Annotated in this window: 59 protein-coding genes and 3 pseudogenes (1 of these 62 only partly in view); 31 read left to right on the plus strand and 31 right to left on the minus strand. The window is 67.6% G+C overall.

Annotation, left to right across the window (positions count from 1 at the left end; genetic code table 11):
• Nucleotides 1-20 precede the first annotated feature (20 nt).
• Nucleotides 21-4688: an amino acid adenylation domain-containing protein gene (locus Q7514_RS00005; protein WP_330131237.1), complete on the plus strand. Its 4668-nt coding sequence runs from the start codon at nt 21-23 to the stop codon at nt 4686-4688.
• 87 nt (nt 4689-4775) lie between these two features.
• On the opposite strand, the gene Q7514_RS00010 is transcribed toward Q7514_RS00005, so the two are convergent.
• Entirely contained in the window at nt 4776-5525 is a 750-nt protein-coding gene (locus Q7514_RS00010; protein ID WP_330131238.1) for a TetR/AcrR family transcriptional regulator, read from the minus strand.
• A 98-nt stretch (nt 5526-5623) separates the two neighbouring features.
• Here Q7514_RS00010 and Q7514_RS00015 point away from each other — a divergent pair, with 98 nt between their 5' ends.
• The 5 genes from Q7514_RS00015 to Q7514_RS00035 all read left to right on the plus strand — a co-directional run bounded on the left by Q7514_RS00015 (nt 5624) and on the right by Q7514_RS00035 (nt 9572).
• Nucleotides 5624-6001 (plus strand): VOC family protein, encoded by a 378-nt coding sequence (locus Q7514_RS00015; RefSeq protein ID WP_330131961.1) that lies wholly within the window; start codon nt 5624-5626, stop codon nt 5999-6001.
• 85 nt (nt 6002-6086) lie between these two features.
• A complete protein-coding gene (locus tag Q7514_RS00020; RefSeq protein WP_330131239.1) occupies nt 6087-7265 on the plus strand; it encodes a cytochrome P450 in 1179 nt (392 codons plus the stop codon).
• The gene (locus tag Q7514_RS00025) at nt 7262-7459 is read left to right on the plus strand and encodes a ferredoxin (RefSeq protein ID WP_330131240.1); all 198 of its coding nucleotides are present in this window, start codon (nt 7262-7264) and stop codon (nt 7457-7459) included. Before Q7514_RS00020 ends, Q7514_RS00025 begins: the two co-directional genes overlap by 4 nt.
• A complete protein-coding gene (locus tag Q7514_RS00030) occupies nt 7456-8613 on the plus strand; it encodes an NAD(P)/FAD-dependent oxidoreductase (protein WP_330131241.1) in 1158 nt (385 codons plus the stop codon). Before Q7514_RS00025 ends, Q7514_RS00030 begins: the two co-directional genes overlap by 4 nt.
• An 11-nt stretch (nt 8614-8624) precedes the next feature.
• Nucleotides 8625-9572, plus strand: a complete 948-nt coding sequence (locus Q7514_RS00035; protein WP_330131242.1) for a LysR family transcriptional regulator — start codon at nt 8625-8627, stop codon at nt 9570-9572.
• Between the two features lie 3 nt (nt 9573-9575).
• Here the strand turns inward: Q7514_RS00035 and Q7514_RS00040 are convergent, their stop codons facing one another.
• Nucleotides 9576-10163 carry a TetR/AcrR family transcriptional regulator gene (locus Q7514_RS00040; RefSeq protein ID WP_330131243.1) on the minus strand — a complete coding sequence of 196 codons (588 nt, stop codon included), beginning with the start codon at nt 10161-10163 and terminating at the stop codon, nt 9576-9578.
• A gap of 184 nt (nt 10164-10347) precedes the next feature.
• On the opposite strand from Q7514_RS00040, the gene Q7514_RS00045 reads away from it, so the two are divergent.
• The 6 genes from Q7514_RS00045 to Q7514_RS00070 are packed head-to-tail and all read left to right on the plus strand — an operon-like array spanning nt 10348 to nt 17150.
• The gene (locus tag Q7514_RS00045) at nt 10348-11355 is read left to right on the plus strand and encodes a phosphotriesterase family protein (RefSeq protein ID WP_330131244.1); all 1008 of its coding nucleotides are present in this window, start codon (nt 10348-10350) and stop codon (nt 11353-11355) included.
• Nucleotides 11356-11397: 42 nt separating this feature from the next.
• Nucleotides 11398-12378 carry a phosphotriesterase family protein gene (locus Q7514_RS00050; protein ID WP_330131245.1) on the plus strand — a complete coding sequence of 327 codons (981 nt, stop codon included), beginning with the start codon at nt 11398-11400 and terminating at the stop codon, nt 12376-12378.
• 13 nt (nt 12379-12391) lie between these two features.
• Complete coding sequence (locus Q7514_RS00055; protein WP_330131246.1) at nt 12392-13507, plus strand: FAD-dependent oxidoreductase; 1116 nt, start codon at nt 12392-12394, stop codon at nt 13505-13507.
• A gap of 3 nt (nt 13508-13510) precedes the next feature.
• Complete coding sequence (locus Q7514_RS00060) at nt 13511-14437, plus strand: alpha/beta hydrolase (RefSeq protein WP_330131247.1); 927 nt, start codon at nt 13511-13513, stop codon at nt 14435-14437.
• The gene (locus Q7514_RS00065; RefSeq protein WP_330131248.1) at nt 14434-15411 is read left to right on the plus strand and encodes an MBL fold metallo-hydrolase; all 978 of its coding nucleotides are present in this window, start codon (nt 14434-14436) and stop codon (nt 15409-15411) included. Before Q7514_RS00060 ends, Q7514_RS00065 begins: the two co-directional genes overlap by 4 nt.
• Complete coding sequence (locus Q7514_RS00070; RefSeq protein ID WP_330131249.1) at nt 15408-17150, plus strand: CocE/NonD family hydrolase; 1743 nt, start codon at nt 15408-15410, stop codon at nt 17148-17150. Before Q7514_RS00065 ends, Q7514_RS00070 begins: the two co-directional genes overlap by 4 nt.
• A 145-nt stretch (nt 17151-17295) precedes the next feature.
• Here Q7514_RS00070 and Q7514_RS00075 read toward each other — a convergent pair whose 3' ends face one another.
• From Q7514_RS00075 to Q7514_RS00090, 4 genes are all read right to left on the minus strand, one after another.
• A complete protein-coding gene (locus Q7514_RS00075) occupies nt 17296-18291 on the minus strand; it encodes a pentapeptide repeat-containing protein (RefSeq protein WP_330131250.1) in 996 nt (331 codons plus the stop codon).
• Between the two features lie 35 nt (nt 18292-18326).
• The gene (locus tag Q7514_RS00080) at nt 18327-18896 is read right to left on the minus strand and encodes an AAA family ATPase (RefSeq protein WP_330131251.1); all 570 of its coding nucleotides are present in this window, start codon (nt 18894-18896) and stop codon (nt 18327-18329) included.
• Entirely contained in the window at nt 18893-19279 is a 387-nt protein-coding gene (locus tag Q7514_RS00085) for a TA system antitoxin ParD family protein (RefSeq protein ID WP_330131252.1), read from the minus strand. Before Q7514_RS00085 ends, Q7514_RS00080 begins: the two co-directional genes overlap by 4 nt.
• A gap of 107 nt (nt 19280-19386) precedes the next feature.
• Nucleotides 19387-19740 carry a VOC family protein gene (locus tag Q7514_RS00090; RefSeq protein ID WP_330131253.1) on the minus strand — a complete coding sequence of 118 codons (354 nt, stop codon included), beginning with the start codon at nt 19738-19740 and terminating at the stop codon, nt 19387-19389.
• Between the two features lie 281 nt (nt 19741-20021).
• On the opposite strand from Q7514_RS00090, the pseudogene Q7514_RS00095 reads away from it, so the two are divergent.
• From Q7514_RS00095 to Q7514_RS00105, 3 genes and pseudogenes are all read left to right on the plus strand, one after another.
• Nucleotides 20022-20183: pseudogene (locus Q7514_RS00095) on the plus strand (SAM-dependent methyltransferase); the annotation flags it as partial.
• A gap of 175 nt (nt 20184-20358) precedes the next feature.
• Nucleotides 20359-21009 carry a class I SAM-dependent methyltransferase gene (locus tag Q7514_RS00100; protein WP_330131254.1) on the plus strand — a complete coding sequence of 217 codons (651 nt, stop codon included), beginning with the start codon at nt 20359-20361 and terminating at the stop codon, nt 21007-21009.
• 1042 nt (nt 21010-22051) lie between these two features.
• Nucleotides 22052-23752, plus strand: a complete 1701-nt coding sequence (locus Q7514_RS00105; RefSeq protein ID WP_330131255.1) for a cation:proton antiporter — start codon at nt 22052-22054, stop codon at nt 23750-23752.
• Between the two features lie 109 nt (nt 23753-23861).
• Here Q7514_RS00105 and Q7514_RS00110 read toward each other — a convergent pair whose 3' ends face one another.
• On the minus strand, nt 23862-24146 hold the full coding sequence (locus Q7514_RS00110) for a hypothetical protein (protein WP_330131256.1): 285 nt from the start codon (nt 24144-24146) through the stop codon (nt 23862-23864).
• A 10-nt stretch (nt 24147-24156) separates the two neighbouring features.
• Here Q7514_RS00110 and Q7514_RS00115 point away from each other — a divergent pair, with 10 nt between their 5' ends.
• Complete coding sequence (locus Q7514_RS00115; RefSeq protein ID WP_330131962.1) at nt 24157-24402, plus strand: transposase; 246 nt, start codon at nt 24157-24159, stop codon at nt 24400-24402.
• A 403-nt stretch (nt 24403-24805) separates the two neighbouring features.
• Nucleotides 24806-25255 (plus strand): redox-sensitive transcriptional activator SoxR, encoded by a 450-nt coding sequence (gene soxR / locus Q7514_RS00120; protein ID WP_169690209.1) that lies wholly within the window; start codon nt 24806-24808, stop codon nt 25253-25255.
• 39 nt (nt 25256-25294) lie between these two features.
• On the opposite strand, the gene Q7514_RS00125 is transcribed toward soxR, so the two are convergent.
• Together Q7514_RS00125 and Q7514_RS00130 are read right to left on the minus strand one after the other, a co-directional pair.
• Complete coding sequence (locus Q7514_RS00125; RefSeq protein ID WP_330131257.1) at nt 25295-26398, minus strand: sensor histidine kinase; 1104 nt, start codon at nt 26396-26398, stop codon at nt 25295-25297.
• Nucleotides 26391-27086 carry a response regulator transcription factor gene (locus tag Q7514_RS00130; RefSeq protein WP_330131258.1) on the minus strand — a complete coding sequence of 232 codons (696 nt, stop codon included), beginning with the start codon at nt 27084-27086 and terminating at the stop codon, nt 26391-26393. Before Q7514_RS00130 ends, Q7514_RS00125 begins: the two co-directional genes overlap by 8 nt.
• A 138-nt stretch (nt 27087-27224) precedes the next feature.
• On the opposite strand from Q7514_RS00130, the gene Q7514_RS00135 reads away from it, so the two are divergent.
• Nucleotides 27225-27833 (plus strand): M15 family metallopeptidase, encoded by a 609-nt coding sequence (locus Q7514_RS00135; RefSeq protein ID WP_330131259.1) that lies wholly within the window; start codon nt 27225-27227, stop codon nt 27831-27833.
• Nucleotides 27834-27836: 3 nt separating this feature from the next.
• On the opposite strand, the gene Q7514_RS00140 is transcribed toward Q7514_RS00135, so the two are convergent.
• Both Q7514_RS00140 and Q7514_RS00145 read right to left on the minus strand, forming a co-directional pair.
• Nucleotides 27837-28487 carry an AMIN-like domain-containing (lipo)protein gene (locus tag Q7514_RS00140; protein WP_330131260.1) on the minus strand — a complete coding sequence of 217 codons (651 nt, stop codon included), beginning with the start codon at nt 28485-28487 and terminating at the stop codon, nt 27837-27839.
• A gap of 43 nt (nt 28488-28530) precedes the next feature.
• Entirely contained in the window at nt 28531-28872 is a 342-nt protein-coding gene (locus tag Q7514_RS00145; protein WP_330131261.1) for an inorganic pyrophosphatase, read from the minus strand.
• A 301-nt stretch (nt 28873-29173) separates the two neighbouring features.
• Here Q7514_RS00145 and Q7514_RS00150 point away from each other — a divergent pair, with 301 nt between their 5' ends.
• Nucleotides 29174-29389 carry a three-helix bundle dimerization domain-containing protein gene (locus Q7514_RS00150; RefSeq protein WP_330131262.1) on the plus strand — a complete coding sequence of 72 codons (216 nt, stop codon included), beginning with the start codon at nt 29174-29176 and terminating at the stop codon, nt 29387-29389.
• Between the two features lie 360 nt (nt 29390-29749).
• Here the strand turns inward: Q7514_RS00150 and Q7514_RS00155 are convergent, their stop codons facing one another.
• The 4 genes from Q7514_RS00155 to Q7514_RS00170 all read right to left on the minus strand — a co-directional run bounded on the left by Q7514_RS00155 (nt 29750) and on the right by Q7514_RS00170 (nt 32356).
• The gene (locus Q7514_RS00155; RefSeq protein ID WP_330131263.1) at nt 29750-30322 is read right to left on the minus strand and encodes a hypothetical protein; all 573 of its coding nucleotides are present in this window, start codon (nt 30320-30322) and stop codon (nt 29750-29752) included.
• 170 nt (nt 30323-30492) lie between these two features.
• The gene (locus Q7514_RS00160; protein ID WP_330131264.1) at nt 30493-30885 is read right to left on the minus strand and encodes a hypothetical protein; all 393 of its coding nucleotides are present in this window, start codon (nt 30883-30885) and stop codon (nt 30493-30495) included.
• Nucleotides 30886-31161: 276 nt separating this feature from the next.
• Complete coding sequence (locus Q7514_RS00165; RefSeq protein WP_330131265.1) at nt 31162-31461, minus strand: hypothetical protein; 300 nt, start codon at nt 31459-31461, stop codon at nt 31162-31164.
• A 127-nt stretch (nt 31462-31588) separates the two neighbouring features.
• Nucleotides 31589-32356: an SDR family NAD(P)-dependent oxidoreductase gene (locus Q7514_RS00170; protein ID WP_330131266.1), complete on the minus strand. Its 768-nt coding sequence runs from the start codon at nt 32354-32356 to the stop codon at nt 31589-31591.
• Nucleotides 32357-32463: 107 nt separating this feature from the next.
• On the opposite strand from Q7514_RS00170, the gene Q7514_RS00175 reads away from it, so the two are divergent.
• Genes Q7514_RS00175 through Q7514_RS00195 form a run of 5 tightly spaced genes read left to right on the plus strand, consistent with a single transcriptional unit; the run spans nt 32464 to nt 37649 of the window.
• Nucleotides 32464-33408 (plus strand): leucine-rich repeat domain-containing protein, encoded by a 945-nt coding sequence (locus tag Q7514_RS00175; RefSeq protein ID WP_330131267.1) that lies wholly within the window; start codon nt 32464-32466, stop codon nt 33406-33408.
• Nucleotides 33405-34559, plus strand: a complete 1155-nt coding sequence (locus tag Q7514_RS00180) for an STM4014 family protein (RefSeq protein WP_330131268.1) — start codon at nt 33405-33407, stop codon at nt 34557-34559. Before Q7514_RS00175 ends, Q7514_RS00180 begins: the two co-directional genes overlap by 4 nt.
• Nucleotides 34556-35410 carry an STM4013/SEN3800 family hydrolase gene (locus tag Q7514_RS00185; protein WP_330131269.1) on the plus strand — a complete coding sequence of 285 codons (855 nt, stop codon included), beginning with the start codon at nt 34556-34558 and terminating at the stop codon, nt 35408-35410. The genes Q7514_RS00180 and Q7514_RS00185 overlap by 4 nt, the downstream gene beginning before the upstream one ends.
• Complete coding sequence (locus Q7514_RS00190; RefSeq protein WP_330131270.1) at nt 35407-36762, plus strand: STM4012 family radical SAM protein; 1356 nt, start codon at nt 35407-35409, stop codon at nt 36760-36762. The genes Q7514_RS00185 and Q7514_RS00190 overlap by 4 nt, the downstream gene beginning before the upstream one ends.
• Nucleotides 36708-37649, plus strand: coding sequence for an STM4011 family radical SAM protein (locus Q7514_RS00195; RefSeq protein WP_330131271.1), 942 nt, complete (start codon nt 36708-36710; stop codon nt 37647-37649). The genes Q7514_RS00190 and Q7514_RS00195 overlap by 55 nt, the downstream gene beginning before the upstream one ends.
• A 4-nt stretch (nt 37650-37653) precedes the next feature.
• Here the strand turns inward: Q7514_RS00195 and Q7514_RS00200 are convergent, their stop codons facing one another.
• The 3 genes from Q7514_RS00200 to Q7514_RS00210 form a co-directional block, all read right to left on the minus strand.
• Nucleotides 37654-38280 carry an RES family NAD+ phosphorylase gene (locus Q7514_RS00200; RefSeq protein WP_330131272.1) on the minus strand — a complete coding sequence of 209 codons (627 nt, stop codon included), beginning with the start codon at nt 38278-38280 and terminating at the stop codon, nt 37654-37656.
• The gene (locus Q7514_RS00205) at nt 38277-38804 is read right to left on the minus strand and encodes a hypothetical protein (RefSeq protein ID WP_330131273.1); all 528 of its coding nucleotides are present in this window, start codon (nt 38802-38804) and stop codon (nt 38277-38279) included. Before Q7514_RS00205 ends, Q7514_RS00200 begins: the two co-directional genes overlap by 4 nt.
• Nucleotides 38805-38910: 106 nt before the next feature.
• Entirely contained in the window at nt 38911-40041 is a 1131-nt protein-coding gene (locus tag Q7514_RS00210) for a M24 family metallopeptidase (protein ID WP_330131274.1), read from the minus strand.
• Nucleotides 40042-40076: 35 nt separating this feature from the next.
• Between Q7514_RS00210 and Q7514_RS00215 the strand changes: the two genes are divergently transcribed.
• Genes Q7514_RS00215 through Q7514_RS00225 form a run of 3 tightly spaced genes read left to right on the plus strand, consistent with a single transcriptional unit; the run spans nt 40077 to nt 42495 of the window.
• Nucleotides 40077-41060, plus strand: coding sequence for a 5'-3' exonuclease (locus Q7514_RS00215; protein ID WP_330131275.1), 984 nt, complete (start codon nt 40077-40079; stop codon nt 41058-41060).
• 7 nt (nt 41061-41067) lie between these two features.
• Complete coding sequence (locus tag Q7514_RS00220; RefSeq protein WP_330131276.1) at nt 41068-41322, plus strand: hypothetical protein; 255 nt, start codon at nt 41068-41070, stop codon at nt 41320-41322.
• A 45-nt stretch (nt 41323-41367) separates the two neighbouring features.
• Nucleotides 41368-42495 (plus strand): flotillin family protein, encoded by a 1128-nt coding sequence (locus Q7514_RS00225; RefSeq protein WP_330131277.1) that lies wholly within the window; start codon nt 41368-41370, stop codon nt 42493-42495.
• Between the two features lie 65 nt (nt 42496-42560).
• Here Q7514_RS00225 and Q7514_RS00230 read toward each other — a convergent pair whose 3' ends face one another.
• Complete coding sequence (locus Q7514_RS00230; protein WP_408016025.1) at nt 42561-43112, minus strand: maltokinase N-terminal cap-like domain-containing protein; 552 nt, start codon at nt 43110-43112, stop codon at nt 42561-42563.
• A gap of 170 nt (nt 43113-43282) precedes the next feature.
• Between Q7514_RS00230 and Q7514_RS00235 the strand changes: the two are divergent.
• Nucleotides 43283-43993: pseudogene (locus Q7514_RS00235) on the plus strand (transposase); the annotation flags it as partial.
• 5 nt (nt 43994-43998) lie between these two features.
• Here the strand turns inward: Q7514_RS00235 and Q7514_RS00240 are convergent.
• The gene (locus Q7514_RS00240; protein ID WP_330131278.1) at nt 43999-44601 is read right to left on the minus strand and encodes a hypothetical protein; all 603 of its coding nucleotides are present in this window, start codon (nt 44599-44601) and stop codon (nt 43999-44001) included.
• A 303-nt stretch (nt 44602-44904) separates the two neighbouring features.
• Between Q7514_RS00240 and Q7514_RS00245 the strand changes: the two genes are divergently transcribed.
• Nucleotides 44905-45639, plus strand: a complete 735-nt coding sequence (locus Q7514_RS00245) for a dienelactone hydrolase family protein (RefSeq protein WP_330131279.1) — start codon at nt 44905-44907, stop codon at nt 45637-45639.
• A gap of 384 nt (nt 45640-46023) precedes the next feature.
• Entirely contained in the window at nt 46024-47079 is a 1056-nt protein-coding gene (locus Q7514_RS00250) for a hypothetical protein (protein ID WP_330131280.1), read from the plus strand.
• A gap of 152 nt (nt 47080-47231) precedes the next feature.
• Here Q7514_RS00250 and Q7514_RS00255 read toward each other — a convergent pair whose 3' ends face one another.
• The 3 genes from Q7514_RS00255 to Q7514_RS00265 are packed head-to-tail and all read right to left on the minus strand — an operon-like array spanning nt 47232 to nt 48029.
• Nucleotides 47232-47528, minus strand: a complete 297-nt coding sequence (locus Q7514_RS00255) for a cytochrome P450 (protein WP_330131281.1) — start codon at nt 47526-47528, stop codon at nt 47232-47234.
• Nucleotides 47488-47751, minus strand: a complete 264-nt coding sequence (locus Q7514_RS00260; protein WP_330131282.1) for a cytochrome P450 — start codon at nt 47749-47751, stop codon at nt 47488-47490. Before Q7514_RS00260 ends, Q7514_RS00255 begins: the two co-directional genes overlap by 41 nt.
• A 5-nt stretch (nt 47752-47756) precedes the next feature.
• Entirely contained in the window at nt 47757-48029 is a 273-nt protein-coding gene (locus Q7514_RS00265) for a cytochrome P450 (protein ID WP_330131283.1), read from the minus strand.
• A gap of 21 nt (nt 48030-48050) precedes the next feature.
• On the opposite strand from Q7514_RS00265, the pseudogene Q7514_RS00270 reads away from it, so the two are divergent.
• Nucleotides 48051-48734, plus strand: a pseudogene (locus tag Q7514_RS00270) (peroxidase family protein); the annotation flags it as partial.
• A 15-nt stretch (nt 48735-48749) separates the two neighbouring features.
• Here Q7514_RS00270 and Q7514_RS00275 read toward each other — a convergent pair.
• The 8 genes from Q7514_RS00275 to Q7514_RS00310 form a co-directional block, all read right to left on the minus strand.
• Complete coding sequence (locus Q7514_RS00275; protein ID WP_408016005.1) at nt 48750-49748, minus strand: serine/threonine dehydratase; 999 nt, start codon at nt 49746-49748, stop codon at nt 48750-48752.
• Nucleotides 49730-50041, minus strand: a complete 312-nt coding sequence (locus tag Q7514_RS00280) for a hypothetical protein (RefSeq protein WP_330131285.1) — start codon at nt 50039-50041, stop codon at nt 49730-49732. The genes Q7514_RS00275 and Q7514_RS00280 overlap by 19 nt, the downstream gene beginning before the upstream one ends.
• Nucleotides 50042-50082: 41 nt before the next feature.
• Complete coding sequence (locus Q7514_RS00285) at nt 50083-50328, minus strand: helix-turn-helix transcriptional regulator (protein WP_330131286.1); 246 nt, start codon at nt 50326-50328, stop codon at nt 50083-50085.
• A 144-nt stretch (nt 50329-50472) separates the two neighbouring features.
• A complete protein-coding gene (locus Q7514_RS00290) occupies nt 50473-51375 on the minus strand; it encodes a DUF4333 domain-containing protein (RefSeq protein ID WP_330131287.1) in 903 nt (300 codons plus the stop codon).
• A gap of 144 nt (nt 51376-51519) precedes the next feature.
• Complete coding sequence (locus Q7514_RS00295; protein ID WP_330131288.1) at nt 51520-54255, minus strand: DEAD/DEAH box helicase; 2736 nt, start codon at nt 54253-54255, stop codon at nt 51520-51522.
• Entirely contained in the window at nt 54252-55187 is a 936-nt protein-coding gene (tatC, locus tag Q7514_RS00300; RefSeq protein ID WP_330131289.1) for a twin-arginine translocase subunit TatC, read from the minus strand. The genes Q7514_RS00295 and tatC overlap by 4 nt, the downstream gene beginning before the upstream one ends.
• A 101-nt stretch (nt 55188-55288) precedes the next feature.
• Nucleotides 55289-55549 carry a Sec-independent protein translocase subunit TatA gene (gene tatA / locus Q7514_RS00305; protein WP_054720344.1) on the minus strand — a complete coding sequence of 87 codons (261 nt, stop codon included), beginning with the start codon at nt 55547-55549 and terminating at the stop codon, nt 55289-55291.
• Between the two features lie 121 nt (nt 55550-55670).
• Nucleotides 55671-55827: the 3' portion of a helix-turn-helix transcriptional regulator gene (locus Q7514_RS00310; RefSeq protein WP_330131290.1), read on the minus strand. Its footprint extends 818 nt past the window's final position; the window shows 157 of its 975 coding nt (coding positions 819-975); the start codon falls outside the window, past its right edge; its stop codon occupies nt 55671-55673.

Genomic DNA, 55827 nt, shown 5'->3' on the forward strand with positions numbered 1-55827 from the left:
ACGGGTCGGCGGGGGAGCGGATGTACCGGACCGGGGATGTGGTGCGGTGGGTCGGTGACCCGGCGGGCCGGCTCGAGCTCGAGTATGTGGGCCGTTCGGATTTCCAGGTCAAGATCCGTGGGTTCCGCGTCGAACTCGGCGAGATCGATGCTGTCCTGTCCACCCATCCCGACATCGGCTTCGCCGTGACCGTCGCGCACACCGCCCCGTCGGGCGAGACCGTACTCGTCGCGCACTGCCACCCGACCGTCCCCGGAACCCTCGACCACGACAGTGTCCGAACTCATGTGGCGCAGCGTCTTCCCGCGCACATGGTGCCGACCTTCATCACCGTGCTCGACGAGATCCCCCTGACACCCGTCGGGAAACTCGACCGCAGCGCCCTGCCCGCACCGGACCTGACCCGCACCGGAACCGACCACCAGCCACCCGCCGAGGGACTCGAAACCGTCCTGGCCGAACACCTGAGTGCCCTGCTCGGACTCGACACCCTCTCGGCCACCGCGAGCTTCTTCGACATCGGCGGCAACTCGCTGATCGCGACCCGCGCCGTCGCCCGCCTCGGCGAACACCTGGGCCGCGACATCCCCGTGCGCGCCCTGTTCGAACACCCCACCGTGCGGGACCTCGCGGCGCACCTGCACTCAGCGGACAGCAACCCCGAGCACGTCGGGCCGCACACCGGGCCCACCGCGGGGCCACGCCCCGACCGCATTCCGTTGTCCCCGGCCCAGCAGCGCCTGTGGTTCGTCAACCAGTTCGACACCACCTCCGCCGCGTACAACATCCCCCTCGCGATCCGACTGAGCGGGCACCTCTCCCGCGCGGCGCTCGGCACTGCCCTGCACGACGTCCTCGCCCGGCACGAGGCGCTGCGCACCGTGTACCCGGCCACCGCCGACGGACCCCACCAGCGCATCCTCGCCGCCGACGACGTGCCGCTCACCCTCGATGTGGTGCCCGCCGGCGCCGACACGGTCCTGGCCGCGGTCACCGAGTTCGCGTCGGCCGGCTTCGATGTCACCGTCGATGTACCGTTGCGGGCCCGGGTGTTCGCGCTCGGACGCGACGAGCACATAGCGGTGCTGGTGGTCCACCACATCGCCGCCGACGGTTCGTCGCTCGCGCCGCTGGCCCGCGACCTGATGATCGCCTACCAGGGCCGCACCCGCGGTGACGCCCCCTCCTGGACACCGCTGCCCGTCCAGTACGCCGACTACGCCCTGTGGCAGCACGACCGGCTCGGCGACCCGGCCGACCCACAGTCCCTCACCGACACCCAGATCCGGTTCTGGCGCGACACCCTCGCCGAGCTGCCCGAAGTGTTGCCGCTACCCACCGACAGGCCCCGGCCCCCGCAACAGTCGTTCCGCGGTGACGTGGTCCGCTTCCCGATCGACGCGGCGCTGCATCAGCGGCTCACACAGCTCGCCGCGGCGCACGGCACCACCGTGTTCATGACGATGCACGCGGCCTTGGCGGTGCTGCTCGCCCGGTTGTCGGGCACCGACGACATCGCCGTCGGCAGCCCCGTCGCCGGCCGCGGGCACCGCGACCTCGACGACGTGGTCGGCATGTTCGTCAACACCGTGGTGCTGCGCACCCCGGTGTCGGCGGCAGCGACCTTCACCGAACTGCTCACCGACGTCACCGACCGCGACCTCGACGCCTTCGCGCACACCGACATTCCGTTCGAGACCGTGGTCGAGACCGCCGACCCGATCCGCTCGACCGCACATTCCCCGCTGTTCCAGGTGTCCCTCGAATTCCAGAACACCGAACGCGCCGCGCTGGAACTGCCGCATCTGACGGTGCAGGGTGTGCCGCTGGACCCGACCGTGTGCAACTTCGACCTCGAACTGCTCGTCGCCGACGCCGGTGGTGTCTTCGACGCCGGGGCCGGCGGGGGCGGGCTCGAGGCTGCGTTCGTGTACGCCACCGACCTGTTCGACGCCGACACCGTCGCCGGGTTCGCGGCGCGTCTGACCCGGCTGCTCGACGCCGTCACCGCAGATCCGGAGATCCCGGTCGGTGACATCGACCTGCTCACCGGCCTCGAGCGCGACACCCTGGTGCCCGCCTGGGGCCCCGACAGTGTCGGTGCCCGGTTGTGGCCGGATCTGCTCGACGACGCCGTCGCTGTCGACCCCACCGCCGTCGCGGTCGTCGACGGAGACCGCACCATCGCCTACCACGAACTCGACCGTGCCTCGACCGCGCTGGCGTGGCTGCTCCTCGACCGCGGCGCCGGCCCCGACACCGTGGTGGCGCTCGCGTTGCCCCGGTCGATCGATTCGGTGACCGCCGTGTGGGCAACCACCCGCAGTGGTGCGGCATTCGTGCCCGTCGACCCCACCTATCCCCCCGAGCGGATCGAGTTCATGCTCACCGACAGCGCCGCGACCGTCGGGATCTCCGACACCGCGCACCGCGGCGCCCTCCCCGAGACCGTGGACTGGATCGTGCTCGACTCCGACGAGATCCGCGCCGACCTCACCACCCGCGACACCACCGCGATCACCGATGGGGATCGCCCGACGCCGCTGCGCGCCGACCACGGCGCCTACCTGATCTACACCTCCGGTTCCACCGGCCGCCCCAAAGGGGTGACCGTCACCCACCGCGGACTCGCCGACCTCGCCGCCGAGGAACGCGACCATCTGCTCGTCGAACCCGGCAGCCGGGTCTCGCACCTGGCCTCGCCGAGCTTCGACGCGTCGATCTTCGAGATGATGATGGCGCTGTCCGCCGGGGCGAGCCTGGTGATCGTGCCGCCCGGCGTGTACGGCGGCGACGATCTCGCCGCGGCACTGCGCGCCCACCGCGTCGACCACGCCTTCATCACCCCCACCGCGCTCGCGTCCGTCGACCCGGCGCAGGTCCCCGACCTGCACGTCCTGCTCGTCGCCGGTGAGGCATGCCCACCGGAGCTCGTCGACCGCTGGGCCGACGGACACCGCATGATCGACGCCTACGGACCCACCGAGGCGACCATCATGACCTCGCTGACCGACCCCCTGCGCGCGGGGCAGCCGGTGACCATCGGCCGCCCGTCGCGCGGATTCCGGTCCCTGGTGCTCGACGCGCGGATGCGGCCCGTCCCGGCCGGGGTGCCCGGCGAACTGTATGTGGCCGGCCCTGGCCTGGCGCGCGGTTATCACGCGCGGCCGGATCTGACGGCGGGTCGGTTCGTCGCCGACCCGTACGGGTCGGCGGGGGAGCGGATGTACCGGACCGGGGATGTGGTGCGGTGGGTCGGTGACCCGGCGGGCCGGCTCGAGCTCGAGTATGTGGGCCGTTCGGATTTCCAGGTCAAGATCCGTGGGTTCCGGGTCGAACTCGGCGAGATCGACACCGTTCTGACCGGCCACGACCAGGTGGTGTTCGCGCACACCCTCGGCCACACTGCTCCGTCCGGGGAGACCGTGCTCGTCTCGTACGTGCGTGCCGCCGAAGGCACAGCTCCCGACCCGGCCGCGTTGCGCCGGCATGTCGCCGAACACCTGCCCGGTCACATGGTGCCGACGGTGATCATCGTCCTCGACGCGATCCCGCTGACCCCGGCCGGGAAACTCGATCGCCGCGCGCTGCCCGCACCGGACTTCACGGCACGGGCCGCCGAGGGCCGCACCCCCGACACCGACCTCGAACGTCTCGTCGCGGAGGTGTTCGCCACTCACCTGGGCCTGACGGCTGTGTCCGCCGACGACAACTTCTTCGATCTCGGTGGCACGTCGCTGCTCGCGACCCGCCTCGTCCCGGATCTGTCGCAGCGCTTGAACCGGCGGATCGGGCTGCCGGCGCTGTTCACCCATCCGACGGTCGCGGATCTGGCGCAGCATCTCGGTGGTGACGCGGACAACGGCACCGTCGACGACGCCCTGCGGGTACTGGTACCGCTACGGGAAGGCAGCACACCGGCGTTGTTCTGCGTGCATCCCGCGGCGGGTCTGGCCTGGGGATATGCCGGTCTCACCCAGCATCTCGGTGGCGAACGCGCCGTGTACGGGCTGCAGCTGCCCACCTTGAGTGGCTCCGGCACCGTCGACAGCATCCGCTCACTGGCTGTGCGTTACGCCGAGGAGATCCGCCGGGTGCAGCCGCACGGTCCCTACCATCTGCTGGGGTGGTCGCTCGGCGGAATCGTCGCCCACGCGGTCGCTGTCGAACTGCAACGCGACGGGGAGGTCGTCGACACCCTCGCATTGCTCGACGCCCACCTGAATGTGCCCGGCGGTACCGCCCCGGCGGTCAAGGACATGCTCCGCGACCTCGGTGTCGCCGTCAACGGCGGACCCGACCCCAGCTACGAGGATGCACTCGAACTGCTCGAAGTCACTTTCGGGGAGCTGTCGGGGCTGACCTCGCAGCACCTCGAGTGGTTGCACACCGGATCGGCGGCCGCGGCCCGCGCGGCGCGGCGGCATTCACCGGTGACCTTCCACGGTGACGTGTTGTTCTTCACCGCCACCCGCTCTGCCGGGTCGGTGCCCGCCGTCGCGGCGTGGCACGACATCGTCGACGGTGAGATCCATCAGTTCCGCATCGACTGTGAGCACCACGAGATGGTGGCGCCGCCCGCCGCGCAGGACATCGCGGCGGTGCTCATCGCGCGGCTCGAGGACAGTGATGCGACTGTCCGTCGCGGGCAGGGACGCTGGGGGATCGGTACGGAGATTTCGCATTGAGCGAGGCAGGCGTCGGAGTCAGGGGCAGCCCCACCACACAGCGATCGGCGGCGCACTCTCCGACCGACTCGACAATGTCCCTGGACCTCACCTCTCAGTGTGGTCGATGAGCTCAGTGTGGTCGATGAGCGATTCCAACGCATCGAGGACCCGGTCGAGTCCGAATACCCACGCGGCCTCAGGGCTGTAGGAGGTGTTCATGACCTCCCCGGCGGCGGCGCCCACTCGCCGGGCGAGCGGGAATTCGTCGCCGAGATACGCAGCGAGGCGCCGGTGCCAGGAAGACCACACCTCGGCCATGTCGGCCGCGCCGGGATCGGGGCGGCGCGCCTGCGCCGACGCACGGGTGTAGTCGGCGACGAAGGTCAGCGCCGCGTCGCGGTCGATGTCGGTCAGCGCGGTGTCGTCGAAGGCGTGCAGGTCGTGGTCGTAGGTCGCGATGGTTCCGGGCCCCAGGGCGGTGCGCTGGTCGGTGACGTCGAGCAGCCACCAGTGCGCGGTGTACAGCGCGAGGTCGGCTTCGGCGACCTGCCGGACACGTGTGCGCCAGTGTTCGCCGGCGTACGGGCTCCGCGGCCGGCCCGCGCGGGCGGCGTCGACCATGAGCACCAGTAGGTCGTCGCGGGAGCCCACGTGGGTGTACAGGGCCATCCCGGAGACGCCGAGGTCCGCGGCGAGCCGGCGCACCGTCACCGCAGTGAGGCCTTCGGTGTCGGCGAGGGTGATGGCGGCCGAAATTGCTTGTGTGGTGGTGACTTTCGCTTGAGGTCCGCGGGTGCCGCCACGCGGCGCGTCGGGGTGGTCGCGCCACAGCAGGTCGATCAGGTCGCGGGCCATCGGGTCTCTCCTGAAGTCGGGGTGCATCCTCCGCGATAACTCTATACACTGAATAATGTATACGTTGCATAAGGTTTATCTACTCCATGGAGGTCACCATCCACATCACCGGCACCGCCCTGTCCCTCAACGTCGCCGACACCGCCGCCTCCGCCGAGTTCGCGAAGGCGCAGTTCGGGTTCACCGAGGCCATGTCCGACGACGGCTTCGTCTCCCTGCAGCACCCGAGCGCGGGGCTGAACATCGTCTTCCTGCGCACCGGGTTGGACACCTTCAAACCCGCCACGATCGCAGGCCCCGCCGGTCAGGGCATGTTGATCGCCTTCGTCGTCGACGACCTCGACACCGAATACGCCCGCATCGCTGCCGCGGGCGCCACGGTGATCACCGCGCCGGAAACTGAACCGTGGGGAGAGCGCTACTGCCAGTTCGCCGACCCCAACGGCATCGTGTGGCAACTCGTGCAGTGGGTCTGACAGGACCTGGACATGAATTCAACGCATGTTATTACATGTCGAATATGCGTTGGATTTATGTCATGCGGGTCACTTCAATGGAGGCATGCCCAGCAGCCCTCCCGTGATGTCGGACCTCGACCTCTTCGCCGACGACATCCTCCCCGACCCCTACCCGACGTTCGCGGCACTACGCGACCTCGGCCCGGTCGTATACCTGCCCACCAACAACGTCTATGCCCTGACCCGCTACGACGTCATCCGCGGCGCCCTCGCCGACACCGACACCCTCTCCTCCCGCACCGTCGGGTTCAACCCGATGGCGAACGACGCACTGCGGGGCACCTCCCTCGCCTCGGACCCTCCCGTGCACACCGAACTCCGCGCCACCCTCACCGAGAACCTGTCCCCCCGCGCCCTGCGTGGACTGAAAGGCACCATCGAGGCCAAGGCCCACGCACTCGTCGCCGACCTGGTGGCGAAAGGATCCTTCGAGGCCATCGACGCGCTCGCCCGCGCCTTCCCCCTCGAGATCGTCGCCGACCTCATCGGATTCACCGGCACCGTCCGCGAGAACATGCTCCGCTGGGGCCAGGCCGCCATGGAGGTCCTCGGCCCGAGGAACCAGCGCACCGCCGAGAACTTTCCCATCGCAGGGGAACTCTACGCATGGTGCTCCCAGGTCACGGCCGACGATCTGACCCCCGGATCGGTCGGACGCGGAATCTTCGACGCCGAGGCGCGCGGCGCCGTGCCACCGGGTGCCGCCGGCCACATCATCCACCAGTACCTCGGCGCAGGAGTGGACACCACGATCGCGTCGATCGGCAACATCGTTGCGCTGTTCGCGGCGCACCCCGACCAGTTCGACCTCGTCCGCGCCGACCCCACCCTGGTGCCTGCCGCGTTCAATGAGGTGCTGCGCTACTGGGTTCCGCTGCACGCCTGGGGTCGCGCCGTCACTCGCGACGTGGACATCGACGGCACCGTGATCCCCGCCGGGGCACAGGCGGCGATCCTGTTGGGTGCCGGCAACCGCGATCCGCGCCACTTCGACGACCCGGACACCTTCCGCATCGAACGCAACCCGGTCGATCACCTGTCCTTCGGGTACGGCCCGCACGGATGCGCCGGACAGGGACTGGCCCGCCTCGAAGGCCACGCCGTCATCGCCGCCCTGGCCACTCACGCGTCCCACCTGGTCGCCGGTGACCCGATCCGCAAACCCAGCAACACCACCCGTTCGATCGACCGACTCGAGATCCTGGAGGTCCTCCCGGCATGAAGATCACACTCGACCGTCCCCGCTGTGAAGGCCACGGACTGTGCGAAGAGGCCGCACCGCAGTTGATGCACCTCGACGACGACGGTGAACTCGTCGTCGACGTCGTCGAATTCGCCGCCGACGACCCCCACGCGACCGCCGCCGGCGCCGCTGTACGCGTGTGCCCTGTCGCAGCCCTGGCGTTGTCGTCATGAGCGGCGGCGCGTCGATGCGGCGCGGCATGCACCGCATCGTGGTGGTCGGTAACGGCATTGCCGGACAGACTGTCTGCGACAGCCTGCGCACCACCGGGTTCGCCGGAGAACTGACCATCGTCGGCGACGAGAGGCACGGCGCATACTCGCGGCCCGCGCTGTCGAAGGCACTGCTCGTCGACGGCGGCTCACACGAACTCGCGGCCCCCACGCACGGGGCCACCGAACTGCTCGGAGTGCGCGCCGTCGGCCTCGACGTCGCCGCCCACCGGGTCCGTCTCGGCGACGGCACCGAACTGCCCTACGACGGGGTCGTCATCGCCAGCGGTGCTCGCGCCCGCCGACCGGACGGCGGCGCGCTGACCCTGCGCACCCTCGACGACGCGCTGCTCCTGCGCGAGCGACTCGCATCCCGCCCGGCGGTGGTCGTCGTGGGTGCCGGCCCGCTGGGTATGGAGGTCGCCTCGGCCGCGACGCAGGCCGGATGCACGGTCACCGTCGTCGCCGACACCGACCCGATGCGCCCCCAACTCGGCCCTTATCTGTCGGGGGTGTTCACCACCGCGGCCCTGGCCGCGGGCGCCACGATCGTCTACGGCACCGCGACCGGGATCGACACCAACGGCGTCACCTGCGGCGACGGGACCCGCATCGAGGCCGACCTCGTCGTCGCGGCGATCGGTGACATGCCCAACCTCGAGTGGCTCACCGACTCGGGCCTGCTCACCGACGGCCGCCTGGTCACGGACTCGCGGGGCCGGGTCGCGCCGGGCATCGTCGCGGCCGGGGACGTCGCCGCCCTCCCGATCCGCGGGAGCGTACGCCGGGTCCCATTGTGGAGCAGCGCGGTCGAACAAGCCAAGGTCGCTGCGGCCGCATTGCTCACCGGCGACTCCGCACCCGAATTCGATGCTGCACCGTACTTCTGGACCGAGCAGTTCGGGCTCCACCTCAAGGCGGTCGGGCACCTGCCGGTCACCGGCGCCCCCGACTTCCTGGTCGGTGCAGATCCGCACGGATCGGCACTGATGCACTGGCGCCACCCCGACGGGCACGGGGTCGCGGTCGCCGTCGATCACCGCATCTCCATCCCGAAACTACGGCGCGCCGCAGCGACCGGGCAGGTGGCCGCCACCGGGAAAACCGCCGCGTAGAGTCCGCCTGGATGACTCCACCTACGGATCACCGGTCCGACCCCGACCTCGCGCGCCTTGCCGCGGTCAACCTCAATCTGCTGGTTCCGCTGCTGGCGTTACTCGAGGAAGGGTCGGTCACCCGCGCGGCGGCACGGGTGGGCATGACCCAACCGGCGATGAGTCACGCACTGAACCGGATGCGGCGCCTGATCGGGGACGATCTGGTGACCCGGCAGGGGAGCGGCCTGGCCCTCACCCCCCGCGCGCTGGAACTGATGGCTCCGCTGCGGGAAGTACTGCGGCACACCGCGCGAGTCGTGAATTTTCCCGGCTTCGATCCCGCACGTGACGGCCGCACCATCACGGTGGCCATGACCAGCAGCACCGCGTTCGTGCTCGGCCCCGCGTTGGCGCGGCTGATCGCCGAGCGCGCCCCGCATGCGACACTGCGGATCCGCAACTTCGTCGAGCCGCAGGCCGGCGACTTCACCGACGACGGCGTGGACGTCGTCCTGCTGTCCGAGGCCTTCACCTCGCCCCACCCGCGCGAGCGGCTCCACGAGAACCGGTGGGTGGTCATCGCCCACCCCGACACCGATTCCGACGCCTCCGCGCTGGATCTGCTCACTTCGCTGCCACATGTCGCGTACGACTCGCAACACCGGGTGCCCCCGTACGCCGCGTTGGACGCGCAGGGCGTGCAGTACCGCATCGGACGGTTGATCTCCGACTTCCTTCTCGTGCCGCACCTGGTGGCGACCGCCGGGGGCGTCGCGGTGCACACCTTCCGGGTCGCCGCCGCGATGGGGGAGCGGATCGCCCTGCGGGTCGAGGAGTTTCCCCTGCCGGTGTCACCGTTGGGTGTGGACATGGTGTGGAATCCGCATCTGGCGGATGCGGAGTTCATCGACTGGTTGCGCGCGATCCTCGTCGAGGCGTCCACATTCGGGTCGGGCGCATTGGGGTCGGGCGGCTGACCGTCAGGTGTTCGTGGCGAGCAGATGACACCAGGAGTCGGTCAGTTCGTCGAGGCAGATCTCGCGGGGAGTGTTCCAGCCGACGGAGAAGTAGCGGCGGGACAGGTGCTCGAGCTGGCCGAATGCCAACACGCAGCGGATCCGGCGACGATCCTCCGCGAAACGATCCGCGCGGTTCAACCCTTCGGTCATCTCACCGACCGCGTCCTCGAACCACTGTTCGGTGCGCGCGGCGACGTCCGGTTCGTGGGCGGCCTGATACGACGCTGTGAGATAGGGCTTGATCTCGTCCCACTGGCTGAATTTGCGGTCCAGATAGGTGCGGATCTCCGCACGTGAACCGGAGGCGACGACCTCGGTCAAGGTGGGGTCGTCGGGTGCGGTCAGGATCGCGTCGGCCTTCGTCAGTAGCGCACTGATCACTTCGGCCTTGGATGAAAAGTGCAGGTAGAAGGTGGTACGTGTCGATCCGGCGGCGGTGGCGATGTCATCGATCGTGGTCGCCGCGTAGCCCTTCGACCCGAACAGGTCGAGCGCCGTCGTGAGGAACAGTTCGTAGGTCATCTGCTTCTGGGCGGCACGGAGCGACATGGGCCCTGATCTTAGCGGCCCGGGGCTGCGCGCACCCACCGAGTACAAGCATCGAGGCCAGTCAAATATCGAAACGTGAAGGTACACTTCACACCGAAAACTCACTTGACTCTATGTAATCTTAATGGCTACTGTGACCACTACCACGCCGAACCGGCATGCCATCGATCGAAAGGAAATGCCGATGAGTGGCGCCCCCACCCCCATCGCCACCCCCACCGTCCGCACGATCCTCGGTGACGTACCCGCCGACCAGCTCGGCGTCACCTCGATCCACGAAGCGATCCTGTCGGTCCTACCCGGCGCCCAGTACGCGTTCGACCTCACCCTCGACCGAGTCGAGATATTCGACACGCTCGAAGTGAAACTGAACGAATTCAAGGCGGCCGGCGGCGGCACCCTCGTCGACGCAACCGGCCAGTTCCACGGCCGCGACCTCCGGCTCCTCGAGGCGCTCTCCCGCGCCACCGGCGTCCACATCGTCGCGTCCACAGGCCAGGGTCCCGAGTCCATGCTCGGTGGCTACTTCCTCACCCCGCAGACCAACCCACCCACCCCGTGGCCGGCAGAGAAGTGGGCCGCACTCTTCGCAGCCGAGGTCAGCGAAGGCATGGTCGTGCCACGCGTCGAACGCCGCGGCGCCGCCGGTCTGATCGCGACCGCAGTGACCCGCCGCGGAGCGACCGCGACCGACATCGAGCTTCTGCGCGGCGCCGCCCGCGCCGCGCAGCAGACCGGTGTCGCGGTCTCGTTCCTCTGCGGCTCCGATGCGCTCGGCGAACTCGAGTTCGTCCTGGCCGAAGGCCTGGCCGCCGACCGCATCGTGGTGGGCAGCGTCGACCGCCTCGGCGCCGACGGACTCGCGCAGAAACTCGCCGAGCGTGGCGCGTACGTCGCGATCGATCACATCGGCACCGAAGGCCGCCACGAGGGCAACCTCGGCGACACCGAATACCTGACCGACGCCGAGCGTGTCGCGCTCGTCGCCGAACTCGCGACAACCGGCCACGCCGACAAGGTCCTGCTCGCGAGCAGCGCCACCGGCGCCGCCTTCGGACACCCCACCACCGAGGTCGCCTTCGCTCATGTCCTGAGCAGCTTCGTGCCTGCGCTGACGGCCGCGGGCGTCGACGACGACACCGTCCGGCAGATCCTCGTCACCAACCCGGCGGTGCTGCTCGCGGTGCGCTGAGCACCCCGCGGACCCGACTCTCTCGAACACTGAGGTGAACCCATGCCCCACGTCAACACCGTCCTCGGCGCCGTCCCGGCCGCCGAACTCGGCTTCGTCGCCGTCCACGAACACATCGGCTACGGCATGCCCGGCTCCGAACTCGACACGCAGTGGTGGAAAACCCCCGAGCAGCGCTACGAGGAAACCGTCCCGAAACTGCGGAAATTCCACGAGAACTCCCTGCCGTACGGCGCAGCCACCTACGTCGACGCCACCGGCATCTGCAACGGCCGCGACGTGAACTACTACCAGTCACTCTCGGAGAAAACCGGCGTCCACATCGTCGCCTCCACCGGATTCGTCGGCGGCGACACCGCCCTGCCGTTCTTCGAACGAGCCGGCGTCGACTACCTCACCGACCAGTTCCTCCACGAGATCACCGTCGGCATCGGCAACACCGGCGGCAAGGCCGGCATCATCAAGGTCGGCGTGAGCCGCGGCTTCAAGATGAAAGACCTCGACCTGCGCATCTACCGGGCCGCCGCCCGGGCCGCGCTGGCCACCGGGGTACCGATCTTCACGCACCTGGCCGTCGATGTCGAACCGGCCATCGACATCTTCCGGGAAGAGGGGCTCCCACTCGACCGGGTCCTGTTCGGTCACGCCGACGACGGTGTCAGCCAGGGCAAGGTCCGCGACCGCTGGATCGCCGAGCAGGGTGGACGCATCGGCTTCGACACCTTCGGCTACGACCTCGAACTGCCCGACCCACCGTTCTGGGGCCGTCCACGCCGAGAACGCCTCGACCACTTCCTCGGCTACCTGCGCGACGGCCTGGTCGACCGGGTGCTGGCCTCGGCCGACGCCAACTGCAGCCCACTGGGCTGGCCCGGGGTGAAGGGCCACACCGTCAACTACCTCTTCGACACCCTCATCCCCGCCCTGCGTGAGGCCGGTGTCGACGAGGCCACGATCCACCGGATCTTCGTCGAGCTCCCCGCGGACTTCCTCTCCGTCAAGACCTTCGCGACCACGAACTGAGAAAGAGCACCCCATGGACGTCCAGAACCTCAACATCGCCGTCGTCGGAGCGGGCTACGCCGGTGCCGCCACCGCCAGGGCCCTGATCAACCTCGGCGCGAATGTCACCGTCTACGAGCAGGCCTCCGCCGTCGGCGAGGTCGGTGCCGGCATCGGCCTGCGGCCCTCGTCGCTCGCTCAGTTCCGCAAGCTCGGTATCCTCGGCGATGTCGAGAAGGTGACTTCACCCAGCGAGTCCTTCGAGATCCTCACCGCCACCGGCAATCTCATCGCCGACGAGACATGGCCCGAAACCGACGAATACAGCACCACCACCCGGTTCGTGCACCGCGCCGACTTCATCGACGTCCTCACCGGGGTCCTGCCCCACGGTGTGGTCAAGCTCGGCCACCGCCTCGAGACGGCCGTCGACAACGGCACCCACGCCACCCTCACCTTCACCAACGGCGAGACGGTCACCGCCGACCTCGTCATCGGCGCCGACGGCATCCGATCCCGCGTGCGCACCGAACTGTTCAGCACCGCAGAACCCGTCTTCGCCGGCGAACACGCATACCGCGTCATCGTCGACAACGACAAGACCCACGGCATACCGCTGGACAGCAAACTGCGCATGTATCTCGGTCACGGCACCAAGGTGTACGTGCTCCCGCTGCCGCATCGCGGCCAGGTGTCCTACGACGTCACCGCACTTGCCGCCGACCCCACCCCGGCCCCGCAGATGACCCGCGACAACCTGCTCGCCACGCTCGACGGCTTCGACGAGCGACTCGTCGCGATCGCCCGCGACCTCGACTGGGGCCAGGTCAACATCCGGGCTGTCTACGACATCGACCCCATCGAGCGCTGGCACTCCGACGCCGTCGTCCTCGTGGGCGACGCCGCCCATGCGATGTGCCACCACCAGGGGCAGGGCGCCAACTCGGCCGTCCTGGACTCCGGCGCACTCGCCGACGCTCTCGCCGCCGCCGACACGGTCCCCGCCGCGCTCGCCGCCTACCAGGCCAGGCGCAAGCCCATCACCGACGAACTGCAGCGCCTCTCCCGGCTCGGCTGGTCCGAAGACGAAGTCAACACCGTCTTCCCGGGCCAGAAGCCCGGCGAGATCGCATCGACGATCGAGGCCTGAGCCATGGCACTGCACCCGAAGATCGCCGAGATCGTCGCGAACCTGCCCCACCCGGAGGGCCCCCTCGACCCGGTCGCCATGCGCGCCGGCGACGAAGCTCAAGTGGCTCCCCTCGCCGAGCGCCTCCCGCTGCACGCCGTCGAGGATTCCGTCGCCCACACCCCGACCGGAGAGGTTCCGGTACGGATCTACACGCCGACCGAGGCCGACACCTACGGCGTGCTCGTCTACTTCCACGGCGGAGCGTTCTTCCTGGGCAGCCTCGAGACCCACGACCACGTGGCGCGGTCCCTGGCCCACGAGGCCGGACTGAAGGTCATTGCCGTCGACTACCGGCTCGCCCCGGAGAGCGCCTTCCCGGCCGGACTCGACGACTGTTACGCGGTGGTCCGATGGGTCGCCGAGCACGGCGGCGAACTCGCCTGGGACGAGACGACACTCGCGATCGCCGGCGACAGCTCCGGCGGCACCTTCGTCGCTGCCGTCGCCGCGCGGGCCCACGACGACGGCTTCGAGAAGATCACCCACCAGGTCCTCTACTATCCCTCGCTCGACCTGGACTTCGACGAGGACCGCTACCCGTCGCTGCGGGAGAACGCCGTCGGGTACGGCATGGAAACCGCCGGGCTCGCACCGTTCAACGCCTTCTACCTCGACAGTGGTGCCGACCCGGCCGACCCCCGCGTCTCACCGATCAAGCGAGGGGACCTCACCGGCCTGCCGCCGGCACTGATCCTGACCGCCGAACACGACCCGCTGCGCGACGAGGGCGAACTGTACGGCCGGCGCCTCCGCGAGGCCGGCGTCGACGCCACGGTCACCCGCTACGCCGGCGCGGGCCACGGCTTCGTCCAGCACTTCGGCTGGATCCCGGACTACCACAAGGCCTTCGAGGAGACCGCCGCGTTCCTGCAAGGAGGCGGGAAATGAACGGTCCGGCCGTACCCGTCCACCCGTTGCAGTCGCCCTGGGGCCGGTTCCACCTCTACACCTTCCTCATCGACGCCCCCGAGATGGCGATCGTCGACACCGGCATCGCGTCCTCCCCAGCCGACGGAATGAAACCGGCACTCGAGAAGCTCGGCCGGCGCATCGAAGACGTGAAGTGGATCCTGCTCACCCACGGCCACATCGACCACATGGGCGGCGCATACGCCCTGTGGGAGATGACCGGCCGCCGAGCACAGGTCGTCATCGGTGCCGCCGACGCACCGTTTCTGCGCTCACGACAGACCCACGTCGACGAATACCTCGCCGGTCGCGGCAGATATCTGCACGACCCCGAAGGCGTCGCGAAGGTCACCGCCGCGGGCCACGCGGTGATCTCCGGCGAGATGGAGCCCACGATGGTGGTCCACGGCGGCGAGCAGATCCGCCTCGGCTCGGTCGACGGACGTGAGGTGACCGTCTCCGTCCACGCCATCCCCGGACACACACCCGGCTCGGTCGCCTACGTCCTCGACGGGCAGAACGACGCGTTCGTCGGTGACGCCGTGCAGGTCCACGGCGCCGCGAACGGGTTCCCGGGCTTCACGGACCCGGCAGCCTATCGGCGCAGCCTCGCGTACCTGCGCGACGAGATCCGGCCCCGACACCTCTACCTGGGCCACCCCTACCAGCGGACCGACGGCACCCCCTACGGTGTCCGACTCGACGCCGACCAGGCCGCCGAAGCCCTCCACGAGAGCCTCGACATCGAGGGCCGCGTCGGCGCGGCCGCCCACCACTGCCTGTGCGCCGGCCTCCACGACACCGATTCCCCCTATTCGCCGTTCACACCGGTCGCCGACGCGGTCGGCTACACGAACGATCCGACCCTCGAGCCGTCGCCGTTCTTCACCTCGATGCACGGCTACACCGTCGAGTACCGAGACCGCCAGTACCAGCCCGAGGAGCAGCGATGACACAGAGCACCTGGAAGACCATCCGGGCCGGCGAACAACAGATCGCCGTCACCAAGAACCTGCGGATCCCGATGCGAGACGGCATCACCCTGGTCGCCGACGCCTACCGCGCCGTCGACGAACCTGACACGGTCACGCCGCGACCGGCACTCGTCGCGCTGAGCCCCTACGGCAAGGAACTGCAGGCACTCGCGCTCACCATGCCCCCGCAGCGTCGCCCGTCGCCGATGTGGGACGGCTGCATCGAGGCCGGTGACATCGCGCGCGTCGTCGCGAACGACTACGTCCACGTCATCGGTGACCTGCGCGGCTCCGGAGGATCCGAAGGCGAGCACATCGGCAACTACAATGCCGGGGGAGTGCCCCTCGGACAGGACGCCTACGACTTCATCGAATGGGTCGCGGCACAGCCCTGGTGCGACGGCAACGTCGGCATGATCGGCATCTCCTACTTCGGGTCGATGCAGGTCCTTGCCGCGGCCGAACGCCCGCCGTCACTCAAGGCCATCTTCGTCTCCGGCGGCCACTACGACTTCTACGAGACGACCTACCACGGCGGCATCATGTGGCTCATGCCCCGCGCCGCCCGCGAGGGCCGCGGCGGCGACTCCGGCTGGGCGTTCACCGACCGCGTCAAGTCCCGCATGCTCGAAACCCACTCGGCCGAGGAGATCGAGAAACTCGTCACAGAACGACTGCAGGACCCGGACGTCCAGGCCTGGCCGAACCTCGTCCACACCCTGTACTACCCGACGAACCACGAGGCCTGGTTCGACATCGTCATGAACGACGTCGACGGCGACTGGTACGAGGAACGCAACCCGGTCAACCTCGCCGAGAACATCGACATCCCCGTCTGGCTGCAGATCGACCAGGGCCGCGGATGGACGATGGACGGCACTATCGAATGCTTCGACCGCATACCCGCGGCGAACAAGAAGCTCACCATCGGCCCCTACCCGCCCATGCAGTCGCGCCCCTTCATCGAAGAGCACGACAAGATGTTCCGCTGGTACGACAAGTGGCTCAAGGGCATCGACAACGGCATCGACACCGAACCGGCCGTCTCCGTCTTCGTCGAAGGCACCCGCAAATACGCCGAAGGCGACGCCTTCCCGCCGAAGCCGGTGGAACATCGAGAGCTGTTCCTGCGGCCGCGAGGCACGCTGTCCTTCGAGCCCGAAGCCATGGGAGTCGAACACGCCGCCCCCGACGGATTCTTCCAGGCACCGCTGACCGTGACCGACAAGGTCGAGATTCTCAGCTGGTCGACCGCTGTGTTCGAGGAGTCGGCCGAGCTCATGGGTACCGGCGCGTTCCATCTGTTCGCAGCGATCGACCAGGACGACACGAACTGGATCATGCGGCTCTGGAACGAACGGCCCGGCGGCCCCCGCCAGCTCCTGACCACCGCATACCTCAAAGCATCGATGCGCGAACTCGACCCCGAACACTCGACGCCGGGCAGCCCCGTCCACCCGCTGACCCGCAAAGTGCCGGTCGAACCCGGTGTCATCGAGGAATACGTACTGCGCGTATATCCGTTCGCCGCCACGATCCTGCCCGGCCACAAGATCGTGGCAGAGCTGTCGTGCAACGAGCCGCTGTTCGACGCCCACAACGCGCTGCTGCCGCCGGATGCCTTCCACGTACCGGTCGGGCGCCCGGTGACCCACAAGATCTACCGCGACGCCGCGCACCCGTCGCGGCTGGTGCTGCCGTTCACAATCATGCAGTAGCATCGCAGATCATTCCGGGCTGGTATCGTCACCGCACGGTACCGGCCCGGAACAATCTCAGCTCTATCAGCCCGCGAGCAGGCCCCTCTCCTTACCGATATCGCGGCGAGGAACAGAGGCTCGCATCGGGCGCTTGCGTCAGAGTTCAATCCGAGTGGATCGGGCCGTCCACCTCAGTCTCCGTACTCGACGAGTTGCCCATCCTGATAATGGTGGCGTGGGCGCGGTGGGCAGGCGCAACGCGGGCGCCGCGGCGAACGAGGCTCTTGAGGTCTTCACGGTCTTCGAACTGGTCTTCAGTGAATTCGGTACCATCGACATCGGCGCCGTCGAAGTTGACCTCCAAGAGATCAGAGCCCATCAAATTCGCGCCGCGTAAATCAGCACCCGACATGTTTGCGCTGTCCATATTCACATTCGTCAGGGTTGCGTTGCTCAGATCAGCCCCGCTGAAGTCGGCGTTCTCGAAATACGCGTACCGCGCATACATCTCCCCGCAACTGGCATTCAAGAGGGAAGCGTCCGTGAAATTTGCCGCTTCGAAATCGGATCTCGACAAGTCCGCGTTCGACAGATCTGAACGACTGAGATCGACACCTGCCAAGCGTCCGTGCCGTAGGTCGATCGACGGAAGAACTGACGATTTCAGGTCGGTTTTCAGGTGCGACCAGCGAGATAAACGCGACAGATGAGGCACGTTCGTTTTGGGCGGAGCAACTCCGCGAGCGCGAGTCCACCAACTCGATCGCAGTGACAACTCTTCGATCACTACTTTCCGGACGAACATTTCACTCCGCAGATCCGCGAGGTCTTGGGGTGGACGACCGCAGTTATACCGTCGGATTACGTCGATGGCGGTCTGCGCTTCGCTATCGTTCCCTGACGACACCCAATCGTCCGCGAGCGAGAGCATTCCGTAAATTCCAGCCATACGGACAGCGGGGGAGGTGTGTCCCAGTTGCTCTGAACATGCAGAGTATCGTTCTGCTCTTAGGCGATCCCGGTGGTGGCCTCTCATCTCTTCATGATGTGAGATATCGACCTGACGGTTCAGGGCTGCACGTCTGGAGACGAGCACGGCCGCCGTGACGACACCTCCGCCGGCGACTACCGTTGCGAGCGGCTGAGCCAACTCAATCATGTATTCCCCTTGGAAAATCATTGCGCCAGAACATATTACCCAAGTTTAGCGAGGGTCGTCGGTGCCCATACCGGCCACCGCACCGCCCCGACCGGCCCGCCCGCCGCGAACCGCGCCACCGGCGCCGGCGTCCCCGAAGCCGTGTCGTACACCGTCGCCTGATCCGCGCGGCGGATCGCCTCGACCACCAGCGGCCACAATCGTCGATACCGCGCCCGGATCTTGTCGTCCGGCACCGAATGCCCACCCGCGGACACCCGGTGCGCCACACGCGCGACCGACATGGCCTCGGGCACCACCATCACGTGCAACACCACTACGAATCCGGCGCGCTGCGCCCGGTCGATCAACTCGAGCTTCGACTCGTGCGAGAACACCGTCTCCGCGATGAAGGAACGTCCCTCGGCGATGAACCGGTCCCGCACCGTCGCCGCCACCTGCGCCGCCTCGTACGACATTTCCTCGGCTCGATCCGGCCAGCGCTCCCGCGCGATCACATCCGCATTGACGAACACACTGCGCGGCAGCAGGGGAACGAGAGACAACTCCACGAACGTCGATTTACCGGCGCCGTTGGGGCCGACCACCAGATCCAGACGCCTCATGCGTCGTCGAGCACACGAGTCGTTCCATCCGGATGCCGCTCGACCAGACGACCCTCATCGTCGAGCACAACCGTGGTGATCCCGCGCGCGGCGAGCACGCCGGGATAGTCGGTGTCCGCGAGATGGTCGGCAAGTCGGGCGTCGATCTCCGCGTTGAACAGGCGCCCTTCGGCATCGGTGAGATCGGTGGTCGGGCGGGAGCCGGCCAATGCGTCGCGCACCCGGCGCAGCGACGCGGTCTCGTGGGCGGTCATGGCCCGCCCGATCCGCGCCCAGTACTCGAGTTGCTGGCGACCGGTGCGATTCTGCCGCCCGCCCTCGGCGATGGCGCTGTCGACGAGTTCGGCGTCGAATCGGGCGACCTTGTCGGTGTGCGTGGCCATCACGACCTCCTCTTGTTGCAGACTGCTACCGATTGTAGCGGGATGCAACGGAAAGCGCCCGGCCGACCCATCACGATGGACCGGCCGGGCACCGAAGGGGAAGTCGGTCAGCGAGGAAGGGGGCTGTAGAACACCAAGCCGTTGCCCTTGTTGTCATACACCACCGCGCGGCGCTCGTGCGCATCGTCGTACGGGCCCTTCACGATGCCGCCACCGGCCTCCTCGATGGCCTTCGCGGCGCCGTCCACGTCGTCGGTCTTGATGCCGACGACGACCTGCCCGTGGATCGGATGGTCGACCGAGGTTGCGAGCGCCAGGGTGACGCCACCACCGTCGAGGGCGGCGAAATGCGTGCCGTCGCGGAATTTGAGACCCATGCCCAGGGTGTCGCCGTAGAACTTGATCGACTCGTCGAGATCGTCGGTCGACAGCACGATCATCTTCACTTCATGGCTCAACATTGCCTCCTCGGACGAAAGTTTCCTCAGCGTAACCTGTTCCGAGGCCGCTCGGTCAGGGTCGATGGTCACCCATTGCCGGCGCTCCGTCGCAGTTCGCGATCGTCGGGGCTGCGGCGACGATGCTCGAGTGCAGCGGAGGAGTCGAGCCTCCGAACGCCTAGAATATGATGCACATCACTATCCAAAGGGGGTGTGTGATGACCACACCTGACATGGAAGAAATCGACCAAAGCAAGCTGGAGCAGACACTCGGGCAACTGGTCACCGACATGGGTGCCGCGATGAACGGCGCACTGGTCCTGATCGGGGTCGACCTGGGGCTTTGGGAAGCACTCGACGGCAACGGACCACTGACCGCCGATGCACTGGCCGAACGCACCGGCGTGCGCGAACGCTATGTGCGGGAATGGCTGTCGGCGCAGGCCGCGAGCGGATATCTCATGCACGACGCGAGCACTGGAACATTCACACTGTCACCGGAGCAGGCGATGGCGCTCGCCCGCGCGGACAGCCCGGTCTACCTCGCCGGCGGCTACCACCTGATCAGCGCGGTGTTCAAGGACCGGGAGAAGATCACCGAACGAATCCGTAGGGGAGAGGGATTCGGCTGGCACGAGCATGACACGGCTGTTCACCGGCACCGAACAGTTCTTCCGGCCGGGATACCGCGCCAATCTCGTCGATTCCTGGCTGCCGGCGCTCGACGGCGTTGTCGACAAACTCATAGCTGGTGCCGAGGTGGCCGACATCGGATGTGGTCACGGCGTGTCCACGACGCTCATCGCGCACTCCTTCCCGAATTCGACCGTGCACGGCTTCGACTACCACGAGGGATCCATCGTGCGCGCACGAGAACTGGCAACCGAACAGGCACTCGGTAATGTGGATTTCGCTGTCGCGTCGGCGGCCGACTACCCGGGTGACGGCTACGATCTGGTCTGCTATTTCGACTCCTTGCACGACATGGGCGATCCGGTCGGTGCACTGCGACATGCGCACGAGACACTGGCCGACGATGGCACTGTGATGCTCGTCGAACCGTTTGCGCACGACAGTCTCGCCGAGAATCTCAATCCGGTCGGGCGCATGTACTACGCGGCATCGACGGTACTGTGCACGCCGTCGTCGCTCGCTCAGCCGGTGTCGCTCGGTCTCGGCGCACAGGCTGGCGAGCAGCGCCTCGCCGAGGTTGCGGCCGAGGCGGGATTCGGCAGTTTCCGGCGGGCCACCGAAACGCCGTTCAACCTGGTGTTGGAGGCGTCCCACTGAATCGGGAAACCCATCGTTAGAAACGTCACGTGACATTTCTAACGATGGGTTGGCGGACATCGGGGAGTAGGTCAGAAGATTCGGGCTAGGGTGCGCCGAAGCGGCAATTCGCGCCAGATGAGGACAAGGTGCATCGGGGCTCGAGCCCGGGCGTGGCACATCCCGGACTTCCGGGCGTGATCCGCAACCGCGCCGAGCGTCGGGTCGGCGCGCCAACTCCGCACCGATGCCGGCAACGGGTGTAGACGACGAACGCGGCGACACAGTGTGCACCGACGAACGCGTAGTGCGGGTGTGCACCGAGGGCGCCAGGAAACGCCGAAGGCGGCGATAATGCGGCAAAACCGCAGGTCGCACTTTTGCCGATAATGTACATTATGTCAAGTCGTCGAGATCTGGGGCTGCCCGATCGCTACCCGGGGTGGGTTCGGGCCGCGAATGATGCGTCGCCCAGTGACATCCCGACTGCTTTCCTTTCGGTAAGGATCGGCCGACGAATCCTTCCATCGCGGGCTTTCCATGAGCGTCGATGTGGCCTCGCGCTCCATGTCGACCCGGCGTCGCCCGGTTCATCTCCCGCGCGTGGCTCGCCTGCGTGTGCGCCGGGCGCATGACGTCGCGCGTCGACATCTCGGTGACTGTGCGGGCAGATGTGCCGATTGCCCGCGTCGCCGAGTGTCGGTGCGCAGAGTCGGTAGGCCCGCCCCCACTGCGCCGTCACCCCGCTCGAGTCGATCTTGATGGATAATCACCATTATCCATGAAATAGGCTGTGCAGCACAGGATTTGGAAATAAGTCGCCGAGCGGTACACGGGTTCGCGCACGACGGCGGCGGCGATGGTGCGCACCGTCCGCCTCACCGCGGTCGGCCCTCGTATTTCCGTGCCCTGCCTCGGCCGTTGTTCCCACGGCCCGGCGTGTGGGAACAACGCCCCTCCTCCACCTTTGCGTGCCGTCCGAATTCGTACCGCTACTCCCCTACGGGCCCTGCTGGCACAGGGCCGTGACGAGACTCCAGCGTGGTCGTAGGAAAATAGTCGGATGGACTTGACCTTGATCGCGATCATGGGTGTCGCCAGCATCGTCTCGGTCGCGGCCTTCTCGAAGCGACTCGGGCTGGCCGCTCCCCTGATGCTGGTGGTCTTCGGAACGATATTGAGCTTCGTGCCGGGTGTACCCGACGTCGACATCGAACCCGAACTGATCCTGGCCGGGATCCTGCCTCCACTGCTGTACTCGGCGGCCGTTACCATGCCCGCGCAGGACTTCCGCCGAAACTTCAAGGCCATCAGCGGACTCGCCGTCCTGCTGGTGATCGTCACGACCGCAGGCGCGGGCGTGCTGTTCCACCTTCTGATTCCCGACCTCGGGTGGGCCGCATGCTTCGCCCTCGGAGCCATCGTCAGCCCACCCGACGCGGTCGCCGCCACCGCGGTGGGACGCAGACTCGGTCTGCCGTCACGCCTGCTGACCGTGCTCGAAGGCGAAGGACTCGTCAACGACGCCTCCGCACTGGTCCTGCTGCGATCGGCGATCGCCGCGATGGCCGGTGCTGTGTCGCTGTGGCACGTCGCCGGCGACTTCCTCTCCTCAGTGGTGGTCGCCACCGTCATCGGCATTGTCGTCGGTATCGTCAACGTCCGTGTGCGCGCCTGGTTCAAGGACTCCGTGCTCAACACCGCGGTCTCGTTCGTGATCCCGTTCGTCGCGTTCGTTCCGACCGAGCACTTCGACGCGTCCGGGGTGCTCGCGGTGGTCGTCGCAGGTGTGGTCACCGGCCACCTCGGCCCCAGATACCTCGGTGCCGAGGATCGCATCACCGAGGAAACGAACTGGCACACCGTCGCCTTCCTCCTCGAGTCCGCGATCTTCCTCATCACGGGATTGAGTCTCAAGCACCTGCTCGACGAGGTTCAACACGCCGGACTCCCCACCGGTCAGGGTCTGCTGATCGGTCTCATCGCGACCGTGTTCGTCATCGCGGTCCGAATGCTGTTCGTGGTCCCGCTCGTCGCCCTCCTCAAACGAGACGAGCGGAAGGCCGCCGAAACCCGCCCCATCCTCGAACGCCGGAGGGAACGGCTAGCGCAGCACCACGAGGATTCCGGCCTGCACCCGCGCCGCCGGGCAATGGTCAAGCGACGCTTCGACCGTGCCAGCGCCGATATGGATTTCCTGGTCACCGAAACTCTCGGCTGGCGCAGCGGTGTGGTGCTCGCATGGTCGGGCATGCGCGGCGCCATCACTCTCGCAGCTGCTCAGTCGCTCCCCAGCGACACCCCGTATCGCGCCGAGCTGATTCTGATCGCCTTCGTCGTTGCCGTGACCACGTTGCTGCTCCAAGGGTTGACACTGCCGATGGTGATCCGATGGGTGAAGATCCCCGGTGATGACTCGGAGCGGCTCCGCACCGAGTACGGTGACCTGCTGTCCGAGCTGGCAGATGCGGGCGAGGAGGCACTCGTGGCCGGCGCCGACGGAGCCGAACCGGATGTGGTCGAACAGGTCCGGAGCGACAGCTTGATCGGCAAGCGTGAGGCCCGCGGCACCACCCCCGACCCGGAACACGACACTCGGCGTGAAGAGTACGTCCGGCTGAGGCTGCTCACGATCGCGGCCGAGCGGGCTGCTCTCCTCGACGCCCGTAGTCGAGGAACCTACAGTTCCAAGACACTCAACGCAGCACAGCACCGCCTCGATATCGAAGAGACTCGACTACAGGCACTCGGTGAACATCTGTGAGCGACCCGGAGACCCGCCCGTGAGCGCGGGCCCATCCGGTGGTGGGTGATGGGATAGTCATATCGCCACCACGCGCAGCCGAGAGGAAGAGGCCTCCATGATTCGGGTGCTACTCGCCGAGGATGTTCGAGTCCTGAGGGAGGCACTCACGGAACTGTTGAGCCTCGAAACCGACATCGATGTCGTCGCGGCCGTGGGCCGCGGCGACACGGTCGTTGAGGTCGACCAGCAACCGCTGCCCGAAGTCGACGCCGAGGTCGGAATCGACCTGGGTCTGGCAACGTTTGCGGTCATGTAGGACGGCAAGATTATTGCGTCGCAGAAGTTTCTGCGGCGTGCGGAACGCACGCTCGGTAAGGCTCAGCGGACCCTGTCCGGCAAGGAGAAGGGGCATGTTCACCACCATGCTCGAGGAGAAGGCGCGTCGGTACGGACGGGCCTTTGTGAGGGTGGATCGCTGGTTCCCGTCGAGTCGGCTCTGCTCGGCGTGTGGTCGGATCGACGGGCCGAAGCCGTTGTCGATCCGGGAGTGGACGTGCCTGTGTGGTGTGGTCCACGATCGTGATCTCAATGCTGCATTCAACATTCTCGCCGCAGGGCGTGCGGAGAGGCGAAACGCCTGCGGAGGGACCGTAAGTCCTGCCGTCTAGCAGAAGGCGAGTCCCGGTGAAACAGGAACCCACCGAAGCGGTATGGCGTGTCGCGGTAGGGATCCCGGTCGTTCACGGCCGGGAGGACGTCAACAATGTGGCGCTCTACTGGTCGACGAATACGGCGGGCTCGGTTTCACGGGGGTGCGCAAGTTCGCCGAGTGTGATCACCGGAACATCGTGTCGTGGAATCTGTACGACGCGCCGGGTGGTCATTACGCGGCACATCTGGAGACGGGGCTGCTCGCCGAGGACATTCGGGGGTTCTATCGCGGCCGTCGCTGAACGATCGGGCGGGCGGGTGGCGTCGGGGTGCCACCCGTTCCGTGCTGCGCGCGCGAGGTTTCGGTACTGTGCAGCACACCGGATCGGCACGTGCGTTGTCCTAGGCAGGAAGGCTCTGATGACTGCTGGAGTGTGGCTGACACCCGGGCAGCTGTCGGAGCGTTCCGGTGTCGCGGTGTCGACACTGCATTATTACGAGTCCCGAGGGCTGATCGACAGTCGTCGCACTTCCGGCAATCAGCGCCGCTATCGGCGCGACACGTTGCGTCGGGTGGCGTTCATCCGGATCGCGCAGGGGGTCGGTGTGTCCTTGGAGGACATCAAGAAGGCCCTCGATTCGCTTCCTGACAGTCGGGTCCCGACTGCGGAGGATTGGGCGCGTCTGTCGCTGATGTGGCACGACGAGTTGACCCGCCGTATCGAGGCGTTGACCGAGCTGCGTGACGATTTCTCGGGGTGCATCGGGTGTGGATGTCTGAGTCTGAAGAGTTGTCCGTTGGCGAATCCCGGCGACGTGCTCGCGAAGGAGGGGCCGGGCCCTCGTCGGCTTCCGGTGCGGGGGGACTGAGCGGCGGGTCGGCCCTGCTGATCGCCACGGAAGGCATCGTCACACGGCACCATGTGGCACGGGGCCTGGCAGATGCACCGCGACGGTGAGGCCCCCGGTGGGCCGTGACGTGAGGGTGAGGTGCCCGTCGTGGGCTCGTACGATGCTCTTGACGATTGCCAGCCCGAGTCCGACACCGGCCTGGTCGCTGTGGATGCGTTCGCTGCCACGTTGGAACGGCTCGGTCAGTGTCGAGACCAGCTCCGGCGCAAGTCGGTCGCCGGTGTTCGCGACGGCGAGCACCACCGACCCGCGCGACGACGTGGTCGCCACCGACACGGCGCCGCCGTCGGGGAGATTGTGGACGATCGCGTTGTGCACGAGGTTCGTGGTCATCTGCAGCAGCAGCGCTTGTGATCCGACGAGCGGGGTGATGCTTCCTGAGACGTCGAGGGTGATGCCGCGCTTCTCGGCGAGGGGAAGGAGCGTCTCGGCAGCCTCCTCTGCAAGCAGGGACAGATCGACGTGTTCGCGGGTGAAGGACCGCTGGTCGGCGCGGCTGAGCAGAAGCAACGCTTCGGTGAGCTCGATCGCTCGGCCGTTGACCACGCGCAGCCGGTCGAGGAGTTCGCCGGTGTCGCGGTTCGGGTCGTCGTTCGCGACGTCGAGAAGGGTCCGGGTGATCGCCAGCGGGGTGCGCAATTCGTGGGAGGCGTTGGCCGCGAATCGCTGCTGTTCGGCGACGTGGGCTTCGAGCTGCGCGAGCATGGTGTCGAAGGAGTCGGCGAGTTCGCGGAATTCATCTCGGCGGCCGGGTAGCCGGATCCGGTGGGAGAGCGTCCCGTCTGCGGCCATGCGGGTGGCGTCGGCAATGCGAGTGAGCGGGGCGAGCATCCGACCGGCCAGAATCCACCCGCCCACGAGACCGAACACCAGCAAGAACGCCAGCACCAGTATTGCTGCCGGGACGAAGACGGCCGGGCCGAAACTTCTTGGGTCGAAGACGCGTAGGAAGTCGGACAGGTCGGGGACGTACAGACTGTTCGACCCTCGCAGGAGGAACACCCAGACGGCAGCGAGCAGCAAGGCACCCGCGACCACCAGGAATCCGGCGTAGCTGAGCGTGAGTTTGAGGCGGACGCTCAACCCTGGGCCCCTATCCACGCTCCGCTCCCCCGTCGTCGGCGTACTGTCCTGTGTCGATGCGGTAACCGACGCCGGGCACGGTGGCGATCAACCAGGGTTCGCCGAGGCGTTTGCGGAGCGCCGAGACGGTGATGCGCACAGCGTTGGTGAACGGGTCTGCGTTCTCATCCCACGCTCGCTCCAGCAACTCTTCGGCGCTGACGACGCCACCGTCGGCGCCCATGAGGACCTCGAGCACGGCGAACTGCTTGCGGGTGAGGGCGACGTAGCGGCCGTCGCGGTAGACCTCGCGGCGGAACGGGTCCAGCCGCAGACCCGCGATCTCGCGCACGGGCGGCCGGTGATGAGCACGCCGCCGGTCGAGGGCGCGAAGCCGGAGCACGAGCTCGCGGAGCGCGAACGGTTTGGTGAGATAGTCGTCGGCGCCGAGCTCGAATCCGGAGGCCTTGTCGTCGAGCCGGTCGGCGGCGGTGAGCATGAGGATCGGTATGCCGCTTCCCGAGGCGACGATGCGCTCGGCGACGACGTCACCGGACGGTCCGGGGATGTCGCGGTCGAGGACGGCGATGTCGTAGGCGTTGATGCTCAGCAGTTCGAGTGCGGTGGCACCGTCCCCGGCGACATCGGCAGCGATGGCCTCGAGGCGCAGGCCGTCGCGGATGGCATCGGCCATGTAGGGCTCGTCCTCGACGATCAACACGCGCACGCCTTCGATGCTACGAGCCGACTCATATCGTGGATGTATCGAAATCTGCGTACGGGCCGACAACACGAGGTGGCGTTGGTTGGGGCCATGTATTCCAGCCACTCGACACGAACGGGACCGCGCGGTCGCCGATCGGCAGTGTTCGTCGCACTGGCGGTCGCCGGGGCCCTGCTCGTTGCCACAAGACCAGGAACCGTCGACGATGACACGAGACCAGGAACCGTCGACGATGACACGAAGACCCCTGCCGCGATGCTCGACCAGCGTGGAGGTGGAGCTCGATCAGGCGACGCGGCGCGCGGCGATGGCGATGTGCGCGGCGACGTCACGGTGTTCGACGACGACGTCCCTGCGGTCGCCGGCCTCGATCCCGATCTGCTCGAGGCGCTGCGCAGTGCCGCGACGGATGCGGCAGCCGACGGGATCGTGTTCTATGTCAACAGTGGCTGGCGTTCCCCCGCCTATCAGGAGCAACTGCTTCGTGAGGCGGTGGCCGAGTACGGCTCGGTGGAGGAAGCCTCGCGGTGGGTCGCCACCGCGGAGACCTCCTCCCATGTGCGCGGGGACGCGATCGATGTCGGGCATTCGGATGTCACGATGTGGTTGTCCGAGCGGGGCGCCGAGTACGGGTTGTGCCAGATCTACGCGAACGAGCCGTGGCATTACGAACTGCGCCCGGGTGCGCGAGTCGACGGCTGCCCGGCCGTGTATGTCGACGCGTCGCGTGATCCGCGGTTGCATGAGTGAGCCTCATCCGTCCTCCGCTGCGACAATGATGGTGAGTGTTCCTGTCTCGGAGGAAGAGTCGACTGTCACGGTCGGCGCACCGGTGCGGGTGCCGAGGTAGGACTGGGCGATGGTGGCGCTGCTGGGATAGCTCAGGACCTCGACCACGGCGGAGGCGTTGCCCTCGGGTGACAGCCGTACGGGCAGCGCGGCGTCGTGCCAGGAAACGTCGGTGTCCACTCCACTCAGGTCGATCTGCAGAATGCACGAGCCTGTGATCGGGACGGCGGCATCGGTGGCCCGCAGTCGGGGCTCCTGCACGAACCGGGCCGACCAGCCGACCGCTCCATCGCCGCTGAGTGTGAAGACAACGGTGTCGTCCTCGCCGAATTCGATCGACTCCAGCAGCGGGTGGATCACCGGAGGGACGCTCTCGCCGAGTTCGAGTGGCCGGTCACCCGGCACGACGGTGGGTCGCGCCGACGCCGGATCCCCCACCCGCAGTTGCCCGGAGAACGAATCGACACGAACACAAGTTCCCCGCGCCGTTCGCTCGGAATCGGCGACATGGGATCCGGTGACATCGGCCGTGACGCACGCCGACGTCACGGCCGGGACCGACAGCACCGACAGCACCGACACCGCGGATACGACGTGGCGCCTCGACCAGGTCATGGTGTCCCCTCCCCCGGATACGGTCGGTGCCGGCGGTGAATCCTCAGCGGTGAACGATCGTCCTCCCGAGGCGGAGCGTCCCGGACAGGAACGCGGAAACCCCATCGATCTCTCCGGGAGTGCAGTCCAGCAGAACCTTGACCTCCACATCACGTTTGCCGGCGTCCACTGTGAGCGCGACCGCGGTGACACCGGCACCCGCACAGTTACCGACGAATACGTCCACGCCGCCACCATCGGCAGCGGTGGTGCCGTCGAGGAAACCGTAGTCCAGCGGATAGATCACGTTCGGAAATCGTGGATGCGCAGAGCCTTCGCGCCGGTCGATTCGGATCTGAGCCGAGCGGGCAAGCGCATCGAGGGCATCGAAGAACGACGACTGCATCGGCCCAGTATGCGCTTGACTCCGGCACGCATCGCAGATGACAACCCGATTCCTGCTGCTCGTACTGCGCAGCAGGTTTACGTCCAGTGGGTTTCCAGCGCCTCGACGAGTTCATGCGCACCCGGTGCGGTAGATGTGCTCGGCGACGTTCGGATACCGGGCCAGCGGACGCGCCGCGTACAACAGTCGGGCCTGGGTCGCCCACGGCAGGTTCGAAATGCCGCCGGATCGCCCCGAAGTTTCCGTGGAGTGCCAGGAAATGGCAACCTGTCGTTCATCGATCGATGGTCGACTTTCCAGCATGGGTTCAAAAAAGGCCAACGCAGCAGCGAAAGAGGCCGCAGCGTTGAAGGAGGTCGCGTCGGCCATCAAGAGGGACTATCCGCACCTGACCGACGACGAGGTCAAGGCGATGATGAAACGCGCACACGAAGACTTCTACAACCGCCCCATCCGCGAGTTCATCCCACTGTTCATCGAACGCCGGATCCGAGCCCAGCTGGCAGAGGACCAGTAGTCGCACGAATCGGGCGCGGCAGGCGGACGCAGAACATACGTCGAACGAGTCGACACCCCGCGGGTCTGCGAGGATCGGTTCGTGCCACAGCCGTTTTCCGTCCCACCCGCACCTGCAGCACATCGTTGCTCTGCCCCGCCACTCACGACGGGCAACCCGCCGTCGTGAAGGTCACCGACGATCCGGAAGTGCTTGTGGGGACGGAGGCACTGAAGCGGTGGGCGGGCACCGGCTCGGTACGACGGTTCGCCCGGTGCCGAAACGCCATGGTTCTGTCGCTCTCGTTCTGATATCGGTCAGGAAACCCATCCCCGCAGGTGACACGAATTGTGGCCGACAGCAGCTGCCCTGCTGGACGATTCAGTCGCCCTCCCAGGCCAGGTTGTGCAGTCGCATCGCTTCGATCAGGTCGGGGTCGTGCTCCTCGATGAGGCCGTAGTCCTGCACCGTGACATTCTTGCTGACCGTCCCGTCCCCGGGACGCTCGTACAGCGCCCAGAGCACCAGGCCGTCACCGTGCCGTGACTCGAACTGGATCCCAGCCACCGGCTCACCGTCCGGATCAGTGAGAGTGTTGACCCACTGGGAGATCGCCTGAGTGAGGGCGCGCGGCCGGCCGTCGCGGATCGCCGCGGTGTCGAGGTCGAGGAGACCGTGCCGGATCGCCTGGGCACGGAAGGCGGTCCGTAGTGTCGCCACCGACTCGGCGTCGCCGGGCACGACGAACCATCCGCTGATCGCACCGCGGCCGGTAACCCGGGTCGACATCCACGACTGTGGGACACGGCCCGGCGCGATGGTCGGGAACTCGTCCTCGTCGTCGTCGACGATGTCGTCGAGCGCAGCGCTCAACTCCTCGCTCTTGCGGGCATAGGCGAGGACCTCGAGGTAGCAGGACAGTCGGGTCGCGCCGACGTACAAGGTCCGCCACACCCCCGCCGGATCATCCCAACGGCCGGTGAAGCGGCCGTCGGTGGCGAACTCCCACGGCGTCCACTCCCACGAGGTCGGCGGCTAGCCGACGCGGTACGCGGCAGCTCCCCGGACCTGAGCGCAGCAGACATCGCCGCGCGAGGTGGGGACCAGCGTGCGGTCGGCTGCGTTCATCCGACCGCCGCGAACTGACGCGCCGCTGCGAGCACTTTCGGGCCGACGTCGGGGAGATCGCCCTCACGGAGCAGGAGCGCCGGCGGCCGGTCGTCGAGGATCGGGTTCAGGCCCTGGAACCAGGTCTGCGCCACGGCCGGGGTGTCGCGTTCTGCGATCAGGCGGGCGGCGCGGTAGGCGATGCGGAGGCGTTCGACGTCGGTCTCGTTGTTGATGGTGCGGGTTCCCTCTGCCCACTGGCGGACAGCCCGGGTTTCCTTCACCTTCCCGAGATACGCGACGAGCTTGGCGCCGAGCAGCTCACGCAGCGCTGTGACCAGCTCCGATTGGGTCATTCGGGCGGACTCGTTATAGGCGGCGAGGTCGGGTCGTGGATGGGCGGTCGTCACATCAATGCACCTCCTGATCACAGGGTAAATCACATACCTGAAACCGTCCATGTCCCAACCTACCGACAAACCCGCACATCCTCGATGGTGGCAGAAGACGAGCGTCCGCTGGAGGGCTTCGCATTCGTGGCTGTTCGAGTGCAACCCATCGACGCCGAGTGACGATCGTCGCCACGCATGTGGAGCTGAGTGCGCAGGAGCGGAGACTACCTTCGGGGTCACTGTCCGTAGGGGCGCGCCGGTAGCGGGTTGATCTCGCCGCTGTCCCAGGTGACCTTACGGAGTGCTGGTGTGCTGCACCAGGACCTCGGCCAGGGCCGCGAACTGCGCTTCCGGCATATCGCCTTCGTCGGGTTCTTGGTTCCGGACGAAGCCGAGGCCGTCCCCGACACCGTGGTGGATGCCTGCCTGCAGCAGCGAGCCCCACTCGACGGTCTGGTGGATCACCCCGCCGGTGTGGTCGGCTACCTCGGCCCACCGCACCACGACTCGTTCGCCGGTATCGGGATCGAAAGGACCGGCAACCGGAGATCTGGGCGGCCCGACTGCCCGTGCCCTGATCGTCGATTCGGTCACCGCGGCAGACAACAGGTTCCGCACGCTGCTCTCGCCGAACCGCGGGTGGCCGCAGGACCGAACATAGTGCGTGGCGACGAATGTCGAACTGCGCGCGGCGATCGCGGATCGTGCCCTCAACCCGGCCCTACCGTGGCAACCGCCGCCACACCGCCCGCGGCAGCAACCGCATCCCGAAGAACACCGGCCGCAGCACCGCCGGCACCCACACCTCACCGCGACCACGCTGCAACGCCCGCACCGTCGCGTCCGCCACCTGAGGTGGGGTACTCGACAACGGTGCCGGGCTCATCCCCTCGGTCATCCGGCCTATTACGAACCCGGGCCGCACCAACAGCAGCGACACGCCGCTGCCGTGCAGGGCGTCGGCCAGACCGGACGCGAACCCGTCCAGACCGGCCTTCGCCGACCCGTACACGTAGTTCGCGCGGCGTACGCGCCAGCCGGCGACCGAGGAGAACACCACAATGCGGCCCCTACCTTGCGCGCGCAGGCGCTGTGCCAGCACCGTGAGCAACCCGACCTGGGCGACAAAGTCGGTGTGCACGACCGCAACCGCGTGCGCGGGATCGGTTTCGGCGCGAGCCTGGTCCCCGAGAATCCCGAACGCCAGCACCGCAACATCGATCGTGCCGTGCACGGCAGTGATCGAGTCGAGCACCGCCGCATGGGTGTCGAGGGCGTCGGCGTCGAACTCGACGGTGTGCACCGCCGTCGCACCCGCGGCCCGCACCTGCGCGACCGGTTCGTCGAGGTGATCGGCGCGGCGCGCGGCCAGCACAACTGTGCGCCCCGGCGCCAACCGCGCGGCGATCTCGACACCGATCTCGCTGCGCCCCCCGAACACGACGACGATGCCTGCGGTCGAACTCGAATCCGATGTGGTGTTGCTCATGACGTCAGTGTGCCGGGCCGCTCCATCGAGAACTCGTCGGGACCCTGACATAAAGTGCCGACGGCACAGTTCGACCGACCCACTCCCTCGGAAACGGAGCATCACCGGTGACGATCGACACCCCCACCAGCACCTTCGCTGGACTCCCCGTCCAGCAGTACAGCGCCGGCACCACCACCCCCGCCGATCCGACCGCGGTCGCGTGGAAGATCGCCACCGACTGGGACCGCGGCGACGACGGATTCGTCGACGACCTGCTCTCCCTCGCCGGTCAGTCCTGGGCCGGGCAGATCACCGCGCTGGTGTTCGGCCAGTGGTCGGAAGCCAGCGATCCGCTGCCCGCCGACAAGGCGGTGCCGCTGCTCGCGGCGTTCCCTGCGGTGCGGCACCTGTTCCTCGGCGATATGACCTTCGAGGAATCCGAAATCTCCTGGATCGACTGGGGCGACCTCGGCGCAGTCCTTGCTGCGTTCCCCCACCTCCACACCCTCCACCTCCGCGGAGGCAGCTCCACGACCATCAACGAGCCGGTCCCCTTCACCACACCGGCCCTACCCCGCTTGCGGTCGCTGACCGTCGAATCCGGTGGTCTGCAACAGACCTACCTCGAGCCGCTGCTCGCCATCGACGCCCCCGCACTCACCGACCTCGAGATCTGGCTCGGCGTCGACAATTACGGTGCCATCACCGACCTCGAGCCGCTCACCGATCTGCTCGCCGGAACCCTGTTCCCTGCGATGACCAGGCTGGGGTTGCGCAACAGCGAGCTGGCCGATCGCGTCGCCGCGGCCCTGGCACAGGCACCTGTCCTGCAGCGCATCACCGTGCTCGACCTGTCGAACGGCACGCTGACCGACACCGGAGCCGATGCGCTCGCCGTCGCTGATCTCGCAGCGGTGCGCACCCTGATCCTCGACCATCATTTCGTGTCCGACGAAGCGTTGACGCGACTGCGCGCGGCGCACCCGCAGATCGAGATCTCCGCCGCCGACCGGCAGGAACCCGAAACATACAACGACGAGGTCTACCTGTACACGGCCGTCTCCGAATGACACCCACTGCCGAACTGCTGGTCGTCGGAAACCCGGGCAGTCGCCGCACCACCTTGCTCACCGCGGCGCTACGCCGGGCGGGCCGCCCGGCGCCGCAGGTGTTGAGCTGGCAGGCCGTCCTCGCCGACGGACCTGCTTGCGCGGGTGCGGTTCTCACCGAGGCGCTGGCCGCGCCGACGCTGGTGCGGATCGACTCCCCCGGCGACGACCCGGTCGTCGACCGGTTGCTGCGCGGCGCCCCTGACTGCGCGCCGCGCGGCGCGATCACCGCCGGCCCGGCCTGGTATCGGGGGTTCACCACCGCCACTGCGGCGCTCGGTGCAGCGGCCACCGCGGCCGGTGCACACCTGACCGCCGATCCCGACGACCTCGGGGTGCTCTTCGACAAGGCCGCCTGCCATGCACGTCTGGACGGCGCCGGTGTTCCGGTACCGGCCGCGCTCGATGCCCCCGGTACCAGCGCGGTCCGCGGCTGGGCCGATCTGCGTGGCAGAGTGCGCGCCCGCGGCTGGACCAGGGTGTTCGTCAAACCCGCCCATGGTTCGTCCGCGTCCGGAGTGCTTGCGCTGCAGCTGCGGGGACGCGACGTCGGAGCGGACGTGCTCGCCCGCGGGCCGGTGCGGTGGCACGACGGACGACCGGTCAACAGCCTCCGGCCCGGCACGTTCCGCGGCGAAACAGACGTCGGCACCCTCATCGATGCGCTCGCCCCGCAGCGACTGCACATCGAACAGTGGTTTCCGAAACTCGTCCTGCACCGCAAGGCCGTGGATGTGCGGGTCCTCGTCGTCGCCGGCACCACCACCCACGCGGTGGTGCGCACCTCCCACGGGCCGGTGACGAACCTGCACCTCGGCAACACCCGCGGCGACCTCGCGACACTGCGCGCGGCGCTCGGCGACGTGGGGTGGCGGCGGGTGCTCGACGTCGCGGAAGCCGCCGCTCGATGCTTCCCCGGCATGAACACCGTCGGGGTCGACGTACTCGTCGGGGCGGGCGCCGCATCGTGCGGGCCGCAGCCCATCCCGGTGGCGGTCGCCGAGGTCAACGCATTCGGTGATCTGCTGCCGAACCTGCCCGGCCTGCACCACCGCGAGCACGACACGTACGACGCCCAGATCCACAGCCTGACCGGAGCTTTCACCGCATGACCCAGATCCCCGCGTTCCGCGACGTCGTCGGCACCCACGACATCGTGTTCGTCACCCTCGACACCTTGCGCTTCGATGTCGCCGACACCGAACTGGCCGCCGGCCGCACCCCGAACCTCGCCACGCTGCTCCCCGGTGGACGGTGGGAACGCCGCCACACCCCCGCGACCTTCACCTTCCCCGCCCATCAGGCGTTCTTCGCCGGTTTCCTGCCCACCCCGGCCGACGGCAGCGACCACGACCGGTTGTTCGCTGCACAGTTCCCCGGTCATACCGAAGCTCTCCTCGGGTCCGGCACCTGGCTGTTCGACGAGGCCACCGTCGTCGGTGCGCTCACCGCCGCCGGATACCGCACCGTGTGCATCGGCGGCGTCGGATTCTTCAACCGGCAGACCGCGCTCGGGTCGGTGCTGCCCGACCTGTTCGAGGAAAGCCACTGGAGCGAGGCCACCGGCGTGACCGACCCCGCCGGCTTCGATCACCAACTCGAGGTGCTCGGCTCACGCCTCGCCGTGGACGATCCGCGGCCCAGGTTCGTGTTCCTCAACGTCGCAGCGTTGCATCAGCCCAACCACTTCTATCTCGACGGCCTCGCCAGCACCCCCGATACCCGTCGCCCCGACACCGTGGCCAGCCACGCCGCGGCCCTGCGATACGTCGATTCGCGGATCCCGAAGCTGACCACGCTGCTCACCGCCGGGCCCCGGCCGGTGTTCCTGATCATGTGCTCCGATCACGGAACCGCCTACGGCGACGACGACCGGCATGGGCATCGGCTCGCGCACGACTGCGTGTGGACCGTGCCGTATGCGCACACCGTCCTGCCGACCACGACGGAGGTACCGGCATGAGCGAGATCGGCATCGATCTGGGCGCGTCCCCGTATCAGGGGTATCTGTACGCGTATCCGCACAAGAGCGCCTACCGGCCCCTCGACCCGCCGCCGCGGCTGCGGGATGTGTGGGCCGAGCAGGACCAGTCGTCCCTGTTCCTCTACGCGCACGTCCCGTTCTGCGAGATGCGCTGCGGCTTCTGCAATCTGTTCACCACCGCCCGCCCACCCGCAGACCGGGTCGCCGACTACCTGCAGGCGCTGCGTCGTCAGGCTCAGCAGGTCCGCGCCGAACTCGACGCGACCGGCCGCGACGCCCACTTCGCCACCGCCGCGATCGGCGGTGGCACCCCCACTTATCTCGAACCGGCCGAGCTCGACGACCTCTTGGACATCCTCACCGGATTCGCCCCCGAACTGCCGCACCTGCCGATCGGGGTGGAGACCTCCCCGGCCACCGCCACCGCGGACCGGCTCACGGTGCTCGCCGACCGCGGGGTGCATCGCGTCAGCATGGGCGTCCAGAGCTTCCTCGACCGCGAAGCGCACGCGGCGGGCCGCCCCCAACACCGCGCCGACGTCGACGCCGCCCTCGACCGGTTGCAGGATGGCCGGTTCCCCGTCGTCAACCTCGACCTGATCTACGGAATCGACGGGCAGACCCCCGACACCTGGCAGTACTCCCTCGACACCGCCCTCGCGCGGCGCCCCGAGGAGATCTACCTGTATCCGCTGTATGTGCGGCCGATGACCGGGCTGGGTCGTCGCGCCGGCGACGAGCACCGGCGCGATCCACAGTGGGACATTCACCGCCTCGACCTGTATCGGCAGGGCGTCGAGGCGCTCACCGCCGCCGGATATCGACAGCAGTCGATGCGGCAGTTCCGTCGCGTCGATGTGCCCGGCGACGACACCGACTATTGCTGCCAGGACGACGGCATGATCGGGCTCGGCTGCGGTGCCCGCTCCTACACCGAGACCCTGCACTATTCCTTCGACTATGCCGTCGGGATCCCCGCCGTCCGCACCATTCTGGACGAGTACAGCGCCACCACCGATTTCACCGGCGCCACCGTCGGCGTGCACCTCGACGAGCAGGAACAGCGCCGCCGCTGGCTGATCAAAACCCTGCTGCGCACCGACGGGATGCGCACCGCCGACTACACCACCCGCTTCGGCACCGACCCGACCGTCGACATCCCCGAACTCGGCGAGCTGTCCGCCCGCGGCTGGGCCACTCACCGACCCGATCCCGCCGGTGGCACCTGGATCCGGTTGACCGACGACGGGCTCGCCCACTCCGACGTCATCGGGCCGTGGCTGGTGTCGACCTCGATCCGCGCAGCGATGGCCGCGGCCGTAACCCGATGACCGGCCCGCACGCACCCGAGCTGACGATTCTCTATCGTGGTCCGTTGGCGAGTTGCAACTACGACTGCCCGTACTGCCCGTTCGCGAAACGCCGCGACAGTCCCGCCACGTTGCGCGCCGACCGGGCCGCACTCGCCCGGTTCGTCGACTGGGTCACCCGCAACGCGCACGGGCATCGGCAGCTCTCGATCCTGTTCACCCCGTGGGGCGAAGCGCTGACCCGCTCGTGGTACCGCGACGCACTGGTGACACTGTCGCACCTCCCGCACGTCGGGACCGTCGCGGTGCAGACCAACCTGTCGTGCCGCACCGGCTGGCTCGCCGCCGCCGACCCCACCCGGCTCGCCCTGTGGTGCACCTACCATCCCGGTGAAACCACCCTCGAGAAATTCGTGGCGCGTACCGCCGAACTCGACGCGATCGGGATCCGGCATTCGGTGGGGATCGTCGGGCTCGCCGACAACCTCGACGCCGCACGCGCGCTGCGCGCGGCGTTGCCCCAGCACACCTATCTGTGGGTCAACGCCGAAGAAGGCCGCAGTTACGACCCGGCCGAGGAGGCGGTGTGGACCGTGCTCGATCCGCTGTTCGGGTATTCGGCGCACCCGCACCCGGCGGCGGGTCTGCCGTGTCGCACAGGGGAGAGCGTGATCAGTGTCGACGGTGACGGGCTGGTGCGGCGCTGTCATTTCGCCGCGGCGCCGCTCGGTAACCTCTACGACGGCACCTACCTGCGCGCACTACGGCCGCGTCCGTGTCCGAATGCGGTGTGTGACTGCCACATCGGATATGTACATCTCGAGACGCTGCCGCTCTACGAGGTGTTCGCCGGCGGTATCGTCGAACGCATCCCCGCCGACCGTCGGGGTTCCGCGTTCGTGTGCTGAGGCTTCATCTCGGCGCTGGCGGCAAGACGTCGACGTGCAGCGGGCCGCAGGTCTCGATGAGCCAGTCGAGGCCGGGGCCGGACTGGAAGATGCGGCCGAACGAGCTGTCCTGCCGAAGTGCGTTGCTGCAGCGGTCGCCGAACAGGACAACGGCCCGGGTGTCGTTGCATTTGCGGGAGGTCCACGCCAGCCCGTCGAGGCCCGCAGCGTGGGCGACCTCCGCCCACAGCACGGTGCGCGGGTATTCATCGGCCTCGGTATCGGTGACATGCCGGGCCTCCACGCCGAGGCGACGCAGGCCGAGGCCACGCAAATTTGCGAGCTTCAGGTTGCGGGTCACCTCGATCTTCCCCATCACTTTGTTCGCGTATGCGGCATACGGGAGGATGCCACCGCCTACTGGAATGTCGTGCAGCAAGGACTCGGCCAGCGCTGCCTCTTCTGTGTCAGCGGCGTACAGGACCGGCACTGCGGGTCTACCGAAGAACGCGAATCGGGTTCGGCTACCGAATCCGGGATTGAACTCGCCGACCGTGCGAGTGTTGTTGTGCACCCGATATAGGCGTTGATCTGCAGTTAGGGGGTTCGTGTCGGCGTCGAACGGCTGCGGCGGCGCGCCGACCGCATTCACCAGGAGACTCCGAAGGCTTCCGTGGCGACCGCCAGGAGCTGGTCGGCATCGTCGATGATGTCCACGGGCCGATCACCACCGAGGTAGGTCGTCGGCGCCATCATCCACTCGATCAGGCTCGCCTCATCCCAGCCGTGCTGATCCCCGATGTCGCGGAGCGCTGCGATCAGGGGCAGGATGCCGGCCGAACCGAACTGGAAGGCGGGGTACAGCAGGTATTTTCCGCGTCGCAGCGCGAGTAACCGCCCTTCACGGCGGGCTGCCGTGGCCGCGTTCCGCCGGGCAACGGCACGAGAGCTCATCCGGTCAGCGGCCTGTGCGCTGGTGAGCAGTCCGAACTCGGCATCGATGCGGTCGTACAGGTTCTGCTGGGCCTGCACCGCCCGTGCCAACGCGGGCGATGCCGCCGTCAGATGTGCTGCGCGGATCGCCGTGCCGAGGGCGGCGACATTGCGTCGAGTCTGCGCCAGGTCGGATGCGACGGCCATCGCCATGTCTTCCGGTGTTGCTGCGTCGGGGTGCATCACATACCTCCCCATGCGTTCTGTGCAGTTGATGATATCGCACTAAACGCATTACAGCATTTTGCCTTGATTCTCCACCACGGGTTGCACCGTGCTGAGCCGAGCGTCAGCCCGGCAACACCGTCAGCCCGTGCGGACGCCGATTGACCGATTCGCAGCCGTCGTCGGTGACGATGACGATGTCCTCGATGCGGGCACCCCATTCGCCGCGGAAGTAGATGCCCGGTTCGATGCTGAACGCCATGCCCGCCCGCAGCGGTTCGGTGTTGCCGCCGACGATGTACGGCTCTTCGTGCACCGACAATCCGATACCGTGCCCGGTGCGGTGCACGAACGCCTCCGCGAGGCCCTCGGCGGCGAGCAGATCGCGGGCTGCGGCGTCGATGTCTTCGGCGCGCGCCCCCGGCTTCACGGCGTCGACCGCGGCTTGCTGCGCGGCCTCGAGCAACGCGATCTTCTCGGCGGCCGCGGAATCCGGTTCGCCGATGCTGTAGGTGCGGGTCGAATCGGAGTTGTAGCCCGGTTCGACCGGACCTCCGATATCGATGACCACGATGTCCCCGGTGGTGATGACCCGGTCGGAGACCTCGTGGTGCGGGTCGGCGCCGTGCGGACCCGACCCGACGATCACGAACGCGGCCTCGGTGTGGCCTTCGGCGATGATCGCGGCGGTGATGTCCGCGGCGACCTGCGCTTCGGTGCGGCCCGGGCGCAGCCATTCCCCCATCCGGGCGTGCACGCGGTCGATGGCGGCGCCGGCGCGGCGCAGCGCCTCGATCTCGTCACTGTCCTTGATCATGCGCAGATCCCGGATCACCGGTGTCGCGAGCACCGGGACGTGATCGAATGTCGCGGCGAGCGGCACCAGATGCAGCGCCGGCATCGCGTCGGCCACCGCGACCTTCCCCCCGGCGGGGACGAATTCCGCGACGATCGCGTACGGGTCCTGCCCGTCCACCCAGTCGCGTACCGGCAGTGCGAGTTCGGTGACGGCGGACTCGTTCAGCGACGCCAGTTCCAGGCGCGGCACGACCACCGCGGCGGTCGACCCGTCGGTGGGTATCACCAGGCAGGTGAGGCGTTCGAACGATTCGGCGCGGGACCCGATCAGATAACGCAGGTCGGGGCCGGGGGTGATCAGGAGCGCATCGAGTCCGGCGACGGCACCGAGTTCGGCGGCGCGGCGCAGTCGGGCTCCGTAGCGGACGGCGGGGAAGCGGGACTCAGCGGTGCTCATGTCGTCGAGCCTAATGCCCGAGCCCAGATGGCAGGATGAGGTCCGTGACCGAACCCGACACTTCCGCACCTCCCACCGGGACGCCGTCGCTGATGCTGCTCGACAGCGCCGGCCTGTGGTTCCGCGCGTTCTACGGCGTGCCCGATTCCCTCACCGGCCCCGACGGCACCCCTGTCAACGCGATCCGCGGGTTCGTCGACATGGTCGCAACGTTGGTGCGCCGCCATCGCCCCACCCGGATGGTCGCCTGCCTGGATCTGGATTGGCGGCCCGCATTCCGGGTCGCGGCGGTGCCCAGCTACAAGGCGCACCGCGTCGCCGCCGACTCTCTCGACGGCACCGTCGAAGACGTCCCGCCCGCGCTGAGCCCGCAGATCCCGGTGATCCTCGACATCCTCGCCGCCGCAGGCATCGCCACCGGCGGCGCCGACGGTTTCGAAGCCGACGACGTGATGGGCACTCTCGCCGCGACCGAACGCACCGATCCGGTGGTGGTGGTCAGCGGCGACCGTGATCTGCTGCAGGTCGTCACCGACACCCCCGTACCCGTGCGGGTGCTGTATGTGGGTCGGGGCCTGGCGAAAGCCGAGTTGTACGACCCGGCGCTGGTCGCGGACAAATACGGAGTGCCTCTGGACCGGGCCGGCGCAGCCTATGCCGAACTCGCGGTGTTGCGCGGCGACCCGTCGGACGGGTTGCCCGGCGTCAAAGGAATCGGGGACAAGACCGCGTCCGGGCTGCTGATGCAGTACGGCTCGCTCGCCGCGGTGCGCGCGGCGGCGCTCGACGAGTCGACGTCGCTCGCGAAAGGCATGCGCAGCAAGCTCGTCGCCGCGTCCGACTATCTGGACGTGGCGATGCCGGTGGTGCGGGTCGCCACCGACGCGCCGGTGCAGCGTTCGAAGTCCGACGAGCTGCCGTCGGCGCCGGCCGATCCGGACGCGTTGACCGCGCTCGCGCAGCGGTGGGGTGTCGACCGGGCCGTGGGGTCGCTCACCGCGGCCCTCGCCGGACAGTAACCCCCGCATGACCGACCAGAATCCGATCGGGAAGATCGGACGCCTCACCCTGGCCACCCGAGGGGCCGACGGACCCGGACAGGTGGAATTGACGATCCGTGGTGGCCGCGAGACCTACACCGCGTGGTCCGCGCAGCCGCTGCCCACGATGTCCACCGTCCTGGTGGTCGCCGACCGTGGTGGCCGCGTCCTGGACGTCGAGTCGTGGCTGGACCTGAATTTCGACAGTGAGACAGGCAAGACCCAACGAGGCAGTTCATGACCCAGCTGTACCCAACACAGCTGTACCCAACACAGAGGAGTCCGAATGTTCGGCTATCGAGTGCCCGCCCCCAACGAGGCCCTACTCATTTCCGGTGGGAGTCGAGGTGGCGACGGGGCACCGTTCCGTGTGGTCACCGGTCAGGGTGCGTTCGTGATCCCGGTCCTGCGTAAAGCAGACATCCTGTCGCTGGACCTGCACGAGGCCCTCATCAAGGAAACCTGCGTGACCACCCAGGGTGTGGAACTGTCGGTCAGCGCAGTGGTCGCATTCAAGGTGGGCAACGACAACGAATCGATCGTCAACGCTGCGCAGCGTTTCCTGTCCTCGCAGACGGGCGCGATGGCCGGCACCGTCGGGGAGATCTTCGCCGGTCACCTGCGATCGATCATCGGTTCGATGACGGTCGAACAGATCATCCGTCAGCGTGAGGTCCTCGCCTCGCAGGTGCTCGACAGCTCCAACGTGGAGATGGGCCGCATGGGTCTGATCGTCGATTCGATGCAGATCCGGTCCATCGACGACTGCGGCTCCGGCTACATCGATTCGTTGCGCGCACCCCACCTCGCACAGGTGGAGCGGGAGGCGAAAATCGCTCAAGCAGAAGCTGATCGGGCGTCCGCTGAAGCGCAGCAGGAATCGCGGCGTCGGCAGGCCGAGTACACACGCGAGACCGCCATCAAGGAATCGGAGATCCAGGCCGAGACCGACCGCGCCAAGGCGGAGTCCGCGCAGGCCGGACCGCTCGCGCAGGCCACCGCTCAGCGCGAGGTCCTCGAGGCGCAGTCGGAATTGGCCGTCAAGCAGGCGGAACTGCGGGAGAAGCAGCTGCAGAGCGAGGTCATCAAACCGGCCGAGGCAAAGGCCCGCGAGACCGAGATCCTGGCCAAGGCAAAGGCCGAGGAGATCCGGATCCTGGCCGAGGCCGCCGCCTCCAACGGTCGTGTCGCACTGGATCAGACGCTGATCGAGCAGTTGCCTCTCATCGTGGAGGCCGCCGCGAAGGGCCTGGCCAACTCCAACCTGACCATCCTCAACGGTCAGGAAGGTGTCAACGACACCATTTCCGGCATGGTCGGTCAGGGCCTGGCCGTGTTCGGGGCGCTCCAGAAGGGCATCCTGAGCGGCGACAACGACGACGAGCAGTCGGGTCTGCACGAGATCGCCGGCTGACCCGGTAGTCACCCGGCGGCCGGACGCACGGCGCGGCTCCTGCCGACCGTGTTCCGGCTTCTCGCCTATCGGATGTGCGCGAGAAGCGCTCGGCCGGTGTTCCATTCACCGAATAGCGCGGGACCTGTCGGTTCGGTGTCGCCCGGACGGTGGTGCACTACCACCGGCGTATCTCCTGCCTCGATCACAGTGTCGGTTCCGGCAGCGGTTGTCCGTACCTCGATGACCGTCGGAACAGCCCCCGACCCGGATCCGTTGCCCCGGACACGCACAGTGTTCTCGACCTTCCGCGGTGCCGTGCCGTCGACGTGCAGGAACTGCTCGGCTTCACGTCCGGCACCGTCGATGGTGGCAAGCGACTGCCCGACGTAGACGGGGTCGGTCGTGGCGTCGTAGATGTAGCGGTGACCGAGCACCGAATGCTCCATCTCTCCCACCCGCCGCGCTGTCGGCAGCGGTGCCCCGCGGTAGGTCAGCGGTACTTGGTAGACCGACCCATCCGCGTCGCGCACCAGATGGATTTCGATCCCGCTTTCTCCGCGTGCCGCGTTCGAGGTGAATCCATCGTCTGTTCGAGGACGATGTGGAACGACGAGAATGGGTGGGGAGCAATCGATTCAGAGCAGACCCCGGGCGAAAGCTGGGCGCAGTACTGCAACATCATCGGCGAAGGCTTCGTACCGTACCGGTCGGACTCACTGTCCTGCTTGGCTGGGAGCAGGTTGCCGAGCAGAACGGCCACCGGTACCACGCAACTCGGACAGATCAGCTGCTCGAGTACTTCCCCGCCCTCGAGCGGGCTTTCGACTACGCCACCTCCAAGGCCGCCTTGGTGCTGCTCACCGGCTACCAGACCCCCGACGGGATCCGCCGGATCGGCGCGGCCCGACTCGAAGCGTGGCTGCGGAAACGCCACGCCCGCAATGCCTCCCGCGTTGCACAGACCGCGATCGCGGCGGCGCAGGCGCAGCACACTCGGGTACCCGACCAGCAGGTCGCCGCCGAGGTGGTCGCACGGCTGGCCAAGGAGGTGATCGCCCTCGATACGCAGATCGGTGAAACCGAAGCGCAGATCGAGGCCCGATTTCGCAGTCATCGGCACGCACGGATCATCGTGAGTATGCCCGGCTTCGGGCCGATCCTCGGTGCGGAGTTCCTCGCGGCCACCGGCGGGGACATGAGCGTGTTCGAGTCCGCCGACCGGTTCGCCGGTGTTGCCGGACGCGCTCCGGTTCCTCGTGATTCCGGCCGGATACGCGGCAATCTGCACCGGCCGAGACGCTACGACCGGCGCCTGCTGCGTGCCTGCTATATGTCCGCCATGGTCAGTATCGGCAGCTGCGTCGAATCGAGGGTCTACTACGACCGGAAACGCGCCGAAGGGAAACGCCACACTCAAGCTGTCCTTGCCCTGGGTCGCCGACGTGTGAACGTGCTGTGGGCGATGCTCCGCGATGAGGTGCTCCACCGGCCCGCGTCTACCGTCGCGGCGGCTTGACAACTTCATTGAGAATCTCCTGCCGCAACATCACCGCCCGGGTGGCCGGCTGATGCTTGGTCAGAACACGGTCGCACATGGAGGGCGACTCCGTTCAGGCCCCAGACTGCGATGAGCACACCGGCGATACCGATACCCGTCGCAACGAATCCGGACGCGGAGTCAATTGTGCCGACGCCGAGTATCCGGCCCAGCTCCGTCGCGGTGATCAGGTTGGCGACGAGTACCACTGCCGCAATCACGCCCATCGTTGTCGATCGCTCCGGAATTGCCAGCGCCAGTACCACGAGCGCGACGACGAACAGGGGACCGAAGATCCCGGCGACAGAGGGCAGCAGGGACACGACCGCACCTGCGAGGACCCAGCGACAACGCACCGGAGTGGAAGTGCCGGCTCGATGCGCCCGCCACACACAGGCGGACCACAAGACCACGCATGCGAGAGGCGAGAGGAACCACCCGGCGATACCTGGAGAAGCGTTGCCGTTGATGAACCAGGTCGCCGCCCAGGCCAGTGTTGCCACTCCGAGAACGCCCAAGGACACATCACCTACGAACCGGTCCCGATGTGCAGGATGTTGCTCGGTCGCGGTCCACTGATCACTCACGTCCGTCACTCTAGGGGCGACGGGCACGAAATGGAGACGGTAACGATACCGCTCGGTGCAGATGCGGAACCCTCATGGCTCAACTCTGTGGCAGTGCGTGATTGTCACGAAGTGGACTCGCGGGCCTTCGCAAACCTGTTGCCCGGCCACCGCGGCCACTGCTACTTTCCGGAGGCCGTGCGAGAGAACGAGGAGGTGGTACCCGTGAACGCAGTATCGACATGGGTGCTCCCCTCCGGGGTCACGGTCGGACGATAGGTCGTCCGGGAGCGCCGTTGATGAGCACTCCCGAAAGGCACGACCATGCATTTCACTTCCGAAACTCGACTCGACGACAGTGTCCTCGAACGCGAATTCACTCTCGGCGAGATTCCCGGCTTCCTGTGGACAGCCGCATCCGCATCCACTCCTGTCCCGCTGATCCTGCTCGGGCATCCCCCACTCGGACTGCACACGATGTACCCGCGTCTGCTGGCCAGGGCCCGTGCTGCCGTGGCAGCGGGATACGCCTCGGCCACCATCGAGAACCCCTGGAGCGGTGCCAGGCCTCGATCGGCCGCCGCGGATGAGGCCAGAGCCGATTTGCGTCGGGCGTTGCAGGCCGGCGAGCCGGTCAGCGACGAACTCGGCGACCGGCTCGTTCTCCCCGGCGTCGACAGGGCGGTCCCGGAATTGCAGACGGCCTTGGACACTCTGCTCACGCTGCCGCAGATCGGCGGCCCGGTGGGGTATTCGGGCGGAGTGATCGCCCTCGGCGTCCGGCTGGCGGTGGTCGAGCCGCGCATCACTGCCGCGGTGCTGTTCGCGGGGAGTTTCGTGCCCCGCACCATCGTCGAGGAGGCCCGGCAGGTCACCATTCCGCTGCATGTCCTGATGCAATGGGACGACGAAGGAAACGACCGGCACCAGGCGTTGGATCTGTTCGATGCGTTCGGCTCGAGGGAGAAGACACTGCACGCCAACATGGGCGGGCACGCCGGTGTCCCGCAGCACGCCGGCGACGAGACGAACCGGTTCTTCGCCCGGCACCTGAAGTGAGGACCCGCCCTCGGACCGACGGCACACGCTAGGCGCCGTCGGCCGGAGCGCCGCTCATCGAGGTCAGTCCCCGCCCGGCATTCCTCGATGAGCGGTCGACGGGGGTCGCGGCCCGCCGATGCCCTGCCCCGGAGGGGTGCACAGTTTTCGTGGCCCCCAAACCTCTTGATCGTCATAAGAGGGAATTATGACGATCAAACCGCTTCCATGCGTGAGTGTGCATATGTCCGTCCGATCTGTAACGAAACACCACAATATTTCCGAGTTGGCGAATATTGTGGGTTATTGACCTCATACTCCGTAATTGAATTACGTTTCATTTCATATTACGTTTCATTTTATGTACTCTTATGACGTGGCTGGAGACGGTCGAAAGGGACTCGAATGAGCGATACGACGAAGACGGAACCCGCGGCCGGCGCAGAAACCGAGAAACCGCGCGTCGGCCGACCCCGGAAATACGACTCCCCCGCAGACCGGGTCCGCGCCCACCGCGAACGCGCGCGGCGCCGCAAGGAAGCCGAACAACTCGCCGAACTCACCGACCCCGCCACACCGATCGATGCGGCCGCGAACCTCACCGCCGCGGTCACCGCACTGCGCGCCCTCACCGCCGCGAGCATCGAACAGCACACCGCCGTCGCCACCCAGATCACTGCGGCCCTCGACAAGCTCACCGACCCCGGGGCGCTCGACGCGCAACTGCACCGGGCCGCCACCGAACTCGCCAAGGTCAAGGCCGATGCCGACGCCAAGATCGCCCGTCTCAAGGAACAACTCACGCAGGCCACCGACGACCGCGACAACGCCGACGCCGCAGTCGAGGCGGTCGACCGTGAACTGTCCGACGCGCGCGCCGCCCACAGCGAGCAGATCCGCACACTCGACACCACACATCACGACGAACTGGCCCGCCTCACCGAGGACCATGCGGACGCCCTACACCGGCATCGTGACGAACACGCGGCCGCGGTCGCCGAATACGACCGGACCGTCAGCGAACTGCACGCGACGATTGCCGCGCAGCGCGAACACCTCGAGGCTGCAACCGGCGAACGCGACCGACTCCGCGCCGAACTCGGCGAGAGTCACGAGCGACTCGCCCGCGCCGACACCGCGGTCGAACGTGCCCGCGCCGACACCGAGCGGCACGCCGCGACCATCGGCCGTCTCGAATCCGATCTCGGTACCGAACGGCGCCGCGTCGCCGAACTCCGAGACGCACTCGAAGATGCGCGGGTCACCTCCGCCACCGCACGCGCCGCGGAAACTGCGGCCCGCGACCGCGGCGACGAACTACGCGCCGAGATCACCGCGCTGCGCACCGAACTGTCCGCACTGCGGTCCGACGCCGACGCGGCCCGCGCGGAACTTGTCAGGGTCCGCCCAGCACTCTCACCCACCGCCGCCGAACCCGACGCCTCCGACCAGTCGATGTGAACTCGCTATCGAACGGTCCTACCTCGCGCCATCGCCTGAGGTGCACTAGCTCAAGCCCTGAACTTATGCGCCCGCATTAGGGTGACTGCCGGTGCCGTCGAGCCGATGCCCGAGCATGAACGTGATCTCCCACGAACGACCAAGTTCCGCTTTCACCGATTACGCAGGTGCAGCCGCAGCCTCTCCGGTCTGATCGTCCGCAATTCCGACACCGACAATTCGTACCCCGGGGTCGGCGCCGCGTCGAAGCGCATGAGGATGCGGGCCAACGCGAGCACAGCTTCATGCAGCGCGAACTGTCTGCCGATGCATGCACGCGCACCGACCCCGAACGGCTTGTAGGCATGTGCGGGGCGGGCGCGCACGGCAGCGGGAAGGAACCGGTCCGGATCGAAGTCCTCCGCGTTCTCACCCCACAGCCGACGGTCGTGGTGCAGCGCGAGCAGCACCACCAGAATCGTGGCGCCCTTCCCGAGCGAAAGACAATGTTCCCGCCGTTGTCTCGTGGCCCGCGATCAGGAACGTCAGCACCTGGTTGCGAATGCTCCGGTCCGACAGCAATTCGCCTGTGTCGGGATCAGGATGCTCGAGCATGCGCTGGAGCAGATCGTCCTGCCTCGGTGTCGTCCCTTCACGTCGAGCGGCGATGACATCGTCGACCGATCGCGTCAACAGGGCTATGTCCTTCGGGTTCTGCCGCAGCGCCTTCCAGCCGAGATCTCTCGGAGAACGGGGACGTCGTTCGCGGCCTTCGACGCGAACGACAGCACCCGCGTCATCGCCTCGACGAACTCGTGTCGTTCATGGTCGAAGGAATCGAAGCTGTATCCGAATCCGGTCCGTCCGATCACTTCCAAGGTCAGCCGGTTCATGTCCGACGAGATATCCGCCGGGCCGCGCCCGGCCTGATCCGTCCAGTAGTCGCACAGGTCATCGACACAGTACGTCATCGCGTCGTGGTAGCCGTGGCGGAGGTACTCGCGGTGCTCGACCGGATCCGGCAAGAATTCGACGACGGGCAGACCGGTGACACGAAGGTCTCGCTCGCCGACGTCATCGTCCTCGGCGGATGCGCCGCCGTCGAACAGGCCGCAAAGGCGGCGGGACACGGCGTCACGGTCCCGTTCACACCGGGCCGCACCGGCGCCGCACAGGACCAGACCGACGCGGAGTCGTCTGCGGTGCTCGAACCGAAAGCCGACGGATTCCGCAACTATCTGTGAGCCGGTGAGAAGCAACCACCGGAGCGGCTCCTCTCGACCGGGCGAATCTGCTGACCTTGACGGCACCCGAGATGACGGTGTTGCTCGGCGGGATGCGTGTGCTGAACACCAACCACGGTGGAGACTCTCATGGTGTTCTGACCGACCGGCCCGGGATGTTGACCACCGATTGATTTCTTCGTGAACGTCACGGATATGGGTATCGAATGGTCGTCCTCGACGAGCGAGGAGTGCGTCTACGAGGGACGTGACCGAGTCACCGGTGATCCCCGAGGGACCGCGACCGCCGTCGATCTCGTCTTCGGTTCGAACTCGCAGCTGCGCGGTATCGCCGAGGTGTATGCGAGCGATGACGCGCAGCCCCAGTTCGTCCGTGATTTCGTGGCGGCGTGGGACAAGGTGATGAATCTGGATGGGTTCGACGTCGCCTGAACTCGCGGCGATCGATCAGCCCAGGTCGGATACCGCGGTGTTGGCGCCGCAGAGAACCACGCACAGGGTTCGGCCTGCGGTCTCGGTGACCGTCCCGGCCAGAATCGGTGCGAGCGCCGCGGCCGTGCCGTGTTCGACGACGATGCGCAGTTCGTCCCACAACCACCGTCGCGCGTCGACGATGCCGGTGTCGTCGACGACGAGACTGTCGATGCGGCCGGTACTCGCCGCCGCCCACGCAAGGTTGCCGATGCGGGTGGCACCGAGCGAATCGGCGGCGATGCTGTTCACCTCGATGTCGATCGGTGCTCCCGCGGCGAGTGCGCGGTGCAGGGTTGCCGCTCCGACGGGTTCGACCCCGTGGATCATGTCGGTGCCGCGGACCCCGGCGGTGAGTCCGGCGACCAGTCCCCCACCTCCGACTGCGACAAGACAGTCCAGTGGCGTATCGAGCTGTTCGCACAATTCGAGCGCGATGGTGCCGGCCCCTGCGACGATGTCCGGCAGGTCGTAGGCGTGCAGCTTCACGGCGCCGAGTTCACGTGCGAGGGTCGAGGCGTGCGCGGCGGCGTCGGCGTAGGACGAACCCACCCGGTGCACGGTCGCGCCGAGGCGCTGCAACCGGTCGAGTTTCGCCGGTGGTGCGGCTTCGGGAACGACGACGGTGCAGGGTGTGTCCCAGTATCGGGCCGCCCAGGCGGCACCGATCGCGGCGTTGCCGCCGGAGGCGATGAGTACGCCCGCGGCGGGGAGCGTACCGTTCTCGCGGGCGCGGCCGAGCGCGTTGAGGCTGCCTCGAACCTTGAAGGATCCGCCGTGCTGCAGATACTCGAGTTTGAACACCACCTCGACCGGGCCGTTCGGGGTGGGCACCGCCGCGGTGAGGATCGGGGTGCGCCGCACGATCGAGGTGATGCGGCACGCAGCGTCGACGACGGACTCGTGATCGACCGCCGTTGCCGGTGCTGTTGCTCGGGGGTTGTCGTGGTCGGGGCTCACCGATACACGATCCATCCGAAGAGCCCGAACTGCACGATCGCGTCGGCGACGTCACCGTCGATCAGGCGGGGGTTCCCGCCGCGCACCGCGTCACGAGTGTGCGCATGGTGGGCGTCGTCGTCGAGGAGCATCGTCCTGATCCCGCGTTGCGCGACGCTCTCGTCGATGATGTGGATCGTGCCACCTGTCTCCGTGATGCGTGCGGTGGCGACACCGTCCCAGTCCTCGACGGTCGCCCACGCGGCGACTCCGCCGCCCTCGATGGCCTCGCGCAGGATCTGGCCGATCAGTTCGCTCGTCGGGTGCACCGCGCGAGCGTAGCCGGATCGCCTCCCAACCACGAGAGACACTACGGATTCTCGTGCGGACCCGGAGTCTCGATCCAGAAGAACACCTCCTGTACCTGCCGGTCGAACGCGGCGCTGATGCGCATCGCCACATCCAAGCTCGGTTGCTGCTGTTCACGTTCGAGGGAGCCGATCGTCTGCGCATGCGTCCCGGTCAGGATCGCCAACTGGTGGCGGGACAGTCCACGTGTGCTCCGTAGTTCCCGAACGATATTGCCGATGCGGCGTTTCGTCCTGTTTCGAGGCATGGTCTACATGTTAGGAAAACACAATAGATCAATGTAGTTTTCGAACCAGTCTGATGTGTCCGCGGAAGTCGGGGCCACGCAGAAATCCCCGCCCACGTGCAGTGAGCGGGGATGTCGGATGACGCGTGTCTCCGGTGGAGACGGTCAGTTCGGTCGGCTGACCTCGTAGGTGCCGTTGTCGTCGGTGAAGGTCAACGTCACTGACCGGTGCTGCCCATCGACCGTGAGGGTGCATTCGAAACTCGCCCCCGCCTCGACCTTCTGATCACCCGGGCACGACACGTCACCGATTTCCTCGGCGCCGTACGACTCGGTGAGGACCTGCTCCACCCCGGCCTGCGCGGCCTCGGAATCGAGAGTGGTGCCGCCACCGAGGGTCATGAACCCGATCACCACGGCGATCACCACCACGACGAGCACGCCGACGCCACCGAGAATCAACGGCAGCTTCGAACCGTTTCCTCCCGATGTCCCCCCGGGCTGCTGCGGAGGCTGCCACGTTGCGCCACCGGGTTGTTGCTGCCCCCATCCGGGCTGACCACCCGGCCCGGTGGCGGGCTGCTGCCAGGCCTGCCCGGGCTGCCCCTGCGGAGGCCACTGCTGACCGCCCGCCTGACCCGGCTGCCCCCATCCGGGCTGCGCGCCGGACGTGGCAGGCGCGCCCCACGGCTGGCCACCGGTTCCCTGACCGGGCTGGGCACCCCACTGCGGCGACTGCTGCTGCCCCCACTGGTCGTGCGCCTGCGGTGCCTGTCCGCCCTGCGGTGCACCCCATGCGCCCCCGCCGCCCTGACCCGGCGGCTGCTGCCCCCACTGAGGTTGCGGCTGCGACTGCTGACCCCACTGCTGAGTGGGCGCCGTAGAATCACCGCCCGGAGCGGCACCCCACTGCCGGGTCGGTGCTGCCGCGGAGTCACCCGTGGGCGCACCCCACGGCTGTGCAGGCGCCTGCGGCGATGCGTTGTCGGCGCCGGACGCGGGTGGAGCCCACGGGTCCCGCGCCTGCTCGTTACCGTTCGGGTCCTGCGGGTCGTTCGGCCCGGTCATCGTCGCCTCCACTCGCCATCGTTCATAGGTTCAGCGTAATGCTCACCAGCGATCGGTCCCCCGTGTGGCAGCGCGCGTATCAAATCACACATACCGGGCCAGTGGGAGACCCGCCCCGCGTCGCCGACCCGGTCACACCGCCGCTCACGCCGCGGTCGCATCGACGGCCACGACCCCCCGGCGGATCGCCCCGACCGCGCGTCCCGCCGCCTTCGCCAACGCCGGATCCTGTGCCGTAGTGCGGATCTGGTCGAGCAGGTCGATCAACTGCCGACACCACCGCACGAAGTCACCGGGCGAGAGTTCGGTGCCCGTCGCAACGGCCGCCAGCAGCGACTCCGTCAACGACGCGGTACCCGCCCACGTGTACGCAGCAGTCACGAACCCGAAATCCGGTTCGCGGGTCGTCGGCAGCCGGTGCCGCAGTTCATCGGCCCGCAGCTCATCGCACAACCGCACCGTATCGGCCAGTGCCCGCCGGATCGGACCGGTCGGGCCCCGCACGTCCGGCACGTCGTCGCCCCGCGACTCGAAGATCACCGTCGAGACCACCGCCGCGAGCTCCGCCGGCGACAATCCCGCCCACACCCCGGTGCGCAGACACTCGGCGACCAGCAGATCCGATTCGGTGTAGATCCGGGCGAGGCGTCCCCCCGCCTCGGTCGTCGCCGGATCTTCCCCACCCGTCAGATAACCCCGCTCCGACAACAACAACACGATCCGCTCGAATGTGCGCGCCAACGAATCCGTGGTCGCCGCAGCCTTACGTCGCTGGTGCTCGATGTCGCGCAGCAAGCGGTTGTAGCGCTCCCCGACCCGCGCCAACGCCTCCACATCCGGGTTCTCCCGCGCCGGATGCGTGCGCAGCGCACGGCGCAACGCGTCGATCTCGCGGGTGTCGCCGCCGCCGCCGCGGGACCGCTTCGCCCGCCGCGGGGGCACCAGCCCCTTCGACCGCAACGCCGAGGAGATGTCCCGTCGGCCGCGTCCGGTGCGCGGATCGGCGTGCCGCGGCAACTTCAACCGTCCCAGCACCACCGCGGGGGTGGGGAAATCCCCGGCCGAGAGCCGACCCGACCAACCGTCGGCCGTCACCACATACGGACGCGGATCGGTGACGTCATGGTCCGGGTCGATGATCACCGCCAACCCGGTGCGGCGGCCCGCCGGGACCGCGACGATCTCGCCGGGACGCAACGCCACCAGCGACTCGACCGACGCCTGCCGACGATCCTGCCGCTTCTTCCGCTCGTGCTGCCGCTCGGCGTCGGTCAGCTCGGCCCGTAGCCGCACGTAATCGAAGATCTCGCTGTCGGCGCCGCCGAGTTGCTCACGCATCTTCGCCAGCTGCGCCTCGTTGCGTTCGATGCCGCGGGTGGCGCCGACGACCGACTTGTCGGCCTGGAACTGCGCGAACGACATCTCCAGCAGCGCGCGGGACCGCTCCACCCCGACCGCGTCGATGAGGTTGACCGCCATGTTGTACGACGGACGGAACGAACTGCGCAGCGGGAAGGTGCGTGTCGAGGCCAGACCCGCGACGGCGGCCGGTTCCACGCCCGGCTGCCACAGCACCACCGCGTGTCCCTCGACGTCGATACCGCGACGCCCGGCCCGGCCCGTGAGCTGCGTGTATTCGCCGGGGGTGAGCTCGGCGTGGGTTTCCCCGTTGTATTTGACCAACCGTTCGAGCACCACCGTGCGCGCCGGCATGTTGATGCCCAAGGCGAGGGTTTCGGTAGCGAACACCGCACGCACCAACCCGCGCACGAACAGTTCCTCGACGGTGTGCCGGAACGCCGGCAACATCCCCGCATGATGCGCGGCGATGCCGCGTTCGAGGGCGGTACGCCACGACGCGAACCCCAGCACCTCGAGATCGGCGCGCGGCAACTCGCGGGTGTGCTCGGTGACGATCTGCCGGATCTCGGTGGCTTCCTCATCGGTGGTCAGATGCAGCCCGGACCGCAGGCACTGCGAGACCGCCGCGTCGCAGCCGGCACGGGAGAACACGAACGTGATCGCCGGCAACAATCCCTCGGCGTCGAGCCGGGCGATCACATCGGGGCGGGGAATCGGCCGGAACGTGCCCCGCCCGCGGGACTGCCAGCGGTCACCGTCGATGCTCGCGCGGCGCCGCACCTGCGCCGCCAACTCCGGATCCACCACGACCCCGCGGCGCCGCTCGGTCGCGGGAGTGTCGGCGGGTTCGGCGCGAGCGTCGAACAGGTCGTACAGGCGAGGCCCGACCATCATGTGCTGATGCAGCGGGATGGGGCGCACCTCGTCGACGACGACGCTGGTGTCGCCGCGCACCGTGGTCATCCACTCACCGAACTCCTCGGCGTTGGACACCGTCGCCGACAGGCTCACCAGCCGCACATCCTCCGGCAGATGCAGGATCACTTCCTCCCACACAGCGCCGCGGAACCGGTCCGCGAGGAAATGCACCTCGTCCATCACGACATGACTCAAACCGATCAGCGTCGTCGACGACGCGTAGAGCATGTTGCGCAGCACCTCGGTGGTCATCACCACCACCGGCGCATTCGGGTTGATCGACTGATCGCCGGTGAGCAACCCCACCGCGTCCTTGCCGTGCCGAGCACACAGATCCGCGTACTTCTGGTTGCTCAGCGCCTTGATCGGGGTGGTGTAGAAGCATTTGGTGCCGGCCTCGAGGGCCAAGTGCACCGCGAATTCCCCCACAACGGTCTTCCCGGCGCCGGTCGGGGCGCACACCAGCACCGAATGCCCGCCCTCGAGCGCGCGGCACGCCTGCTGCTGGAACGGATCCAGCGGAAACGCCAGACCGGCAGCGAAAGCATCCAGCTGTGGTGCCGCCGCGTCCGCCCGAGGTGTATCGGCGGGGCCCGTCACAGCGTGTCGGAATAGTCGGTGGGTGCTGGAGCCGAGGACGGCTTCTCGACCGGAGTCGGCTTCGGGATCGCCGAACCCTCCTCGTCGTCGAGATCACCCCAACCCTCGTCGCGGGCCTTGCGGGCGCGGCGCTTGTCGTTCAGGCGCGCGATCTGGATGGAGAACTCCACCAGGATCGTCAGTGCCAACGCCAACGCGAGCATCGAGAACGGATCCTGGCCCGGCGTCGCGATCGCAGCGAAGACGAACACCGCCATGATCAGGCCGCGGCGCCACGCCTTGAGCTTCTCGTAGGAGAGCATCCCCACCGCGTTGAGCGCGACGAGCACCAGCGGAATCTCGAACGACACCCCGAAGATCACCAGCAGGTTGATCATGAAGCCGAAATATTCGGAGCCGGACAGCGCGGTGACCTGCACGTCGTTGCCGACGGTCAACAGGAACGACAACGCGTGGGTGACCACGAGATACGCCAGGACGGCACCGGTGATGAACAGTGCCGCGCCGGAGGTGACGAACCCGACCGCGTAGCGGCGTTCCTTCGAATACAGGCCGGGGGTGATGAACGCCCAGAATTGATACAGCCACACCGGGGAGGCGAGCACCACACCGGCGGTCGCCGCGACCTTCAACCGCAACATGAACTGTTCGAACGGGCCGGTGGCCAGCAGATAACAGCCGCCGTCGCTGCTGATGTCGGCGCGGGACGCGGCCGGCAGCGAACAGTACGGCTCGAGGAGGATCTCACCGAGACTCGACGTGCCGAACGGGCCGTGGCTGTACCAGAAGAACCCGGCGATGGTGGTGACGATCACCGCGGCAACGGCGATGAGCAGCCGTGTGCGCAACTCGTAGAGATGCTCGACCAGCGACATATTGCCGTCGGGATTTGTCTTGCGCCGACTGCGGCGTGGATCGAACGGGATGCGCACGGTTCGGGTCTCAGCTCCTGTCAGGGCCACCACCGCGGTGGGGCACTGGGATCAGCGGAAACCGGGACACCTCGCGGGTGCCCCGGTGGCGAGAACGTCGGTCAGGCCGACCGTTGGTCGGGCTGAGGGGCCTGCTGCGTCGGAATCTGCTGCGTCGGCTCCACCGCGGCCGGCAACGGGTTCGGCGCAGGCTGCGCAGCCGTCGTCGGAGCGTCGTCGTTCTGCATCTCCTTGACTTCGCTCTTGAAGATCCGGAGCGAACGGCCCAGACCGCGTGCGGCATCCGGCAGCTTCTTCGAGCCGAACAAGATGATGACGACCAACGCGACGATGGCCCAGTGCCACGGGCTCATTGCACCCATTTACAACCTCCACTGATTGGCTCTGCATGATGCTACCGGACCGAAGCACACCCGCGGCCACACGAAAGCGGTTCCACACACTGTTAGTGCAGAGTTCACACGACTGTGGCATCGGCCCGGGTCATCCGGCGGCGTCATCTCCGAGTACGTCGTAGGCATCGAGTGCGGCGGCCGCCCGTGCGCGCACGGCGTCGCGCAGTGCGGGCGGGCCGAGCACACTCACTCCGGCACCCAATCCCACCACCAGCCTCACCAGCCACTCCGGAGATGCGAAGCGC

Origin of the sequence: Rhodococcus artemisiae, from assembly GCF_036327795.1 — a bacterium.
Taxonomy (GTDB): domain Bacteria; phylum Actinomycetota; class Actinomycetes; order Mycobacteriales; family Mycobacteriaceae; genus Rhodococcus; species Rhodococcus artemisiae.

Excerpts from the sequence above, each read along its gene's own strand:
- Q7514_RS00025 (WP_330131240.1), top strand. The coding sequence starts at position 7,262 with ATGAAGATCACACTCGACCGTCCCCGCTGTGAAGGCCACGGACTGTGC.
- Q7514_RS00115 (WP_330131962.1), top strand. The coding sequence starts at position 24,157 with ATGCTCGAGGAGAAGGCGCGTCGGTACGGACGGGCCTTTGTGAGGGTG.
- Q7514_RS00010 (WP_330131238.1), bottom strand. The coding sequence starts at position 5,525 with ATGGCCCGCGACCTGATCGACCTGCTGTGGCGCGACCACCCCGACGCG.
- Q7514_RS00150 (WP_330131262.1), top strand. The coding sequence starts at position 29,174 with ATGGGTTCAAAAAAGGCCAACGCAGCAGCGAAAGAGGCCGCAGCGTTG.
- Q7514_RS00100 (WP_330131254.1), top strand. The coding sequence starts at position 20,359 with ATGACACGGCTGTTCACCGGCACCGAACAGTTCTTCCGGCCGGGATAC.
- Q7514_RS00180 (WP_330131268.1), top strand. The coding sequence starts at position 33,405 with ATGACACCCACTGCCGAACTGCTGGTCGTCGGAAACCCGGGCAGTCGC.
- Q7514_RS00190 (WP_330131270.1), top strand. The coding sequence starts at position 35,407 with ATGAGCGAGATCGGCATCGATCTGGGCGCGTCCCCGTATCAGGGGTAT.
- Q7514_RS00250 (WP_330131280.1), top strand. The coding sequence starts at position 46,024 with ATGAGCGATACGACGAAGACGGAACCCGCGGCCGGCGCAGAAACCGAG.
- Q7514_RS00080 (WP_330131251.1), bottom strand. The coding sequence starts at position 18,896 with ATGAGGCGTCTGGATCTGGTGGTCGGCCCCAACGGCGCCGGTAAATCG.
- Q7514_RS00085 (WP_330131252.1), bottom strand. The coding sequence starts at position 19,279 with ATGGCCACGCACACCGACAAGGTCGCCCGATTCGACGCCGAACTCGTC.
- tatA (WP_054720344.1), bottom strand. The coding sequence starts at position 55,549 with ATGGGTGCAATGAGCCCGTGGCACTGGGCCATCGTCGCGTTGGTCGTC.
- Q7514_RS00225 (WP_330131277.1), top strand. The coding sequence starts at position 41,368 with ATGTTCGGCTATCGAGTGCCCGCCCCCAACGAGGCCCTACTCATTTCC.
- Q7514_RS00245 (WP_330131279.1), top strand. The coding sequence starts at position 44,905 with ATGCATTTCACTTCCGAAACTCGACTCGACGACAGTGTCCTCGAACGC.
- Q7514_RS00035 (WP_330131242.1), top strand. The coding sequence starts at position 8,625 with ATGACTCCACCTACGGATCACCGGTCCGACCCCGACCTCGCGCGCCTT.
- soxR (WP_169690209.1), top strand. The coding sequence starts at position 24,806 with ATGACTGCTGGAGTGTGGCTGACACCCGGGCAGCTGTCGGAGCGTTCC.
- Q7514_RS00265 (WP_330131283.1), bottom strand. The coding sequence starts at position 48,029 with ATGACGTACTGTGTCGATGACCTGTGCGACTACTGGACGGATCAGGCC.
- Q7514_RS00145 (WP_330131261.1), bottom strand. The coding sequence starts at position 28,872 with ATGCAGTCGTCGTTCTTCGATGCCCTCGATGCGCTTGCCCGCTCGGCT.
- Q7514_RS00290 (WP_330131287.1), bottom strand. The coding sequence starts at position 51,375 with ATGACCGGGCCGAACGACCCGCAGGACCCGAACGGTAACGAGCAGGCG.
- Q7514_RS00110 (WP_330131256.1), bottom strand. The coding sequence starts at position 24,146 with ATGCCCCTTCTCCTTGCCGGACAGGGTCCGCTGAGCCTTACCGAGCGT.
- Q7514_RS00105 (WP_330131255.1), top strand. The coding sequence starts at position 22,052 with ATGGACTTGACCTTGATCGCGATCATGGGTGTCGCCAGCATCGTCTCG.
- Q7514_RS00220 (WP_330131276.1), top strand. The coding sequence starts at position 41,068 with ATGACCGACCAGAATCCGATCGGGAAGATCGGACGCCTCACCCTGGCC.
- Q7514_RS00185 (WP_330131269.1), top strand. The coding sequence starts at position 34,556 with ATGACCCAGATCCCCGCGTTCCGCGACGTCGTCGGCACCCACGACATC.
- Q7514_RS00005 (WP_330131237.1), top strand. The coding sequence starts at position 21 with ATGTACCGGACCGGGGATGTGGTGCGGTGGGTCGGTGACCCGGCGGGC.
- Q7514_RS00090 (WP_330131253.1), bottom strand. The coding sequence starts at position 19,740 with ATGTTGAGCCATGAAGTGAAGATGATCGTGCTGTCGACCGACGATCTC.
- Q7514_RS00055 (WP_330131246.1), top strand. The coding sequence starts at position 12,392 with ATGGACGTCCAGAACCTCAACATCGCCGTCGTCGGAGCGGGCTACGCC.
- Q7514_RS00205 (WP_330131273.1), bottom strand. The coding sequence starts at position 38,804 with ATGCACCCCGACGCAGCAACACCGGAAGACATGGCGATGGCCGTCGCA.
- Q7514_RS00020 (WP_330131239.1), top strand. The coding sequence starts at position 6,087 with ATGCCCAGCAGCCCTCCCGTGATGTCGGACCTCGACCTCTTCGCCGAC.
- Q7514_RS00075 (WP_330131250.1), bottom strand. The coding sequence starts at position 18,291 with ATGATTGAGTTGGCTCAGCCGCTCGCAACGGTAGTCGCCGGCGGAGGT.
- Q7514_RS00030 (WP_330131241.1), top strand. The coding sequence starts at position 7,456 with ATGAGCGGCGGCGCGTCGATGCGGCGCGGCATGCACCGCATCGTGGTG.
- Q7514_RS00285 (WP_330131286.1), bottom strand. The coding sequence starts at position 50,328 with ATGCCTCGAAACAGGACGAAACGCCGCATCGGCAATATCGTTCGGGAA.
- Q7514_RS00275 (WP_408016005.1), bottom strand. The coding sequence starts at position 49,748 with ATGGATCGTGTATCGGTGAGCCCCGACCACGACAACCCCCGAGCAACA.
- Q7514_RS00040 (WP_330131243.1), bottom strand. The coding sequence starts at position 10,163 with ATGTCGCTCCGTGCCGCCCAGAAGCAGATGACCTACGAACTGTTCCTC.
- Q7514_RS00060 (WP_330131247.1), top strand. The coding sequence starts at position 13,511 with ATGGCACTGCACCCGAAGATCGCCGAGATCGTCGCGAACCTGCCCCAC.
- Q7514_RS00170 (WP_330131266.1), bottom strand. The coding sequence starts at position 32,356 with ATGAGCAACACCACATCGGATTCGAGTTCGACCGCAGGCATCGTCGTC.
- Q7514_RS00140 (WP_330131260.1), bottom strand. The coding sequence starts at position 28,487 with ATGACCTGGTCGAGGCGCCACGTCGTATCCGCGGTGTCGGTGCTGTCG.
- Q7514_RS00210 (WP_330131274.1), bottom strand. The coding sequence starts at position 40,041 with ATGAGCACCGCTGAGTCCCGCTTCCCCGCCGTCCGCTACGGAGCCCGA.
- Q7514_RS00215 (WP_330131275.1), top strand. The coding sequence starts at position 40,077 with ATGAGGTCCGTGACCGAACCCGACACTTCCGCACCTCCCACCGGGACG.
- Q7514_RS00070 (WP_330131249.1), top strand. The coding sequence starts at position 15,408 with ATGACACAGAGCACCTGGAAGACCATCCGGGCCGGCGAACAACAGATC.
- Q7514_RS00050 (WP_330131245.1), top strand. The coding sequence starts at position 11,398 with ATGCCCCACGTCAACACCGTCCTCGGCGCCGTCCCGGCCGCCGAACTC.
- Q7514_RS00065 (WP_330131248.1), top strand. The coding sequence starts at position 14,434 with ATGAACGGTCCGGCCGTACCCGTCCACCCGTTGCAGTCGCCCTGGGGC.
- Q7514_RS00045 (WP_330131244.1), top strand. The coding sequence starts at position 10,348 with ATGAGTGGCGCCCCCACCCCCATCGCCACCCCCACCGTCCGCACGATC.